Consider the following 57,671-nt stretch of genomic DNA (forward strand, 5'->3'; position numbering starts at 1 on the left):
AATTCTTTAGTTTCTTCTGATTCTGCTGGTAACTTTTTAGCAGCTTTATCATAAGCCTCAAGTTTAGGCATTAACTTGCTATTTAACTTGTTTTGTAATTGATTGAATTCTTTTTTGTTTTTATCCGTCATATCTGTTTTACTTAAATCATCGATATAGCTCAAATCAATTGAATCCATTGTTTTATTGAACGTTTTTTCTTTGTTATTCACATCGCTTAGCGTACTATCAAAATCTTTAAATTCATTTGCACCTTCGCGTCCGCAAGCTACAAGTACTACAGAAACACACACTAATAAAATAAAGCATATTATTTTTTTCATTTCTGCACTCCTTATCATTTTGTATTATACAGAAACTTATTTGACTTGAAAATAATATATGATATATTATTTCAGAATTTACAGTTTAACAATTAAATATTCATATTTAAAGGAGTGTTTTAATTCAATGCATTCTGACGTTCAACCTTTTATCAAAGACGATGTTCAGCAAAATTTTATAAAACAATATGAGACGCTAAGCCATAAGTTATTTAATCTGTTAGATACGCCAATCCGATCAACGCATCACATAGGTGAGACGAGCCATTTCAATTATCCAACAGAGCCTATTTTAGATATTTTAGCCGGTGTCAATCATTTACATGACATTACTTCTTTAGGTGAAAAACGCTTGATTTATGAAGGGTTTTATAGGCTACATCATCCATATAATAAAAAAGTAATCATGGCTAAATTTAATAATTTAATTGACTTAAAACAAACCGTACGGTTACATATTATTCAAAAACACTCAAATCTTTATGATGATTATTTAAAAACAAATGATTTTCTATAAGCCAACCCATCTTTAGCAACACATTTTGGTGAACAAAAATATTCTTTAGCCAATGATGTATTACAAATACGTATTTATAAAAATCAAAACAAGCGCTTTTTAACCAATTGTTACGGCAGCTAAACAATGAATGACCTAGAAACCAAAAATAATTATTTATAACTTAAATCGTAAGTCACCTTATTAACTTTCAAAATAAATATTTCAAATTATCCTTTATACTATTTAACAAATATGGTAAATCATTGGTATAATATATAAATGAATTCAACAGGAAAGGATGTTCTATAATTGCATAAAGATGACATCTTAAAAGAATTAGAATCGATTGTCCCAAAAGAAATTATAAAAGTAGATGAACCTCTAAAACGTTATACATACACAGAAACAGGAGGACAAGCTGACTATTATTTATCTCCAACTCAAAATGAACATGTTCAAGCCATAGTTCACTTTGCATACACAAATGATATTCCTATTACTTATTTAGGCAATGGATCAAATATCATTATACGTGAAGGTGGCATCAGAGGTATTGTAATTAGTTTGCTTCAGCTAGATTATATCGATGTATCTGACGATGCGATTATCTCAGGTAGTGGCGCTGCGATTATTGACGTATCCCGTACTGCACGCGATTATGCGCTCACTGGTTTAGAGTTTGCATGTGGTATTCCAGGCTCTATAGGCGGCGCTGTATTTATGAACGCAGGCGCATATGGCGGCGAAGTCAAGGATTGTATTGATTATGCACTATGTGTTAATAACAAAGGTGATTTAATTACACTTACCAATAAGGAACTTGAATTAGATTACCGAAATAGTATCGTTCAGAAAGCGCACTTAGTGGTATTAGAAGCTGCATTTACGTTAGCGCCTGGCGTTAAAAAAGAGATTCAAGCAAAAATGGACGATTTAACGGAAAGAAGAGAATCTAAACAACCTTTAGAATACCCATCTTGTGGCAGTGTCTTCCAACGACCACCAGGTCACTTTGCTGGGAAATTGATACAAGATTCAAATTTACAAGGCTATCGTATAGGTGGCGTTGAAGTATCAAAGAAACATGCTGGCTTTATGGTAAATGTGGGTAAGGGCACAGCAACTGACTATGAAGATTTAATTCACTACGTGCAAAAGACAGTTAAAGAAAAATTTGATATTGAACTTCACCCTGAAGTAAGAATTATTGGTGAACATCCAACAGATTGATAGGAGCAGGTCAATGATACCCAAAATTTACGGTGCGACTATAGATAATGAAACTCGTTGTACACACTATCACACGCCTTTAGATATTATTGCTATCAAATTCAAGTGCTGTGATAAGTATTATCCATGCTACAAATGTCATAATGAAGATGTATCTCACGCGATAAAAAGATGGTCTGCTGATGAATTTGATACGAAGGCTATTTTATGTGGTGTATGCAAATACGAGATGACAATCAATGAATATATGCTTATTGAAGCGTGCCCAAACTGTGATGCGCATTTCAATAATCGATGTAAATACCATTACAGTACTTATTTTGAAATATAAATAATGACAAAATAAAAAATCTGGAACACAAATGAATGCCCCAGGTGTGCCCATGCTATCGTCAGATACAATTAGTAATTTGTATACAATCAAGCGCTTGGGCTTTTGTATTCTGTTACTCGTTACCTTTTAATAATAGCGCAACAAGACCCAATTTAAAAATTAGGTTTCTGTCTGCGCTTTTTTATTTATTTTAAACTTTAAACATTTGGCTTTAAATGTTGCATAAACGATTTAATTTGCCTCAGATATTCTAGTCAAATATCTATTCTATTTTATCATTAACATATTGTACGAACGCCTCAGCATCGCCCTTTTGTATCGCTTTCATTGGCATAAGACCGATATTAAATGTGAAATGAATTTGGCCATCTTCATATGTAATATTTTCTACTTCATCATATCCAATATTTCTATAATAAAATTCTCCATTCATATCCACATTTAGAATAATTCGCTCATTGGTAGCTATAAATGCCCCTTCAAATTCAGAAGTACCTTGTACTGAGTATTCAATTGTACCTAACACGCTTGGCCCTTTCTTCTCTGTTGGAAACAAATCATTTGGGTTTACATTATCTAAAATCATTGACATCCTACCTTTCTCGTATTTTAATTCATTATACAAGTTTTCACATTATTTTATTATCGAACTGCTCAACTAGAAAGTTAGTAAAGCTATCAAATTTTCCAATAAGTATTTATGCTCTTAATTATTGAGAACGAATAATGAAACATTTAATATAAATGCTTTTTCTGACTTGGTTAACGCATACGCATATTATATGCAACTTAGAAGCTAATTTTGAGCCCATTTTGAATTTTTATGAACATATGCCAGCTATAACTTCATCCTCCCCCTTGTTAATGCGTAAAAAAGCAGCAGTGAAAAATCATATTTATCGATTCTTCACTGCTGCTTTTAAAAAGTCATACTTTAGACAGTCCCCACTTAATGTCTATTTTATTTTTTATCTAATGCTTTTTCTACTTCGTCAATTTGTTTGATTGCTGTAGTCGTTGAACCACTTGCAAAGTACCAAAGTTTTGGATCTAATTCATAAACTTTGTCATTTTTAATTGCATCAACGTTTTGAATAACATCGTTACTTAACGCTTGTTTAGCAGTTGACTTACCACCAATGGCTTGTCCACGGTCCATAGCAAAGATAATATTTGGATTTTTCTCTGAAATATATTCGTTTGTCACGTTTTGCCCATGTTTACTATTTTTGATATTGTCATCAGCTGCTGTGAAGCCCATTGTATCAAAAATCATTGCACCAAAACGTTCACCAGATCCGAATGTAGATAGTTCACCTTCATTAACTAATAAGAACATTGCTTTTTCGTCTTTTAAGTCTTTAGTTTTATCTTTGATGCTTGAAATTTTGTCATCTAATTTTTTATTTATAGATTTAACTTTATCTTCTTTTTGATAAATTTTACCTAATTTTTCAGCATTGTCTTTTAATGATTTCACTTCATCTTTATCGTCAGCGCCCATGTATACTACTTTTGCATCAGGAGCTGCTTTTTTAAATTCATCAAGATTTTTTTGATTTGCTGTACGTCCAGATATGAAGATAACTTCTGGTTTAGCTTCTGCAACTTTATCAAAATTAACTTCTTTCAGGCTACCAGTGTTTAAGTATTTTTCGTCTTTAAAATCACTTAAGAAATCAGGTAGTGATTTATTTCCTTCACCTTTAGGAACTGCTTTAACTTTATCTTCGACACCCAATTCTTTTAATGTATCTAATGTACCATAGTCAAATACAACTGCATTTTTAGGGTTTGTAGGTACTTCAACTGTTTCTTTAACTTCTTTAGCGTCACTACCGTCACGCTTTTCCCCACTCGCTTGATATTTATTTTCAATTTTTACAGTTTTATTTGAATCTTCATTATCTGATTTAGTATCTGATGATTTTTTATCATCTGATCCACCATTACTACATGCTACTAATAAAAACATTAATCCTACTACTAACAATAAAGCAAATTTTTTCATGTGCTTACTCCTCCTGAAATCCTAATGGTTTGTCCCTTTTATACACCTAAAAAGTTAAACAACGTTACAGGTGCATCACTCCTTTCAATGAATATATCTATTTGTACATCATACAGATTCTACTAACGATAATTCTTGGTCTGTTGTTAATTCATCGAAATAAATACAAATACGTTGGCCTCGAATTTGTTCGATTTGGACTTCCATTTCATATAATTCTCTCAATGTGTCGCATTGAATCACATCATCCTTAGTACTCGCTTTAATGACTTCGCCATCTTTGAGCGCAATGATATCGTCTGAATAACATGAGGCAAAGTTAATGTCATGTATTACTACAACAATAGTTTTATTCAGTGACTTCGCAAGTTGACGTAGCGTCTGCATAATTTGAACTGAATGTTTCATATCTAAATTGTTTAGCGGTTCGTCTAACAATATATAATCAGTATCTTGGGCTATGGTCATCGCAACATATGCACGTTGGCGTTGGCCTCCAGAAAGTGTTTTTAAATAGCGATGTCTGATTTCTTTAAGCTGTAACAATTCTAACGCGTATTCAACTTGTTCTTTATCCTCTTGTTTTAAATGTCCTTTTGAGTATGGAAAACGCCCAAAATTAACTAATTGTTCGACCGTAATATTCAATTCTGTATGGTTAGATTGTTTTAAAATAGATAGTTTTTTAGCTAATTCATTACTTTTATAATCTGAAATAGATTTATTCTCTATTTCTATACCACCATCTTCAAAATCTATAAGTCGCGTAATAGCTGAGAGCAGTGTACTCTTACCAGCCCCATTAGGCCCAATTATAGAGGTCAATCGACCTTTATTTATATCAACATTTATCTCTTTTAAAATCGCTTTATCTTGAATCGTTTTATTAAGACCTTGTACACTAATCAATTTGCATGTCTCCTTTTTATCAATAAATAGATAAAGTAAGAACCACCTACTAAATCAATAATAATACTTACTTGCGTTGTTGCTTCGAATAAATTTTCTACGACACCTTGTGCAATAAATAAACTTAACCAACTAATACAAATTGTTGCAGGCAGTATATATTTATGTTCATACGTTTTCATCAATTCATGTGCTAAGTTTACTGTTAATAAACCTAAAAATGTAATTGGCCCTACAAGCGCAGTAGAAATTGATACTAATATTGCCACAAGAATGAGCAATAGCCGTGTTAACCGCTTATAAGAAATGCCCAAATTAATAGCCTGGTCTTTACCTAATAAAAGCACATCTAGGTAAGGTATGGCTATCACTGTAATGAACACCAATATAATTAATATGATGCCGCATAATGTTACTAATTTACTATTAGAAGCATCAAAGTTTGCAAACATAGCACTTTGGACTGCTAGAAAATCTTCTGGGTTAATGATAAGCTCTAAAAATCCAGTAATGCTTCTAAAGAAAGTACCTAGAATGACACCGACTAGCAAAATAAAATAAACTGATACGTTTCCTATTCTAAAAATGCCTTGGAATAATAATAATGAAAAAGCAACCATAACAATTAATGTAATCGCAAAGCTCAAATACAAGTTAGTTACTAAAGCTGATTGAACACCAAATACAAAAACAATTAGAACTTTAACAAACATATATACTGCATCCAGCCCCATAATTGAAGGCGTTAACAGTCGGTTATTGGTAATTGCTTGAAAGATAACTACTGATGCAGCTATTGCCCCTCCAACTAACACCATAAGAATAAGTTTTCTTAATCGACTAGAAAATTGATATTGGAAAATATCAAAATCAATACCTATAACAAGATAGAGTCCAGCTGCTAACAGCGTTATTGCTATTAAAATAAATAATTTTGTCTTAGCGCTAATTTGCATAATCATGTCGTCCTTTCATCAGCAAAATCAAGAAAATAATAGTGCCAAATACACCTATCGTTAATCCGATGTTAATTTCGTACGGATATACTATAATTCTGCCGATTATATCTGAAAACATAACAAAAACAGCGCCTAACATGGCCGTATGAGGCAATGCGTTTTTCAAGTGGTCTCCTCTAAAAATTGACACAATATTCGGAACTATTAATCCTAAGAAAGGTAAAGTTCCAACAGTAACAACTACTAACGCAGTAATCGTTGCTGTGATAAATAAACCAATATTAATTATTTTTTCATAATTAACCCCTAAATTATTGCTAAAATCTTTCCCCATGCCAGCAATTGTAAAATGATTGGCAAATATGTATGTAAGAATTAGTAATGGGATGCTTAAGTATAATATTTCATATCTTCCACTGGTGATGATTGCAAAATTGCCATTTAACCAGTTTCCAATACTTTGAACTGTATTGGTTTTTAACGCTGTAAATGTTGAAAAACTAGACACAATACCACCGAGCATAATACCTAATAACGGAATAAAAATAACATCTGTAAAACGTATATATTGAACTAATTTCACAAATATAAATGTTCCACCAATACTTAAGATCACAGCGAATATTAATTTAATGATAATATTTTCTTGTGGAAAAAAAATCATTGATATCAATATGCCTAACTTAGCCCATTCGGTCGTTCCTGCAGTCGTAGGACTTACAAATTTATTTTGCATCATCTGTTGCATAATGAGACCCGAAAGTGCCAAAGTGCTTCCTGAAATTAATATACTAACTGTTCTAGGTATTCTACTAGATACAATGATATTAATTTGCTCTTGGGATAAATGAAAAATATCAGTAATCGACACCTTACTTACACCGATAAATAAAGAAAGGATAGTTAAGATGAATAAAATAATAGATAAGACCACACCATTTAATAAAAATTTCATAGTGAGTATATAATCCTTTCATAAACTTTTATATTTCATTGGCGATGATAATCATTATCAACGTTTATAATTAAATTTTATCATCTTTATATGTAAATTCAATAGCTACTACTGAGTTTGTACAAATAATTAGCTTAATAAATGAATAATCTGCAATAAAAACCCATCCAATCTATTAATAGCCAATAGAAAGGATGGGTTTTTTAATTATTATAATTATATTTATGTGACTTTCACTTAATCTTCAAATATGAAATCTTCGTCTTGTAGTGCTTCAACATTTAGCGCTAAAGTATATCCATCGCCTTTAACAGAGAAGAAATCATGGTTTTTTGTGGATGTATCTAAAGCATTTTCGATAATTGGGTTAAATTCTTTTTCTTCAAAATACGGATCAAATCCAAGGTTAGATAGTGCTTTATTACCATTATATCTCACATAATTCAGCACATCTTCAGTTAAACCAATATCATCATATAACGACTGAGTATAAGAAACTTCGTTTTTATATAATTCATCTAGTAGTTTGTACATTTCTTGATCAGCTTGTTGTTTTTCACTTTCAGATAATTCATTACGTAAACTTTGTGCATCCATACCAGTAAACACACCATGAATAGATTCATCTAATAAAATTTTACGAATGATTTCTCCTGACGTCGTCATTTTTCCTTGTCCAGCTAAATATAATGGATAATAGAAACCAGAATAGAATAAAAATGTTTCTAGAAAAACACTTGATACACGAGCGATGTATTGATCATAAATTGAGGCTTCTTTGCCCCAAAGTTTATGATAGTTATTTACAATTTTATCTGATTTAAATTTCAAGTGTGGTTCTTCTAACACCCATTTATCTAATAAATAATTAGTTTCGCTAGATGGTAATAATGTGGTAAAAATATGAGAATAACTTTTAGCATGAATTTGTTCCATCATTGCCATAAAAGAATACACAGCCTTTTTACGTAAATCTGTTGTATGTAACATGATTAAAGGCATACCATCATCTGCTTGATGTGTGTCTAAACCAGTTAAACCAGCTAATGCTTTTTTGAATGCATTTTTTTCTTCATCAGATAATGTCTTCCAACTTGCAATATCCTTTGATACTTTAAACTCAGTTTCTACCCACATTTGTGAAATATTTTGTCGCCAAAACATATTTGTCATATCTTCTTGAGTATTCCAATTGACTGCTTTCATTTAGATAATTCCCCTATCTAGTAAATATTTAATTAATAAGTGACTTACAGAAAACGGGGCAGAAATCTAAATTTAAATCTAGATTTCCTCCCCTTTGCAAAAAGAATAAATTTCGAAAAACTCGGTATATATTACTTTGAAATTCATTCTCTTAATACACTTTAACTTTACCTACTTAAAGCATATGCTATTTCCATTCTTATCAACGCTCGTTATCATTAACACAAAAGTTACATTTTATATTGAACAGCTCGTACATTCTTCAACACTTAATAATTTATTTCTAGTGTAATATAAAGATTTCAATCCTTTATGATGCGCATAAACGTATAATCTAGATAATTCACGTGTAGATATTTCTGAATTAACATAAAGAATTGTAGAAATGCCTTGATCCACATGTGTTTGAATCGTTGCAATTAAATCAATTAGCTTCATTTGATCAGTGTTAAATGCTGATTTATAGTACCACATTGTTTCTGGTGATAGGAATGGCATCGGATAAAATGTTTCCGCATTGCCATAAGTACGACGTTCAATTTGGTCTACAATAGGCATAACAGAGCTTGTAGCATTTTGCACATATGAAATACTTTGAGTCGGTGCAATCGCTAAACGATAAGCATGGAATAAACCGTGAGTTTCAACTTCTTTTTGCAATGCTTTCCAATCTTCAGACGTTGGGATTTCTAAACCATCAAATAATTTACGTACTTTTTCGTATTTCGGTTCAAATGATTGCGAAGTATAAAATTCGAAATATTTTCCATTTGCATAATCTGACTTATCAAAGTCTTTAAACGTTTCCTGTCTTTCTTTTGCTATTTGCATTGATCTTTCAAGTGAATAGTAATTCATCATCATAAAGAATATATTAGCAAAATCTTTAGCTTCTTCCGACTCATAGCCAATTTTGTTTTTAGCAAGATAGCCATGTAAGTTCATAACACCTAAGCCGACTGAATGAAGCTCACTATTGGCTTTTCTAACGCCCGGCGCATTTTGTATATCAGCTTCGTCACTCACTACAGTCAACGCGTCCATGCCTGTATGCACTGAGTCTTTAAACTTCCCTGATTCCATAACGTTAACAATATTTAAAGAACCTAAGTTACATGAAATATCACGTTTAATTTCATCTTCCATACCATAGTCATTAATGATAGAAGTTTCTTGTAATTGGAAAATTTCAGTACATAAGTTGCTCATTTTAATTTGACCAATATTAGAGTTTGGGTGCACTTTATTAGCATTGTCTTTAAACATTAAATATGGATACCCAGATTGTAGTTGTGTTTGAGCAATCATATTTAACATTTCACGAGCATCTTTTTTCTTTTTATCAACATTTGGATTAGCAACTAAATCATCATAATATTCATCTAAATTAATATCATCTAGTGTAACACCGTACTCATTGTAAACTGTATGCGGCGCGAACATATGAAAATCTTTACCTTCTTTAGCTAAGTCAAAGAATTTTGAAGGTACGATTAATCCAGTAGAAATCGTTGATAAACGTAAGTCTTCATCTGCGTTCACTTTTTTAGTATCTAAAAATTCTTCAACATCGTAGTGGAAGATATTTAAATATACAGCACCCGCACCGGGACGTTGGCCTAATTGATCTGCATAACTAAAGCCGCCTTCAAGAGATTTTGCAACTGGTAAGACACCTTTGGCTACGCCTTTAATGCCTTTAATCGCTTCACCTCTTGCACGTAATTTAGATAAGTTAATCGCAACGCCGCCACCAATTTTACTCAATTGTTTAGCTGTGGAATCGATAAAGTTAATTGAATTTAAACTATCATCTACTTCCAATAAGAAACATGATACGAGTTCACCACGACGCGCACGACCAGCATTTAAAAATGTAGGTGTTGCTGGTTGATAACGTTGTTCAATCATAGCTGAAATAAGTTGTCTAGCTGTAGGTTTATGTCCATTTGCTAAATAAAGCGCGACAATGACAACATGTTGCTTGTAATCTTCTAAGAATTGAGATTTGTCATTTGTTCTTAATGCATAATCTTTAAAGAATTTACTAGCTGACATATAGCTTGCAAAACGAAACGGGATACTTTTAGCATAATCTGTAATTTCCACCAAATCTGCTTCAGCGTATTTTTCGAAAACATCAAAATAAAAGTCATTATCTACAAGATAACGAAGGCGTTCAATTTCACTATCAAAATAAATTGTTTTATCTTGAATTTCTTCTAAATAAACTGCTAACGCTTCTTGATCTTTTTCTAAATTAAAGAAACCATTCTCTTTACGCTTTGTAACCTCATTATTTAATTCAATATGATTGTATTTCTTCTCGTCCATAATCTTCATTGAAATTACCCACCTTCTCTTTAAATTCATTTACATCATTTGCTGTACCTTGTACTTCAAACTTCAATAGCAATGGAACTTGATAGCGTTCCGAAATAGATCGTCCAGCTTTCGCGAAATTTTGTCCCCAGTTACGATTTCCGCTTGCTGCAACAGCTTTTAATAAATCTTCATTTACATCTAAAAATGATTGAACTGGTTGGGGCACTTCACCAAATCCTATTGTCCCAGTGACCAAAACGAATGGCTCCTCTATTCTCTCAGAACAATTATTCTGCGTGAGTTCCATAACGTCAGTTAGTTCAGTTCGTTTAATAAATCTACGCACGTTGCCGGAAAATGAAAAATATACCACTTTCATTGGATCACCTTCTTTCTAAATAGACATATGTAAAATGGAAAATCGAAAGGCTTTCGAGGTATAATATTAATATGTTTTAAATGATTGAAGTAACCACTATATATAGTAACTTTTAATTCTATTAAGCAGGTATGTAAAAACTCAACATTTAAGTATTAATGCCTTATTTGTCATTATTCAAAGCCTAAAACTGTGTGATTTTACTTTAAATTTGATTTATTATAAATAAATTGACTGTCTATTGAAACACAATATATAGTGTTTCGTCTCTAATAGTAATACTATATTATGTGTTTCATTATACATAACTCATCGACTGATTAAAAGCCTTTAATTTATGACAAAATGATGAAAAGAGAATGAAAATGGCACCAATTCAACCTTAAAATCATTTTTTCATTGTTCAAAAATTTTTTTATCATTTTTAGAGTCACAATGCTTGCTTTTTTCAATTCTTCTGTAGCCCTTGATGTACGCACGTTGATCCATTCAATGTGGTATATTGCGTTTTATATATTTTATTTTTTAATTGATGATACTTTTAAATAGCTTCGAGCTTTTTTCTCATTTCAACCTCAACAAAAGAACGTTTGTTCGTATTAGTAGCGTATTATATTTTTTCTCTCGTTTCAAGCATATATACATAATCTAATTAACTATGCTAATATAGATACGTTAAATTATTAAAATTGAGGCGATATATGTGAATCCAAAAATGAAAGGTATTATTGCTATTCTAATTTCTGCAATTGGCTTTAGCTTTATGTCTGTTTTTTTTAGATTAGCTGGAGATCTCCCTGTCTTTCAGAAGTCATTGGCTAGAAATTTAGTTGCAATGTTTATACCTTTATATTTTATTTTTAAATACAAACAACCGCTTTTTGGTAAATTAAGTAGCCAACCATTATTAATTTCTCGTTCTGCACTAGGATTAATTGGCGTACTATTAAATATATATGCAATTGACCATATGATTTTAAGTGATGCAGATACTTTAATGAAATTAAATCCTTTTTGGACTATTCTACTTAGTTTAATTTTCTTAAATGAAAAAGTTCGAAACTATCAATTTATTGCAATGATTGTAGCCATTTTTGGTATGTTATTCGTTGTAAAACCAGAATTTTCTTCATCAATGATACCAGCTATTGGTGGGTTATTCTCAGGTATTTTTGCTGCAAGTGCTTATACGTGTGTTCGCGCATTAAGTAATAGAGAAGCACCTTATACAATTGTATTTTACTTTTCATTCTTTTCTATTATAGTGCTCATTCCATTTACAATGTTCACATTCGAACCAATGTCTACTATGCAAGTCATTTATTTGATAGGCGCTGGACTAGCGGCGGCAGCTGGCCAAATTGGTATTACCTTAGCATATAGTTTCGCGCCAGCTAAAGATATTTCAATATTTACGTATGCGTCTATTATCTTCACAGCATTATTTGGCTTTATTTTATTCGGAGAATCTCCAGATTTCTATGCCATTCTAGGTTACGCTATTATCATAGGTGCAAGTTATTACATGTTTGAAAAAGCAAGACGTCAACCATTAACAATTCAAAAAAAAGAACAAAAATCTAAATATTAAAGGAGCGCGTATTATGTCTGAAGGACGCAATCAAGAAGATTTAACTGATATTACTTTACTAGGAAACCAAAACAATAAATATGATTTCGATTATCGCCCAGATGTTTTAGAGTCTTTCGATAACAAGCATCAAGGCCGTGATTATTTTGTTAAATTTAATTGCCCTGAATTTACATCTTTATGCCCTATTACAGGCCAACCCGATTTTGCTACAATTTATATTTCTTATATACCAAACGTTAAAATGGTAGAATCTAAATCTTTAAAATTATATTTATTTAGCTTCAGAAATCATGGTGACTTTCATGAAGATTGTATGAATATTATTATGAATGACCTTATCGAGTTAATGGATCCGCATTATATTGAAGTTTGGGGTAAATTCACCCCTCGCGGTGGCATCTCTATTGATCCTTATACAAACTATGGTCGTCCTGACTCTAAATACGAAAAAATGGCTGAACATCGTTTGATGAATCACGATCTTTACCCAGAGAAAATAGATAACCGTTAAAATAATATGAATAAGTAAACAAAATTGAACTCATATTTTAAATTAGTTTCGAGAGATTATCGCGGCAGAGGTGGCTAAAAACAGAAAGTTAAGTTATGTCCTTACACACGCTTAGGCTCATGCATAAACACTACTAGCTCAGGAATCAGGAATCCAAGAACCAAGACTCTTGAGTAAAAAATAGTACGTTAAAAATAGTTTTTAGAAAAGATAGTTTACATTTTAATTTTAGTCATCTACTGACTATACAATATTTATGGCCGAGACATTATGATTTACGTCTCGGCTTATTTTTTTCATCTCAGTTCATTTAACTATCAAATTCCTTGAATATATTTTAATTTATTTCATATTATACTTGTTATTTGAATAAATACAGTATAGAATGTATCCAATCGTTAAAGGGGAGGGAAATTATGAAAAAAACTAATTATACGCACGAAGAAATTATGAAAGATATTCCAAATAAAGGTTTCTTCGGGCATCCAAAAGGGCTAAGCACTTTATTCTTCACTGAATTTTGGGAGAGATTCAGTTACTATGGTATGAAGGCCATTTTAATTTACTACTTATATTACACAGTAGCAGATGGCGGTTTTGCGTTACCACAAAGCGTTGCCATGCAAATTGTTGCAATATACGGTACGTTAATTTATATGTCAGGCATTATCGGGGGTTGGATTGCAGACCGAATTACTGGTACCCAAAATGCGGTCTTCTACGGTGGATTCCTCATCATGATTGGCCATATTTTACTGTCATTACCGAATAATTTAACAGTTGTACTTATCGCTTTAGGCGTAATTATTGCCGGCACCGGATTACTAAAACCAAATATTTCAACAACTGTCGGAGAATTGTATGAACGAAATGATGTTAGAAGAGACGCAGCGTTCACTTTATTTTATATGGGGATCAACTTTGGTAGTCTATTTGCGCCATTAATCACAGGCTATTTACAAACTAGAATCAGTTTCCATGCTGGTTTTTTAGCAGCAGCCATTGGTATGTTCTGTGGGTTAGTAGTTTACGCATTAAAACGTAAAAAATATCTAGGTCTTGCAGGTCGTAATGTACCAAAACCGTTAACTAAACCAGAAATCAAAAAATTCACCTTAATTACTACTGTGGTCATCGTATTGTTTTTAATCTATTTATTTATACTACATTTAAACGACGCACTTACATTAGGTAACTTTAGCTTCTTAATCACAATTTTAGGGATTGTGTTACCGATATACATATTTATCAATATGATTGTGAGTAAAGATGTTACGAAAGATGAACGTTCTCGTGTATACAGCTATGTACCATTATATATTACATCTGTTGCATTTTGGATGATTCAAGAACAAGGAGCGACGATACTTGCAACATTTGCTGATAAAAAAACACAATTAGAAATGTCAGTGTTAACCAATGGATTAATTGATTTTTCAATACCAGCTTCATGGGCGCAATCATTAAACCCAATTTTTATTGTGCTATTAGCACCAGTGTTCGCAACATTATGGATGAAGTTAGGTAAACGTAACCCACCTACAGTTCATAAATTTGCTTACGGTGCTATTATCGCTGGTTTTTCATATTTAATCATGATAATCCCGTTGGCAACGGGTAACGAGTTAGTCAATCCATTATGGCTCGTATTAAGTTTCTTATTAATTACCATCGGCGAATTATGCATATCACCTGTCGGTTTATCAACTACTACGAAACTTGCACCACTCACTTTTACTGCACGTATGATGAGCTTATGGATGTTAAGTAATGCCACAGCTCAAGGCCTTAACGCTCAACTTGTTGTTGTATACACAAAAATAAATCAAAGTGATTACTTTATGTACTCAGGTTTAGTTGCCGTAGTCATTGGTGTTATTCTGTTGTTCATTTCTCCAATAGTAAAACGCGCAATGAAAGGTGTTTACTAATTATTGGTATATAAAGTGTGGCGTCAAATTGAATATAGCGTTATATCATAAATTTCAATTCAAGCTTCAATAATAGGCAAAGCAAAAAAATCATTTTTGCTTTGCCTATTTTTTTGTAACTATACTATTTAATAACTTTAATTTATATGAATATAAATTTATTATTATATTCCCTACATAAATAACTGAATATTTTGAATATTGTTGTTTTGAGAATATTATTGCAATTTAATTTGATTAAGCGTAAAATCATTTTTATACATTCTTATTGGGAGCAAGAAAGGACGGGGAATGTTGCTTATGCAAAATCAAGATAAAGCCCATGAACAAGCTGTTCAATCTATTCCACAGAAAGGATTTTTTGGACACCCTAAAGGGCTAGGCGTTTTATTCTTTGTTGAATTTTGGGAGAGGTTCAGCTACTACGGTATGCGTGCCCTACTTATTTTCTATATGTATTTCGCTATTAAAGATGGCGGATTAGGTATGGACAAAGGCACTGCTCAGTCTATTATGGCTGTATATGGTGCGTTAATTTATATGACATCTGTGCTTGGCGGATGGATTTCCGATAGGATTACTGGTACACGTGCTGCAACGTTTTATGGTGGTGTGCTCATTATTATCGGTCATATTTTCTTAAGCTTACCTTTAGATATTGCTGGATTATTTATTTCTATGTTCTTCATTATCGTAGGTTCTGGTTTAATGAAACCAAGTATTTCCAATATTGTTGGCAGATTGTATCCAGATAGAGATACACGTATCGATGCTGGATTTGTTATATTCTATATGTCAGTGAACTTAGGTGCATTAATTTCACCAATTATCTTAGATCAATTCGTGCAAACTGGTAATTTCCATGGTGGTTTCTTAATCGCTGCAATTGGTATGGCACTTGGACTTGTTTGGTATATGTTTTTTAACAAAAAAAATATTGGGCCAATCGGTACAAAACCATCAAATCCATTAAGCAAAAGTGAGAAAAAGAAATATGGACTTTTATTTGCCGCTATCATCGTTATTATAGCAGTGGTGGTATTAATTACTGGATTAACAGGTACACTGTCATTTAGCTTAGTCAGTACAACTGTACTTATACTAGGTGTAGCGTTACCTATCATTTATTTCACAATTATGATTCGAAGCAAAGAAGTAACTGATGACGAGCGTTCAAGAGTTATTGCGTTTATACCTTTATTTATTCTTGGTGTTGTATTCTGGTCAATTCAAGAACAAGGCGCTAACGTACTTAACTTATTTGCTTTTGAAAGCAGTGATATGAAATTAAATATATTTGGATGGACAGCAGACTTTGGTCCTGCACTTTTCCAATCCATTAACCCATTATTTATCGTGTTGCTCGCGCCAGTTGTTTCACTCATATGGGCTAAAATGGCTCGACGCCAACCAAGTCTTGCAACAAAATTTGTTTTAGGTGCACTGTTAGCCGGCGCTTCTTACATAATGATTGGCTCTATCGGTCATGCTTCAGGCGGTGCATCGATCAGCGTTAACTGGGTTATTTTATCTTATATCATTTGTGTCATTGGTGAGCTATGTTTATCACCAACTGGTAACAGTGCAGCAGTAAAACTTGCACCAAAAGCTTTCAACACACAAATGATGAGCTTATGGTTATTAACTAATGCTTGTGCTCAAGCAATTAACGGAACTTTAGTTAAATTAATTGATCCCCTTGGTTACAAAAACTATTTCTTACTCTTAGGTTGCATCGCAATCGTAGTCAGCTTAATTATTTTAGCTTTTGTACCAAAAATTGTAAAAGGCATGCGTGGCATTAAATAATAAGTTCGAGGGAGCGGTACAAAAATCACTTTTTCCTAAAATGATTTTTGACCTGCTCCTTCTTTTTATATTTACATCTAGTAAATTTGGGGTAAAGTTTAGGAGAAAACAAAATTCAAAGGAATATGGTGACTCAATTGGAAAGTAATAAATTCAAACACGGTGTCTTATTTTATCATGAACAAAGCGGTATTAAAGATATTTATAGAGGATTAGGAGATGTTGCAACGTCGTTAACTACATTTTGCAAACATCTTTCTATACAATTAAGTGAAAATGAAGGAGATATTATTCAATATTGTCAAAAGATTAAAAACCAAAGTTACAGTGATGATGTTGATATTATCTTTATTCTAGGTGGAGACGGGACAATAAATGAATTAGTAAACGGCATCATGCAACATGAATTGGATGTCCCTATCGGTATTATCCCTGGTGGTACATTTAATGACTTTGTTAAAACGTTAAACATAAGCCCACGTCATAAAACCGCTAGCCAACAACTTATCCAATCAGAGTTGCAATCCTACGATGTTATGAAAATTAATGACCAATACGCATTAAACTTTGCGGGATTGGGACTCATTGTGCAAAATGCTGAAAATGTTCAAAACGGTAACAAAGATCTCTTTGGTAAATTGAGTTATGTAAGTTCTACTGTTAAAACATTGCTTAACCCAGAACACTTTGACTACAAATTGACAGTAGATGATACAGTCATTGATGGTAATACAGCGATGCTTGTCGTTGCAAATGGCTTATTCATAGGTGGCAGTCGCATACCTTTAACAGACCTTTCTCCTAATGATGGGTATTTAAATTTATTTATTTTTGAAGAACATAGTTCAAGCGTCCTAAGTGATATATTTAAACAAAGAGACAGCATGAATTGGAATCATATGACAGACGGTATTCAACATCTCTTATCTAAAAAGATATCCATAGAAACTGAACCTCAAATAAAGGTCGATATCGATGGAGAAATTGCATTGAAAACGCCCATTAATATTGAAATAATACCTAACGCAATTAAAATTTTAACCTTGCCTGCTAATAAAAAAGAACAATATGATGATTAAACTTATTATCACATTAACAAGAGCGATAAAAACATCTACATTACAGATTGTTTCATCGCTCTTTGTTTGAGTTAGATAATAAATATCTTATAAAAAGTTAAATTTCTGTTTAACTGATATCTATTTGACTGGTTATAAAAAACTTCTATTTCTAGATAATGATTTATAACTACTTTTTATCTTGTCTATCTTAAATGTTATATTCACTATCGCCTAAGAAATATTGCTCCACATCATACCAATTATTCACCCGTGTAAACCTGTCATCATTCACGTTATGTGAAGCTGTGTACATGATTGATTTACCAGTAAATATCGCGAGTTGGCGCGGATTGTCATCGATTAAATAATCTGCATTAACGATATCTTTGCGACCGCAAAATACAAAATGCTGTGGGTCTAAAAACGGAAAATATTCTCTTAACCATGCATACTTGTCATGAAATGAAGTCGGGACATCCATCGCAGCAGTAGCAATAAATACATCGTAATGTTCAGTAAGTTTTTTAACTACTTTTTGCGAATGTGCCATTACTTTTAATTTTTTGAAAAAACCTGGCTCGCGTAAAATTTCATGTAGTAAGCCATCATGTTCTGGCATTGCGTGTCTTAATTTCTTGCCATCTAACATGTCATACGTAATTCCCAAATCTGTACGTTTATTTACATCTTCAATAAGTGCGCCTACTGTATCAGCAAGCACTTCATCCATATCAATAGCAATTGATTTTCTTGTCATCTAATACTCTACTCCCTTTTAAAATCTCATTCCTCAATTATTCTAATGTGCTAATCTTGTATCCTATCACATTATTGCGCTATGAATCACTAACAGTATAGCAAAAAACGCTCAACTAAACCAAATTTATATATAGCTTTCTCATATAATCTTACAGCAATTATATATCTATACTATGGCGTTAATATATTTGAGTTCGTTGAGCGTTTTATTTTTATATTTAAAGTTTTATAGATTAAAGTTATTTAAAACTTCAATCATTTTATCATTTTGTTCTGGGAATCCTATTGTAATTCTAACACCGTTAGGAAATTCTCTTGTAATACATCCTACTTTTAATAATGCTTCATATAATTCGTGTGGCTTAGATGTATGCACAAAAATGAAATTCGTTTGACTTGGGTTTAATCGATCACTTTTCACTAAATTAAAAAATTTAGTTCTTTCTCGTGCATTTTTTTCACGAATAGAAGTTAAATAATCTTGGTCTGCCAATGCTGCTAGTGCAGCATGTTCTGATAGACGCCCTACGTTAAATGGTGGACGAATGATATTCCATTTCTCAATAGCTTCTTGGGCAGCAACAACATAACCGATACGCATACCTGCTAAGCCATATGCTTTAGAGAAAGTTCTAAGTAAGAAGGCATTCGAGAATGCTTCTTGTAATGCTAATGAATTAGGAAAATCTTCAGCCGTTACGAATTCGACATAAGCCTCATCAATAATTACTGGAATATGACTTGGCACACGTTCTAAGAAACTTTTTAATTCATTATGTGTAAAATATGTACCAGTAGGGTTGTTCGGATTACATAGCCATACTAATTTGGTATTATCGTCAACTTCGGATAAGATACCTTCTAAATCAAATCCGCCTTCTTTTAAAGGTACTTGCACAACGTCTGCCGATTCTACAATTGCATTATGATAATATTGGCCAAAAGTCATCTCACTTGTGACGATTTTATCCCCTGCTGTTAGCACAGCACGCGAAATCATCAATATAACTTCATCTAGCCCTGCGCCAAATAAAATACGTGCAGGATCAACGTTTAAATGCTTACTTATTGCTTCTTTAATTAACGGAGAACCCGTTTCAGGGTAAAATTGCAATTCATCTAAATGATTTTTAATTGCTTCTTTTACTTTTGGAGATGGTCCATACAAGTTTTCGTTAGAGGCTAATTTATACAACTCACCTTCAATCCCGTATTGTTCTTTTAATGCTCTAGGTGATAAGCCTGGTTGGTATGCTGATAATTGCTCAATTTGTTTTTTCATTGTTAGTTCGGGCCTCCTTAAATTTACAGAAATTTCAAAACTTAGTAACTATTATAAACCTTATGCCTATTGAAAATCAATGCGCCTTTATTTATAAAACCAGAGTTGTACACCAAAAATAAATACAAGTTCAAATGAACCCGCTTATTTTCTAGCTAATAAAGGTTTCATTGAACTTGTATATATCTATGAGTTAATCCACTAAATCATGTTTTTCTAGATAATTTTTCGCTACCTGATATGGGTCTTGTTTTTTTACTGTAACTTCATAATTCATTTGTTGCATATCTTCATCAGAAATTTTATCTTCCAGTTTATTCAGTGGTGCTTTTATTTCAGGATGAGATTCTAAATACGACGTTTTAAACATTGGAGCGCCTTGATATGGAGGGAATACTTTTTTATCATCCTCTAGTATAACCATATCATATTGCTTTAACTCAGCATCAGTTGAATATGCGTCTATTAAATTAATATCGCCGCTTTCAACTGCTTGATATCTTAATTTTGGTTCCATTGTCTTCGCTTTACCAACATTTAAATCATATGCTTTTTTAACTGCTGGATAGCCATCACTACGGTCGTTAAACTCTAACGTAAAACCAGGTTTAATCTGATCGCTCACTTTATTCAAATCACCTATTGTTTTGAGGTCATGTTTTTCTGCAAAATCTTTTTTTACCGCTAATGAATAAGTATTATTGTATTTCATTGGCTTCAACATTGTTATATCATATTTATCTTCTAAACTCGATTTAGCTTGATTATATACTTTATCTTCTTGCTTAGATTTTAAATCTTCTTTCGTTAATTCTCCAAGCACAGTTCCTGTAAATTCTAGATAACCATCGATATCATCAGATTTCAATGCGTTGAAAAGGAATGTGGTTTTCCCCATACCATCTTTAACTTCAACTGTGTTATCTGTTTCATCTTCAATTAAAATCTTATACATATTTGTAATTACGGATGGTTCTGAACCAAGTTTACCCGCTAATGTAATCTTATCACCTTTTTGTGCAAGCATTGGTCCAACAATAACTAATAGCAATATGACGACCATTGAACCGAGAGAAATAAGTAATTTTTTGTAAGAAATTTTTTGCATATAACGCAGAACTAAATCAAATAGGATCGCTAATAAAGCGGCAGGAATAGCACCAATGATTATAAGTGATGTATCATTTCTATCAATACCTAAAAGAATTAAATCACCTAAACCCCCAGCACCTATTAAAGCTGCCAACGTAGCAGTTCCTATTATAAGCACCATAGCCGTTCTAATACCTGCCATAATTACTGGGGTCGCTAATGGTAATTCTACTTTCGTTAGTCTTCGCCCTGGTTTCATACCGATACCTTTTGCAGCTTCTATTAGTGAGCTATCTACCTCACTAATGCCTGTATATGTATTTCTTAATATCGGCAATAATGCATAAACAACTAATGCAATGACTGCGGGAACCTTCCCAATGCCAAACAATGGTATCATCAACCCTAATAATGCTAATGATGGTATTGTTTGCAATACTGCTGCAATATTCATCACAATTTCAGAGATCTTATCTGTTTTTGTTAGCAAAATACCAAGTGGAACACCAATTACTGCAGCGATAAGTAGCGCGATAAAAGATATCTGTATATGTTCTAATATCGTAGTTAATAATTGTCCCTTACGGTCTAAAAGCGTATTGATCAATTCATTCATTTATCACTACCCCCCGTACGTTTCGACAGATATTGGAACATATCTTCTCGTTTAAGCACATGTTGTGTAGCAGTCGCTTCATCGTCAATAATAATAGCTTCATGGTTTGCCAAATCACTATAAATATTTTTAACTGATTGATTACTACTAACAATTGGATACCCTTGTGTTGCCTCTGATTCACTAATCGTTAAATCACCGATAAGTTCTGATAATTTGATATCTTTTTCTATTTTTGGCACTTTATCCCCAATAAACTGTTTTACAAAATCACTTTTAGGATGGTTAACCATATTTTCTGGAGTATCTATTTGTTCGACATGTCCTTTGTCTAACAAACAAATTCTGTCACCCAGTTTCATGGCTTCTTGTATATCATGCGTTACGAAAACAATTGTTTTTTTAATTTTTTGTTGTAATTCAATTAAGTCATCTTGCAGCTTCTCTCTACTGATTGGGTCTAGGGCACTATACGGTTCATCCATTAAAATAACTGGAGGATCAGCCGCTAAAGCACGCACTACACCAACACGTTGTTGTTGGCCTCCTGACAACTCATCCGGTTTTCTATCTTTGTATACTTCTGGTTCTAATCCGACCATATCCATTAATTCATCTATACGTTTATCAATATCTGCTTCTTTCCATTTTTTCATTTGCGGTACTTGTGCAATATTTTCTTTGATGGTTAAATGGGGGAACAATGCGATTTGTTGTAACACATAACCTATGTCCCAGCGCATTTCATAAACAGGGTAATCACTTATCGGTTTATCTTTGAAATAAATATACCCTTCTGTTAATGAAATTAAGCGATTGATCATTTTTAGCGTGGTCGTTTTTCCACAACCTGAAGGACCAATTAAAACAAAAAATTCACCCTCGTCTATATTAAAACTGAGATTATCTACAGCTGTTTTATCCCCATAACGTTTTACTACGTTTTTAAATTCTATCACTTTGTCACCCTCACTCTATTCATAGCACTTCACTATCTCTTTAAAATAAATACATATATTAATCACATAACCTATTTGCTAACAAGTTAATCTTATTATTTCTATAATCTAGTATAAAAAAAGAAGTTAATTCTCAACTAACCAATATAACTATTGCATTTGTATTCGCATAGTATACCTATAGTTGTCAAATTAACTTCGCTTTTTCAATAATTCCAAAATAATAAATTTTAATATCATTAAAAGTAAGTATATACGTTTATATATTCGAAAAACAATTATCTGCTCAATTAGATTTGAGCTTTATATGATTGGATGGTATCTAAAAATATGGGGCAATAGTGTTTTAATTTATAACTTCCAACGCCATCAATCAATATCATTTCTTGTTTGGATTCTGGTTTTCTTTTTGCAAACTCTTCTAAAGTAAAATCTGAAAATATACTCACAGGTGGAATGTCTAATTTTTCACTTAATTGTTTACGAACATCAATCAATTCATCAAATAACGCACGGTCAACACCTTCAACTGTATTAATATTTACTTTTTCTTTTGATTTACGTTTAAACGGCGTCGTGAAAATCGCAACCTCATTATTCAATAATTCTTTAACAGAAACATCACAAATTAATATTTCATCATGTTCATTTAAAAACCCTTTAAATCGTAATTCGTCAATAAGATGGCTGAGTTCTGACGTTGTATAGTTTTTCATAATACCATGCGTTGACAATTGATTGTAATCACAGTAGCGAATGTAATCAGAATCTTCACCTCTTAAGACTTGTATGATAACACTATAACTTTCTTGTTGCTTCATACGCGCAATACAACTCACAATCATCTTAGCCTCATTAGTCATATCGTACGTTTTATTTTCCCTAACGCAGTTACTACATTGCCCACATTCTTCAAGTTTTTCATTTGGCTCAAAATAATGAACCAATGTTGCTTCTAAACATTTTTTAGTCTTTGTATAGAGAAGCATTTTACTCAATTTTTCACCCATTTTTTCTTTATAGTCATCGTCTGCCTTCGATGATGAAATAAAGTACTGGTGCAAACCGATATCTCTGTCACTGAATAAAAGAATACAATCACTTTTTAGACCGTCACGACCTGCACGGCCTGCTTCTTGATAATACGATTCTAAATCCCCAGGCATATTATAATGAATAACAAAACGCACGTTGGATTTGTCAATCCCCATACCAAAAGCATTAGTCGCCACGACCACGCGAACACGGTCGTATACAAAATCATTTTGTGCCGCTTCGCGTTCTTTATTTGATAAACCGGCGTGATAAATAGTGCTATTAACCTTATGATTCTCAAGCGCTTCGTGCAATTCTTCCACTTGTTTTCGTGTTGAACAATAAATAATACCTGCTTCTTTACTATGATCTGCAACGTATTCTAAAACAAATTTTTGTCGTTGATATGTAGGATTAACTTGAAACACTAAATTACGGCGTTTCGTGCTTGTTTTAATTTCATCTTGTTTGTCGATATTCAAGCGATCCATAATATCTTTTTGCACTTCAATCGTGGCTGTTGCTGTCAGCGCTACAATTGTAAAATCTTGTGGTAAAGTAAAAACTTTGTGAATGACTTCTTGGTAACTTGGTCTAAAATCATGGCCCCATTTTGAAATACAGTGTGCTTCATCAAATGCGACCAGGTATATTTCTAACTGCTGTAACAAACGCATAAAGTAAGCATTGTCGAAGCGTTCCGGTGCGACATATAGGAATTGGATTTCTCCATTTTTTAATTGCGCTTCAATTTGTTTTTGTTGCTTTTGCGTCAAACTACTATTTAAATATGCTGCGTTAATACCCATGGCCTTTAATTGATCAACTTGGTCTTTCATCAACGAGATTAAAGGGCTGATTACGATTGTTGTGCCGCCTAACATTAATCCTGGTACTTGATAACAAATTGATTTTCCCCCACCAGTTGGTAAAACGCCAAGTACATTATGATGATCCATTACTTTAGTTATTATTTCTTTTTGACCTGGACGAAAGGTGTCATAGCCAAAATAATGTGATAACGTTGCTTCCATGTTATAAAATCCCTCATTGTTCTTTTAGTTCTTCAAGTTCGCTCCATCTTGTTATATCTGCTTCGTATAAAGCATTGAGTCTTTGTTGTTCTTCATTTAATTCTTTTACTTTAGCATAATCAGAACTTGCTTCTACCATTTCTTGCTCAATTGCTTCTAATCTATGCTCAGTTGTTTCAATACGTTCTATAATTGTTTCATATTCCTTTTTCTCTTTATAAGATAAACCTTTTTTCTGTTTCTTTTCATGCGTTGATTTGGCTTTCGTTTGTTGTTTTTCTTGCGCTTGTTGTTTTTCTAAATCTTTTTGGTACGCTTCATAATCTTCAAAACTGCCTATGATACGATCCATCTTTCCATCATGGATATACCAAAATTCTTGAGCAACTTTATTTAAAAAGTATCTGTCGTGGCTCACGGTGATTACAGTGCCACCAAAAGTAGCAATATAATCTTCTAAAATCGTTAAAGTTTCAGTATCTAAATCATTAGTTGGTTCATCTAATAATAAAACATTCGGTTGATGTACGAGTAATTTTAATAAATATAACCTCTTTTGTTCTCCACCAGATAGTTTATACACTTTCTTTCCATGTGTAGTACTTGGAAATAGGAAACGCTCTAATAGTTGTGTAACAGAAACTGCCGTGCCATCTTTTTCTTTAGCCACTTCACTCTCTTCTCTTAAGTAATCAATCATTCTAATATCTCTATCCATGCGCTCTTCGGTTTGTTTAAAATAAGCAATTTTGACAGTTTGACCAACTTTTAATACCCCTTCAAATGATTGGTCATCACCGTTTAAAATATTCAGCAATGTCGTTTTACCTGCACCATTGGGACCGACAATACCAATTTGTTGTCCATTTTTAATAATTTCGGTGATATGTTCAAATAACGTTTTATTGCCTATACATTTTGATATATCTTCAAGTTCGAATACCTGTTTTCCTAATCTTGAATATGCGAGATTTAAGGAAGCTTTATCTTGTTGGTGTTGATTTTTGACGTCTTCCTCTAAATCTTTAAAACGATTTTTTCGTGCTTGCTGTTTGGTAGAACGTGCCTTTACACCTGCACGCATCCATGCTAATTCTTGTTTATATAAAGCACGTTGTTTAGCTTGTTGTTTTTGTTCAATGACTTCATTTTCAGCACGTTGCGCAATGTAATCCTCATAATTACCAGGGTATGTTGTTAATTTACCACGATCTAATTCAATAATGCGGGATGATACTTCATTTAAGAAAAAACGATCATGTGTAACAAACAATACAGTGTGAGGGTATTGTTTTACATAATTAATTAACCAATTAATTGACTCAAAATCTAAATGGTTTGTAGGCTCATCTAATAATAATAAGTCAGGTTGTTCTATAAGTGTCTTCGCAAGCCCGACACGTTTTTGTTGTCCACCTGATAATGCTTTCACTTTTTTAGCTGTGTCATTGATGCCTAATTTTGATAGAATCGTTTTGATTTCAGCACTATAATCCCAAGCTTGATAATTATCCATCGCTTCCTGTGCTTGCATCATTTTTTGGAAATCTGTTTCACTCTGTGTCTCACTATAGCGTACTACGGCAGCTTCATAAGCACGTATCACTTGAAACGTCTTAGTTTCAGAAGTTAATACTGCTTCAAAAACGGTTAAATCATCTTGAAATTCTTGCTTTTGAGATGAATAACGTATGCGGTAAGCATTAGGGTGTGAGATTTCTGCTTCGAAATCTTCATCCAAACCCGCGATGACTTTCAATAACGTACTCTTTCCTGTACCATTTATGCCCACGAGTCCTATTTTCTCACCTTCAGAAATAGACAGATGTAAATCATCAAAAATGATTTTATCGGCATATGATTTATGTAAATGTTCAATTTTGTAGGCTTCCATCGTCCAACATCCTTTTTAATATCGAAAATTATAATGAATTCTGTTAAACTTAATTTCAGTTCTATATATTATACACCTTTTTGAACTCAAATGATACAAGGGAGCGTAGCTTATGTCGGATTTTTTCCAAGATTTACCTCCTTTTATCCAAGCATTAATTGCAGGTATCATCACTTGGTTACTTACTGCATTAGGTGCTGCAGCTGTTTTTATTTTCAAAAGAGTTAACGATAAAATACTTAATTCAATGCAAGGTTTTGCTGCAGGCATTATGATTGCTGCAAGTTTCTGGTCTCTACTACAACCCGCCATCAATTATGGTGCAGGTTCAACTTTTGCATGGGCACCAGCAGCTATCGGTTTTTTATTGGGCGGTTTTTTCATTCGCGCTTTAGATTTAGTTATTCCACACATACACCCAAACACCCAAGATACGAACCAATACCAAGAAGGTGTAGGAACTAAAAAACTCAATAAGAATACTTTGCTCGTATTAGCAATAACGTTACATAATATACCAGAAGGTCTCTCTATTGGTGTAGCTTTTGGAGGCGTAGTAGCTGGTAATGGGCAAGCAACGTTGTTAGGTGCACTTGGTTTAGCTATCGGTATCGGTATTCAAAACATTCCGGAAGGTGCTGCACTCTCTATGCCTATTAGAGCAGCTGGCGCTTCAAGATGGAAAGCTTTCAACTATGGACAGGCTTCTGCTATTGTTGAACCGATATTCGCTACTATAGGTGCTGCAGCCGTTCTATTCATTACGCCAATGTTACCATATGCACTTGCTTTTGCAGCTGGTGCTATGATATTTGTTGTTGTAGAAGAGCTTATCCCAGATTCTCAAGCTAGTAATAACACTGATTTAGCTACATTAAGCTTAATGTTAGGCTTTACAATTATGATGATTTTAGATGTTGCACTTGGATAAAGGAGTATTATGACAATACTTGAACAAAAGAACCGGGCTCAATTAGAGGGTTTTATTACACGCTTTGTTAGCCTGCTATGATATTGATAATTAATTTATTAACGTATGCAATAAATATCATTCTAGGTTTAATCACCTGCTTTCAACATCAAAGAAAGAAGAACTAGACAGAAATGACACTTTCTAAATAGGTTTCATTGTCCTCTTTGGCAAGAACGACTAGGATAAACGTTTAGATTAAGTGAATCGCATGAATGATTCATTTTTATAAGCGCATTTTCAGACCAGTCCACTTGCCCCAATAATACAAATGAGCCGGAGACATTGCACCTTATGTCTCCGGCTCATCTTTGTTTGTAAGATAGTTATGTAAACACACGTTTCAGTCAACCTGAGGAAAATGCCAGATAAAATATTAAGCCCCCATCCATTATTTAAATGGAATGAGGGCTTATCATTTAACTATTTTTTCTCTTGTCCTTTTGGTCCTGGTTCGTATTTATATTGGGATGGTTTGACTTTATCGAAATCGGGATTATCATAAAATCTCAATAAATCACCGTTAATCACGTCGTCACTCATTTCCAAGTCTTTTTCAGCTTGTTGTTTTCGTGCATCAAAATCGCTTGGTTTTTCAGTAACCGGTTCGTTATTCTTATTATCGTATATTCTACCATTTACATATTTATAGTCTTTGGTAACAAAATCACCATTTCTAAATGGTACTGTATCATTATGATCTTTTGATAATAAGTCCGTTCCCATCATTAAATAGTTTTTAGTGTCAATACCCATCAAATGGAGCAATGTAGGCATAACATCTGCTTGCCCAGCATATGTCTTATCTACAGTGCCTTCTTTACCAGGTATTTTCAACCAGAAGCCTGTGCGGTTTAAATCAGTGAACTTAGCTGGTGTAATCTCTTCACCTAATAATTTTTCCATTGCTTTGTTATGGTTTTCTGAAATACCATAATGGTCACCATAAATCATAATAACAGAATCATCATAGATGCCTTTCTCTTTCAATTCATTGACAAACTCTTCTAATGATTCATCTAAATATCTAGCCGTTTGTACATAACCATCTACAGTTGAATCTCCAGTATTTGGCTTATCAATTGACGCGTCTTCTGGCGATAACGTAAATGGATAGTGGTTCGTTAATGTGATTAAATGGCTATAGAAAGGTTCTTTTTCTTTCGCTAGGTAATTCGCTGACTCTTTAAAGAACTCTTTATCTTTTAGACCTAAATTTTCAAGATTTTCTTCAGACATGTCATAATAGGTCGCATCATAAAATTTATCGATACCAAAATGTCTGTATACTTGGTCACGATTCCAGAACGTTTTATAATCTCCGTGCATTACGCTTGATGTATAACCTTGTTGTTGATGTAAAATAGCTGGCAATGCTTGGTACGTATTATCACCTTTAAGTGAGAATGCTGAACCTTGAGGCAGTCCATATAAACTATTATCCATCGTGAACTCTGAGTCAGAAGTTTTACCTTGTCCTGTTTGATGGAAGAAGTTTGGATAATATCTATATCCTTCATTACCAGTTGAAAGTTTATTCAAGAATGGCGTTACTTCTTCTCCATTTACTTTTTTATTAATTAAGAACGTTTGGAAACTTTCTAAATGTATTTTAATCACATTTTTCTTTTTAGCCGCGCCAAAATATTCTTTGTTTGGCTCGGTTCTTTTTTGTTTTGTGTAATTCAATACTTTAGTTAAATCATCTTCATTGGCCAACGCTTTTTGTTGATTATTTTGAATTGTTTTCACACCATCATAAACTGTGAAATTATAAGGGCCTAAGTATTTTACTAAGTATTTATGGTCAAATGTACGTGTTAATAATTCTGGACGATCTGATTCTGCAAAAGCAAGGTTCAGGAAGAACAATGCAACAGATGCTGCCATGATTACCGGGACAAACTTTTTACTAAACACCCGTTTATCTAACCATTTTTGTTTGAAAATTAATATAAATAAATAAATGATTGTATCAATAAAGTAAGCAAAGTCATACCATTTAAATGAAGCAGAAACAGCGCCTCCCATTGATTCAACATTCCCTACTTGGTTTAATGTACTAAATGTTAAGAAATCAGAGAAAAATCTAAAATACACTACATTTGCGTATAATAGGAAAGTTAAAAGAAAACCACCTATAAATATAAACCAAAAGGCTTTCTTACCTTTGAAAAATAAGAAAATACTCAATACTAAAGCGATTAAACTATATGGATTCATTAATAAGATTAAGTTTTGAACTAACCCTTTAACACCTAAAGAAAAATCAACATAGTATGAAAAATACGTTTTAGCAGTAACTGTTAAGACAGTTATGATAAAAAACGCAAAAAGAGTTAATTTCTTTTTGTGTAGACTCATGTTTGTTCCCCCGATATAAATTAATAAAAGTTGGTCCTAGTACCTAGTCCAATAAAATATATTTGTAATCATTGTTAGTTCGTAGTTAACATCTTCTAACTATACTTTTATCGTTATTTGCGAAAGTTAAAATTTATAAAAATATGGTTTACAATTTATATAGCTAAATTCAACCAAATCTCACTTATGAGTACTTGTTTCATCAATGATCAATTAATTCTATTAATTAAAAATATTTTCTAAAAATTTGTGAATTATAGGTGTTTTATTGTAAATTACGTTATTGTTCAGAATTATGATTGTTATTTACATCGCTTTTACTACTACTTTACCATGTAATATTTTTGTAATAAAACGATTATAGTTCAATTAATAAATATAAAGCAATTCTTAAGTAATATCAAGTAAAAACACACTTTTTTTCATAAAAAACCCCTATCAAAACCTTTTATGAAGGCATTGTTAAACGCGTATGAAAACAAGATTAAATTAAAGTAAAAAATTAAATTTCCTATATAATTATACGTGTTTCATGCGACGAATTAATCAGACTATGGACCTATTTAAATCAAAGAGGGATTATACCTATTGAGTTAAACAACCATTTAACATGAGTATACGTATAAAACGCTAGTTACACTTTAAATAAAAAGCCTGGAACATAAGCAATATCCCAGGCAATTTTTGGTATTGGCTCTCAAGCAATGAAGTGCTAATGTATTTATATAAGACTTTTAAAGCAAAACTTATATGTGAGCCCTAGCGCTTATATTCTTTTTTCTAGTTATGGTTGCTCAAATACCACAGCAAAACCATTCTATAAAATTTGATTTAGACTTGTCTCATTAGTATCAGCTATCGTAATATGATTTTAATTTCAATTTTGATGTGAGTTAAAATGTGATTGTAGTATTGCATTCGTGCGCAACTATATTCTATAAAGACACTACGTTAACTATTTTAACATCTCTAGTTGCATTCTATACTCAATTCCATGAAATAGTTGGTTTAACCAATTCGTATATTTTATTAGATTTTTTTCTGCAGTTTCGATATCTATAAATTGGAATTTCAATTTAGTTCCGGGATGTTTCTGCCCTAATTTTGTTAAATGATAACTTGCAACAGTTCCAATTTGGGGGTAACTCCCTAGTGTGTAGTGATCGTTTAATAAAATGATTGGGGTGCCATCTCTTTTCACTTGGATTGTTCCGATTTGAACAGATTGATGCGCCGGCATGTCTTCATAAAATGCTTTAACAGGCTGTCCCTCTACATACATCCCTACTCTATTCGCTTTACTTGTTACTTTATATTCTCCATAAGTGAATCGATTTAATGCATCTTGATCAAAATCTTCTGTACCTTTATTTTTAATGACATGGAACACATCTGACATATAGTTAAAAGAAAGCGCATAACCGTCTATACCCCAATTCGTTTGGTGCGTATGTTCAAGATTTTCAAAAAGTTTATAATGACGTTCTGTATAGTTACGTTTCATGTTGATTTCATCGCCTTTTTCTAATCTACGACCATGAAATCCTCCTATTTTAGACATAAAGTCTGTAGATGAAGACCCTAACCACTCGTCTAACTCGAAGCCCCCACCTACAGCTAAATAAACTCTTGAAGTACGTGTAGTTTCTGTAAATTCAAGCACGTCTCCTTTTTCCATTAAATAAAGTTTATTTGGTAAAACTTTTAATTGTTCTGTTTTAGCTTTAAAATTCCCACCGCTTAGTGCAATTAAAGTTGACTCAGTAAAACGAATACTAGCCATTCTGTTTGTCATTTCCAAAGTAGCTTCATTTTTATCATTAGCTACTAAACGATTAGCAATTTCGTGTGAGAGTGGATCTAGAGCACCTCCAGGAATCACGCCGTTATGTTCATAGCCTTTACGACCAAAATCTTGGAAACTAGAGAATAATCCTTCACTTTCTATTATGATTGACATGGTTCAAAGCCTCCTAAATCCAGTGCTTCCTCAGTAATTGCGTTAAACTGTACATTATCACCTAATTTTAGAGTAGTGAAATCTGATTGATGCGGGTTAAATAATTCAACTGGAGTATAACCGATGACTAGCCAATCTCCATACGTATCAATTGTAGTAATGCCTGTTTTTTTTCCTTCAATGATTACTGATCCTGCCGGGATAAAGACTTTTTTGCCCCCTGTATGATTTACAAATAAACGTTTATCCATACCAGTTAAATAGGGAAAACCAGGAGAATATCCCATCATTGACACAAAGTAGTTTGGAGCTGTATGCAATTTTACAAATTTATCAAAATCCATTTCATAATATTTTAATAAAGATGCTAAATCAGGCCCAAAATCACTCCCGTATACTACAGGTATTTGTATTGGGTCCGCCGTTTTTTCTACATGTTTAATTTCTAACTTTACAGATTGCAACAATGCTTTCATGTATAGAAATGGTGATTTTATGTTGTGATGTTTAATCATATCTCGCGCATCATAGCAAATCATCATATCAGACTCTGTCGGTACAATTTCTGTAATAAATGGATAGTTTTTATTAACAAGATATGTTTTTAATGCTAGTAGGTCTTCAGTTAAATCCTTAGAAACCTCTTTTTCTATAGAAACCACAATGGCTTGATCACCTTGACTGTATATCTTCATAAATTCACCTCATCTATTGTTTCTATCGATAAAATACATTCAATATCTGCGTTAAATATCTTATTATTTCTTTGACTAAAGCGTAAATAAATATCAACTGAATCGCGCATGATATAGTGACTATTAATTTTGTAATATAATATTTTTGCTGTTTCATTAAATAATTCGCGTGCCATTTAGTAAGCACACTTAGAATAATAATTAATAAAAACCATAGCACTATCATTATTTTGCCTCACTCGCCGACATTAAATTTTTTAAGATTTGTCTTACTTCATTTATATTGTTTTAATTATAATTTTAGAATACGTCATTTCATTTTATTTATTAAATGTTGATAGCGGAGTTATAGTAAACTGCTTTTTCAACACCTTAACTACAATCATTAGAATGGAAAAATATATATTTCTTATACTTTCTATATTCTATAGATTTATTTCAACATCGGCAACCTCTCTCAAACTATTTATTAGAAAAACCTTTATTTGATGGCGGCTTAATTTTTCTCTAAATTCTTGTATATCATAATTTTTTTCAATTAATCTACCTTCATCTATAAGTGCTTGCCTTTTGCAACCTTTTAAAAAATCGTTATCAAAAACAGGCGTATACAATTCATTTCTCTCTTTAATCATAATATTACCTATATCAAATTCTAATATTTTACCTTCTTTATCATATAATAATATGAGATCTGTCTCATGATTGTGCATTAAATGTGCCCTGTTTGTTGTTTTATTTGTGAGTATACGGTTATCTTGAATAGGCTGTAACTGAACAAGTTTAGCTGTAAAGCTATCTTTTGGTGGTAAACTTGCTAACTCGTAATCAAATACGCCATTTGGATTAAGTAATATTTTTACTCTATAGGTGTCATTCGAGCACAACGCTTTAATTTCTCTAATGATTGCATGCCATCTTTCATCTTGAAATGTAATGTGAAAGTGTTCTGCAGACCGCTTCATTCTGTCATGATGATAAGATAACCTTAAAAAATCTCCTGCTTCTAATTTCAACGTTTCAAATAATTGCATTATAATCTCTCCAATATTTTAGTCTTATCTTTAAATTCTTGTACTTCTGCTTAAGGATTGGAATCTATTGTAATACCTGCTCCCACACCATATACTGCTTCTCCGTTTATATATTGTATTGTACGAATTGGTACATTAAATATAGATTTCCCACTAGGTAACAACAAACCAATTGTGCCACAGTAGCCATTTCTAGATGTTTGTTCTAATTGTTTAATATAGGTCATTGTGTTGAGTTTCGGCGCACCAGTAATAGAACCGCATGGGAATATTGCTTTTAATATACTTTCTAAAGACAAATGGCGTCCCAACTGGCCAGTTACCATGGAGGTCATTTGATAGACTGTCTGGTATGTTTCAATATGAAATGGTTTGTAGACTTTCACCGTTCCAGTATTAGCAATTCTACTAATATCATTGCGTAATAAATCAACAATCATTACATTTTCAGCTCTGTCTTTCGTGGAACATATTAACTGATTTAAATTATCTCGATCTTCTAATTCTGTTTTACCCCTAGCAATTGTACCTTTCATAGGTTTGCTTAAAATGGTGTTAGATTGTTTTTTAAAAGGTCCGTATTGAAAGAAAAGCTCTGGAGACAATGATGCAATTTGCACGTCATCTGTGTCGATTAATGCAGAATAATAACCATGGTTGTCTCTTTGCAATACATGGTACAATTCAGAGATTGGCCCTCGTATATCGTCTTTTAGCCTTGTCGTATAATTGACTTGATATGTATTGCCTTCAGTTATAGCATGTTGTACCCATTTGATGTGTTTAATCATTTGTTCATGTGCATATTGGAAGGTAAAATGATGTTTCTTTTGATATCCATTACACACCTTTTTCCCTTCATTTTTTGCTTGTTTAAATACATAAGCGGCTGCATATATAAATGAAGATTCTGATTCGATAGTTGCCATTTGACTGTTGAAGTAAGTAGCTGCTTCATAAGGCAAATATAAAGCGACATAATCGCCATTATTTTGATGTGTCTCAGCAAAACGTACAACTTCTCCTACCTCTTCAATGTGGTATGCAATTTTTTTACGCAAATATTTTGTGAGTTGCAATTGATATGTTTCATTTTGTTCTTCATCTATGTAATAACGATAATTAAACTTTATTTGCATGATATGCCTCCACAATTTCAATAAATAATTTAATTTGTTCTATACCGTACTCACTTAAAATTGATTCAGGATGATATTGCACACCGTAAACAGCATCATCTTGATGTGCACATGCCATAATAACACCTTCATCATTGATAGCTGTAGCGCGTAGTATTGAAGGAAATGTATGTATGTTAGCCATTAAGGAATGATAACGCATGACCGAAAACGTCGTAGGTAAGTCTTTAAAAATGTCTGTACCTTTATGCGTAATGAAAGTTGTATGACCGTGAATTGGTTTTTTGTTTTTTATAATGTCACCGCCGAAATGTGTAACTATGAGTTGAAATCCTAAACAAACACCTAAAATCGGGACATGTTTGGCAAATCGGTCTATCACTTTGTTCAGTATAGGATAATCTATTGGCTTGCCTGGCCCTGGCGATATGACAATCGCTTCTGGTTTCATACCGAAAATCTCATCTATAACAACTTCATCAACATCAATAACAAACACTTCTCTTGCATAGCATTGTTTAAGATAATCTACAATATTATATGTGAATGAATCTTTATTATCGATTACAAGTAGCATTAAATCACCTCAATAGTATTTATATAAACATTTATTATGTTCATTATCCCAAATCCTAACTTGATTTTACAGCTTAAATGTATTATTCTAGTCACGGTATAAATGAAACAGAGGTTTCTAGCTGACACCCTCTATAAAAAACTAGACACCGGAACGACGTCTATCTTTTTTATAGAGATAGACGTTTTTTTATGGCGTCATAACATTTATATGAAAGCTAGTATATTTTAAGGAGTGTAAATTAGAATGACGCAACGCACATTAAACAATAATAAAGCCATCGTCGTATTTAGCGGCGGTCAAGATAGTACGACATGTTTATTTTGGGCTAAAGCACATTTTGAAGAAGTCGCTTTGGTCACTTTCGAATATGGTCAACGACATGATACAGAAATCCAAGTTGCTAAACAAATTGCTAAGGAACAACAAGTTGAACACCATGTACTCGATATGTCACTATTATCTCAACTCACTCCGAACGCATTAACACAACATGATATGGATATCGAAGAAGGAGAAGATGGCGTACCAAATACTTTTGTACCAGCACGTAACCTATTATTTTTATCTTTTGCTGGGGCTTTGGCATACCAAACTAATGCAAAACATATTATTACTGGCGTTTGTGAAACTGACTTTTCTGGCTATCCTGATTGTCGTGATAGTTTTATTAAATCAATGAACGTCACACTTTCGCTCTCTATGGATAAAGATTTTGTCATCCATACACCACTTATGTGGCTTGATAAGAAACAAACATGGGCATTGAGTGATGAGCTGGGTGTACTCGACTATATTAGATATCAAACTTTAACTTGTTATAACGGTATTGTCGGCGAAGGCTGTGGCGAGTGTCCTGCGTGTAAACTACGTGCCCGAGGATTAAACGCTTATTTAGAAGAAAAAGGAGCGAAATAATATGTTCCAACAACATTACCCTAGCATTAACCATAACTACCAGTTTGAACTTAATAAAGATTTTAATTTTTCAGCCGCGCACTATATTCCGAGTGATGACGCTGGAAAATGTATGCGTACTCACGGCCATACTTACTTTGTAAATTTAACTATTGGTGGGGACGTCTTAGATCATAATGGTTTCTTAGTGAATTTTAGTGAATTGAAAAAGTTAGTGCATGATCAATTTGATCACCATTTATTAAATGAATTACCACAATTTAAAGATAAAAGCCCTTCCACAGAAATAGTTGCGCAAACCATTTACGAAATGGTGCAAACCTCTTTAAACGAAAGAGCCAATCAACCACAATGCTTACAAGTTTATGTAAGAGAAACACCAACGAGTTATGTCATATTTAGACCAAAGGAGTTAAATCATGAGTAAAATTCCTGTTCTTGAAATTTTTGGCCCAACCATTCAGGGCGAAGGTCGCGTCATTGGTCGTAAGACGATGTTTGTACGTACAGCTGGATGCGATTACCGATGTAGCTGGTGTGATTCTAGTTTTACATGGGATGGCAGTGCAAAAGAAGATATACGTATGATGAATGCTGAAGAAATTTATGCGGCATTATATGACCTTGCTGGTGAGTCGTTTAATCACGTGACCATTTCTGGTGGCAACCCTGCTTTAATCAGAGGAATTCAGGGCTTAGTGGATTTGTTTGAAGAAAAAGGTATACAAAGCGCCTTAGAAACACAAGGTAGTAAATTCCAACCATGGATGACACAAATTGATGATTTAACGATTAGCCCTAAACCACCTAGTTCAATGATGAAGCCAAACTTACCTATCTTAGATGACGTTATTGCAAAATGTGTCCCAGAAACACTAAACCTAAAAGTTGTTATTTTTGATGATGATGATTATGAGTTTGCTAAAATGATTCATCACCGGTATCCCGATATCCCTTTTTATCTACAAGTTGGTAACCCCTACTTAGATGGCGAGTATGTCGAAGCACATACAGAAAAATTACTATCATTATACGAAACGCTTGTAGATCGAGTAATGGTAAGTAATGATATGAATAATGTATATGTATTGCCTCAATTACACACTTTACTCTGGAGTAACAAAAAAGGTGTTTAAATTGTGTCGAATAACCGGTTCATTGTATAATGCCTTTTGTCTATACAATGAACCGTTTTTTCATTTGAATCAATAGACTTAGGAACAATAGTCACTGTATATGTATAATGATTTAAATTAATAACCTTTTACAGGTTGACTCGTTTTTATTTCATAAATTATAAAATATCAACTGTTATTAAATGATTAAATTAAACTTACTTGATATAATGTTGCAGTGAAGTATCTAGGTTAGGAGAGCAACATGCTAATAAATATAATCATAAATATAGCTACGGTATTAATCATTCTAGGTATTGATTTATATCGTCAGAATTTCAAACAACTTAAGTTCAGCTCTATACTTTTAGCAATAACTATAAATGCTATGATCAATTTAGTTATTGTGGGCAAATATGATTACATAACATTTTATACTTGTGTTCAATTGATTATTTGGACAATGCTACAATTGTATTTAAATAAAAAGATCAAAGTATATGTGATTACTGATCAAAAATTGATTGGTTTCATTTTATCAATTATCATGAGTACATCTTTAATCCTTTCATACGATACAAGTAACGATTCTTACTATATGTCTATTCCATATTTAGCACCGGCCATTTTTATTATAGGCGCAACTTTGTTGTTCTATAGTACTTTCCAAACACATGAAAAAGAACAAATTAAAGTATTAAATCGTATTCGCCGGCCTATCACGATTGGACAAATATGTATTATATTATCTTTTACTATCATGACTTTATTAACACCGTATTGGTATGCCTTTATTATTGTACATTTGTTATTTATACTTTTTTTATTATGGCAGAATATATTTTTTTCACAAAAATGATTAACAAATTATATTTTGTGGTATGTAATAATAGTTAAATAAATTATAGAGGAGGTATATCATGTTTGGATTTATCCTTATGTTAATCGTCGGTGGTTTAATCGGTTGGATTGCTGGTGGCATCTTAGGTAAAGATATCCCCGGTGGCATTATCGGTAATATCATTGCTGGTGTTGTAGGCTCTGCACTGGGTTCTTGGATTTTAGGCGATTGGGGTTGGCACTTAGGTGGCATTGCGATATTCCCTGCGCTTATCGGAACGATTATCCTTGTAGCGCTCTTATCATTTATATTAGGTAAATTGCGCAAAAAATAATATATCATATTTAAATAACCCCAGATTAAGCGAAACCAAGCTTAATCTGAGGTTATTTTTATCTGTGTTTTACAAGTGGTTTATCTTTATCAGAAGTTGCTTTACGCGACGGTGTATATAAAGATGCTGCGCTGTTCACATTATTTTGGTTATCTTTAATTGTATAATCTGACATTTGCAATTTAGATTCAGATTGCTTTGTTTTATTTTTAGGATCCAAATTAGAAACTTGCACAATATATTTTGGACGTTGTTTGACTTCATAATAAATTCTACCAATATACTCTCCAACAATACCTATTGAAATGAGTTGGATACCGCCGAGTAATAAAATCGCTGCAATCGTTGAAAAGTAACCTGGTGTTTTAACACCATTAATCATAATGCTTCCAAAACTAAAGACAATATAGAGTAAGCTCACAAAGAAAACAACAAGCCCTAAATAAATCATGGCACGTAATGGTTTATTGTTAAATGAAATGAGACCATCAATACCATAATTCAATAATTTACCAAATGACCATTTCGATTTTCCGTCTTCTCTTTCAACATTTTCATAAGTGAATACCTTAGTGTTATAACCAATCCATTCGAACAATCCTTTTGAAAAACGATTGTATTCATTTAACTCTGTCAATGAATGAATTGCACGTTGGCTGAGCAACCTAAAATCACCAATGCCGTCTTCTAATTTTATGTCTTCAACAAGATGATTAATCACTTTGTAATACACTTTAGTTAGCCATTTTCTTGAATGTTTTTCACCTGTTCTATCACGTTTAGCCACAACTTGATCGTAACCATCTAAATAACTGTCAACCATTTGGGGGATCAACTCAGGGGGGTGTTGTAAATCAGCGTCAATCATCACTACAGCATCACAATTGACACTGTGTTGAAAACCAGCAATCATTGCGGATTCCTTACCAAAATTTCTACTGAATGAAATATATTTCACATGATTGTCATGTGTCGCCATTTCTTGAATATAATTGATTGTTTTATCGTGGCTACCGTCATCTATAAATAATAATTCGTAGTTATACTGACGGTTGAGACTGTCTTCCGTTAAGATTTCTGTTAATCTGTCATACGTTTTTAATATTACTTCACCTTCATTATAACATGGCACTATTATTCTTATATCCATATTAAACACCTTCATTTCAATGACTTCAATTTCACTTTATCAATATTCACAGTTATTTTGCCATTCTTATTATTTAGATTTACGCAATCTTTATATTACCTTAATATTCATTAATGAAACTTAATTGTTTAACAAATATTGCAAATTGTTGTTAACTAAACTGCTTTTATAATTAGGAATTGTCACTGTTTGAATTACAAATTTTCTTAATACAGTAATAAATCATTAAACTTAAATATTGTTCTATATATTTTTTGTAAAAAGTTGTAACTTTGTCCATTAAGTTTATCAACTATTGCAAACGATTGAAAATAAAACCCTTTATAACTTTAATCTAAAAAACAGGAAAGAAATCAAAAGTTACTAAATTGATTTTCTCCCCTGTCCTTTAACAAGAATATAATAAGTTTTCAACATATTTAATATGAATAGATATAGCTATATTTAATTACTGTAATGAGACGCTTATAACCTGTAATAAGTGGCCTATCCGCCCAAAGTGATACTGCATGAAGGTATTATTTTAAGTCACCAATACGTACCTTATCTGGGTCTTTACCTTGACGGTCATTTCGATTTAAATTATCTATCTCAGCAATATCCCTTAATTCTAAAGTGAAATCAAAAATATCATAATTTTCCTTAATACGTTCTGGTGTTTTTGATTTAGGAATTATCAAGCGATTATGTGCTAAATGCCAACGTAAAACAACTTGTGCAGGTGTCTTACCGTATCGATTTGCGATGTCAGTTATCACTCGATGATCCAACAATCCTTGATTTCTCATTAATGGCATCCAAGCTGTTACAGCAATATCGTTATCGTCACAATAAGCTTGCAACTCGTGTTGGCTAAAGTAAGGGTGTACCTCGATTTGGTTTACAGCTGGTGTGATTTCAGTTTCAGCCATTAATGTCTCTAAATGATGTTGTTTAAAATTACAAACACCAATTGCACGAATACGTCCTTCTTTATATAGTTTTTCCATTGCTTTATAGGTTTCTATAAACAAATTATCTGCTTCACATGGCCAATGTATTAAGAATAAATCTAAATAATCCGTGCCTAAATTTTCTATTGATTTAGTGAAAAACTCTATTGTTTTATCATATCCTTGGTAATCATTCCAGATTTTAGATGTAATGAATAAATCAGAACGAGGTATATCTGCTTTTTTTAAAGCATTTCCTAATGCTATTTCATTTTTATAAAAGTAGGCTGTATCAAACGCACGATAACCTGATTCTAATGCAGCATTGACCGCTTTTTCCATTTCTTCTTCAGTGATTTTATAAACACCCAAACCAACTTTCGGCATTGGATAACCATTATTTAAATAATATGTATCGGCTAACATAGAAACAATCCCTCTCTTTATTAATTTAAGTATCATTATTATTTTAATATTTAAATTAATAAATGTATACTTTCTAAATTTTAGATATAAAAAAGCGGGATAGAAATCTATGATGCTTTAAAGATTTCATTATCCCGTTATAATTAGAATGATTATAGCGATAAAAGCTTACTTTTATTTTAGTTATCTAGTGACAATACCATAGGTGGATTTGAATATTGATTTTATGCCAACTACTGTTAAGATAACTAAACATCTATTTTTTAGCTCACACAAAAATGCGTCATCAACCTACCAAATCTCATTTATGCTCAATAAACTAAATTTTAGTAAGAAAATGGCTTGGGATCATATATCACGCCTTAGTTATCGTCTTCTTCTTCATCTTCCAATGTTGGACGTGTTTCATGATATTCAAATTCTAAAATCACGTTGATAATTTGATGATTATCTACTTCTGATATGACCCAGCGATCATATTGGGTATCTACGTAATCATTAGGCTGTAAATTCGTATTATGCGCTTGTAGCCAGCCACCGATAGTGTCGATATCTTCAGAATCTTCAAATTCAATACCAAATTGGTCATTCAAGTCATCTAATAAGACCCTACCATTAATTTGATACTTATTGTCGCTTAATCTTAAAACGTCGTTCACTTCGTCATCATCAAATTCGTCACGAATTTCACCAACAATTTCTTCTAGTATGTCTTCCATTGTTAGAATACCAGCTGTTCCTCCATATTCATCTATAATTAAACTAATATGGACGTGTTCACGCTGCATTCTTATAAGTGCATCGCTTATCCTTGTTGTTTCAGAAATCATTGGTAGATCATGAATATAATTACTTGCTTTCATCGGTTTCCCAGAAGCATACTCTGTTAAAAATTCTTTTACATTAATAAACCCTTTGACGTGGTCTTTATCCCCATCTTCAGTAATCGGGTAACGTGTAAATTGATGTTCTTTAATCGTTTCTAATAATTCATCAACGTTAAATGGTTCATTCAATGTAACCATTTGCGTACGAGGAACCATGATATCTTTAGCATGTCTTTCGTCAAACGAAAAAATATTTTGCATATATGCTAATTCTGTTTGGTTAATTTCGCCGCCGTTATAACTATTGTTTATAATAATTTTTATTTCTTCTTCTGACATAGCATCATTATTAGCATCTGGATCTACGCCAAACATGCGAATAATCATTCTTGCTGAACCGTTCATTAACCAAATTAATGGTTTCATGATAAGTCCAAAATAATATAGCGGTCTTGCATACACAAGCGCCAACTTTTCAGTATATTGAATTGCAAGTGTTTTCGGTGCTAATTCACCAAGAACCACATGTAAATAAGTCACAATAATAAATGCTACAATAAATGATATCGTCGTCGTTAATGCATCAGGTAAATGGATTACTTCAAATAGTGGATGCAATAACTTATTAAATGTTGGTTCTCCTAACCAACCTAAACCTAAAGATGTCACGGTAATCCCCAATTGACATGCGGATAAATAATAGTCTAGGTTTTTAATCATTTTTTTTACGATGCGTGCATTACCATTGCCCTCTGTAGCAAGTTGTTCAATCCTTGTGGTACGTACTTTCACTAAAGCAAATTCCGACCCTACAAAGACAGTAGTTAATGCTATTAAGAAAAAGAATATTACTAAATTCATTATGGTCACTGTTTCCAATTAGTTCCCTATTTCTAGGGATTCACCTCCAAATTTTGTGTCACAATAGGTGACTGCTTATCAAATCTTACATGATTGTTGATTATTGTTTTATAGGCTAAATCCTTCCCATTGTAACACCTCCCTAAAAACACGCATTACTTTTATTTTATCATAATATTTGTATTGAAAGTCATTTGTAATAATTAAAATTTTATATTCACCGAATTTACCATTTAAACGCAAATTCACTTTTAAGTCAACTTTCTGATTTATATTTCAGACGTACTAAATAGGCTTCATTCTTTTTAATCGTTTGGTTATTATAACTAATTAAATTTATGAATCTCACCTTGTTTAATTGTTGTTAGCACTTCAATATCATCGTTAACTATGACAATATCTGCATCTTTGCCAACCTTCAGACTGCCTTTTTCGTTGTCTATTTTTAAAGCTACTGCTTGGTTTAAACTGGTAACAGGCCATAGGTTATCCAACGTATCTCCTGTAAATTGCATAAGATTGTAGAGACCGTTGTTCATTTTCAAAATACTCCCTGCTAATGCCCCTGAGGCTAAACGAGCTTCTGAACCTTTTACAATGACATTTTGACCGCCTAAATCATACTCGCCATCAGGCATACCTTTCGCTCGCATAGCGTCTGTAATCAAGTAAAATTGTTTATTACCTTTTTGCTTATAAGCAATTTTTACAGCTGCTGGGTGGGAGTGGATGCCATCCACGATAACTTCAGTGCTTAATTTATCATTAAGCCAAGCTGCGCCAAATAATCCCGGTTCCCTATGTTCAAATGGCGTTCCTGCATTATATAAGTGCGTTACATGTTTTGCTCCATTTTCAGCCGCTTCATTACTCTCATCAAATGTTGCTACCGTGTGTCCGATTGAAAAGATAATGTCATCATGAAAAGCTGCTAGCGTCTCTTGTGCGCCAGCAACTTCAGGTGCAAATGTCATCACCTTAATTTGGTGATTCGCTACATTTTGAAAATAATTTATTTTTTCTACTGAAGGTCTTTGTACATAGCCTGGATTTTGTGCACCCACTTTATGTTCAGAAATAAATGGCCCTTCCAGATGTATACCCACAATATCTGCCGCATTTAACGCATCGTGTTGTGCTTGATATGCAACAATATTTTCAAGTGCACGCGTAATATTATCATCTGATTGCGTCATAGTCGTTGCTAAGAAACTGGTAGTTCCTTCAGACAATAATGATTCAGATAAATGTTTCAAGCCCTCCAACGAAGCATCCATCGCATCTTCTCCATAACCCCCATGCATATGAATGTCAATAAAGCCAGGTAAGATGTGATGTCCTTGTGCATCGATAGTTTGTAACTCACCTTCATAATCCCCTATACCTACACCAGCGATTTTACCGGATTTAATAATAATATATCCACGTTCGATGATTTCTTCTTCCGTATATATTCGCCCATTTTCAATTACATATTCAGTCATTTGTTCTACCTTCTTTTCAATGATTTTACGCTCAAATATGATTGTATAACTTTTATTTTATTTTACCAAATTCATCACTTTTATTATATTCAAAAGTTTTTAATTCATAAAATGACGGCGCAAAAAGCCAGAAGATCACTCAATAATGAGTCTCTTCTGGCTTTATAACATACATCAATCTATTTTTAATCATTCATAGCTTCTGATGCTTGAATTTCTTCTTCAGTTAACTTTGGTTTTAATAAACCATAAATAATTGCACTTATAATCGCGCCTATCACAATAGCGATGAGTGATTGTAGCACATGGCTAAAGTCTGTTCCGATGATGACAAAAATACCACCATGTGGTGCTTGAATCGCTGAACCTAACCCTAAAGCAATCGCTCCGCCAATACCTGAGCCAACCATCATTGATGGAATCACTCTGATAGGGTCTGCTGCTGCAAATGGGATAGCACCTTCAGTAATAAATGATAGCCCCATAACGTAGTTTGGTACAACAGAACCTCTCTGTTCTCTTGTGAATTTCTTACGGAAGATAACCATTGCAGTAGCGATGGCAATTGGCGGAACCATTCCACCTATCATTGCAGCAGTTATTGGCGCTGCGTTGCCTTCAGTCAATGCAGCTGTTGCAAATACATATGCTGCTTTGTTGAATGGACCACCCATATCAATTGCCATCATGGCACCAATGACTAAGCCTAATAACATAATGTTCGTTCCTGATAAACTTTGTAAACCATTTAGTAATAAATTATTTAACCATGATGCCGGCGGATTTAATACATAAATCATGAGTAAACCAGTGATTGAAACTGAGAATACCGGGAAAATCAATGTCGGTTTCAAACCTTCTAATGATTGAGGTAACCCACTGGCTACTTTCTTAATACCTTGTGTTAAGTAACCTGCTAAGAAACCTGCAAGGATACCACCAATAAACCCTGAATCGCCCGAAACAGCAATCATACCACCAACAAGACCAGCTGCGAAGCCTGGTTTGTCCGCAATACTACGTGCAATATATCCAGCTAATATTGGTATAATTAACGCAAAGGCACTCTTATTCCCTATATTCCACAATTGTTCCGCAAAGGCATTATATTCTGAACTTTTTGGATCAAATGCATTTGCACCAAACAAGAACACAATAGCCATTAAAATACCACCAGCAATAACAAGTGGTAACATATTAGAAACACCATTCATTAAGTGTTTATATATTGTTTTACCGATACCTTGTTTTTCATTACTTTCTGACTGTTTACTACTTGACTCACTGCTCGCAACAAATGGTTTACGAGAAGTATCTTGCGCCATGTTAATTAGCTCTTCTGGTCGCTTAATGCCATCAGCAACTGGTACTTCTACTACATTTTTACCATTAAATCGAGCTGTTTCGACGTGTACGTCTGCCGCTACAATCACGCCGTTAGCGCGTTCGATATCTTCATTCGTAAGATGGTTCTTTATTCCTCCAGAACCGTTCGTTTCTACTTTAATTTTAATACCCATTTTATCAGCTTGTTTTTTCAAAGCATCGCGTGCCATGTATGTGTGGGCAATCCCTGTTGGACAAGCTGTAACTGCTAATATATATGGTTCATTTGTATCAGCTGCACTTTCAGCGTCTGTATTATTTACTTCTTCTGCTTCCTCTTCTTCTGTTGCTTCATCATCAGCTTTATCAATAATTTGTAATACCGATTCAGGAGACGTTGCATGAAGTAAATCTTCACGTACTTTATCATCCATTAAAATACCTGATAATTTGGCTAATGCGTCTAAATGTGTTTGTGCGCCACCTTCTGGTGCTGCAATCATAAAGAATAGATGTGCTGGTTGCATGTCTAAACTTTGATAATCTACTCCTTCTTTAGATTTACCAAAGGCAATAGCAGGCGTATCTACTGCAGCAACTTTAGCGTGAGGGATGGCAATGCCCTCTCCGATACCAGTCGTACTTTGAGATTCGCGGTTATATATCGCTTCTTTAAAAGTTGAAACATCATTTAATTTATCCGCTTTATCTAGTTGATTAACTAATTCGTCTATTACGCCATTTTTGTCTGTTGAAGAAAGATCCATAGCTATCGTATCTTTTGTTAATAACTCAGTAATTCTCATCTTATTCGCTCCCATTTAGTGTCGTAATTGTCACTTGATTTTTAATAGCTTCAATTGCCTTATTTGTTGCTAAATCATCATTAAATGCAGTTGCTGTTCCCGCAGACACTGCTTGTTTAAACGATGCTTCAATAGAAAGACCTGCTTCAAGGCCAGCAACCATACCTGCTACTGTACTATCACCAGAGCCAACCGTGTTCACAACTTTGCCATTTGGGACTGTCGCTTTTAAGTTATGCGTATGGTCTACGTACACAGCGCCTTCACCACCAAGTGAAACAATGACTGATGCAGCGCCCATTTTTAAAATTTCTCGTGCGTAAATGATGACATCTTCATCTGATTTTATCGTTGTGTCAAACATGACTTCTAATTCATCTTTATTTGGTTTAATAAATAATGGATTATATTTTAATACAGGTTCTACTAAATCTTTTTCAGCATCTACAACTAATTGCGCACCTGTTTGTTTGGTGATTTTTGCAATTTGTTCATATGCATCTGTTGGTACGCTCTTTGGTATACTACCTGCTACTATCACTGTGTCTTCCTTAGCAGTATTTCGAAGTTGTGTAAGTAATGCTGTAAATTGTGTTTCTGAAATACTTGGTCCCGGTGCATTTATTTCAGTTTCGCTACCAGTTTTTAGTTTCACATTAATGCGTGTATCTTCATCAACTTGAATAAAATCAGTATAGATTCCCGCTTTTTTCATTGTTTCTATAATGAATTGACCTGGAAAACCACCTGCGAAGCCAAGCGCTGTCGATGACACATTTAATGTTTGTAACACCCTTGAAACGTTGATACCCTTGCCTCCTGCAAATTTATATGTTTCTGTCGCTCTATTTAATCCATCTAACTCAAAATCATTAGTAAACATAATGTAATCAATAGAAGGATTAAAAGTTACTGTGTAGATCATCGTGTGCCTCCAATAAATTTATAGTTGTCCGCAAATTTTTCAAAAATCCCACTCTCTCTTACTTTTTTAGAAGTAACGATTGTAATTTCATCTTCGATTGGGACATGCGCAAAATATACCTTGTCGTATTTATCATGATCAGCTAATAAGTAGGCTTCTGCGCCTAACTGTATCGCATATTTTTTAATAATTGCTTCTTGTTCGTCTGGTGTTGTTAAACCATACTTCGTATCTATGCCATTCATTCCAATAAAGACTTTATCAAATCGGTATCGTTTCAATGTTTCTAGAGCACTTGCGCCTACTGTCGCAAACGTCGTCGCTTTAATTTCTCCACCTAAAATAAATGTTCTAATACCATACTTAATTAACTCTTCAACATGAGTTAAGCCGCTTGTAACAACCACAATATTTTGCGCCTTTATATAAGGAATCATCTCTAGTGTCGTCGAGCCAGCATCTAAAAAGATGCACTCGTTATCTTCTATTTCCAGAGCAGCTAATCGTCCTATTTCTTGTTTTTCTTTTAAATTTGTAGCACGCTTATCAGCTAAATTGGGTTCTAAAAGAGATGATTGATTAAGTGTTGCGCCTCCATGTACTCTTTTTAATTTCCCGATTTTTTGTAATTTCGATAAATCTCGACGAATCGTTGAAGCACTACAACCTGTACGCTCTATTAATTCTTGCAACGTTAAAAAATCCTTTTTTGACAATTCAGTCAATATGAGTTCATGACGTTTTTCCGTAATCATCTCTTCACCTCATTCCACCATCATTATAATGGTTACGCTTTCTTATTTCAATCATTTTTTATCAAAAACAGTCAAAAACAGTCAAAAAAGGGTGCATATTTCATCATTTATATCTTTTTACATAAACCGTCCCTTTTTTTATTAAATGAAATGTAAATCATATACAAAATTGGTAATAAAACGCATTAAGCTTTAGCGATTAACATATGAGGCAAAATATGAGGTTAAGTATTTTATTTGTGCGCATAAAAAATCACGAAATGGCAAGTTTACCGTTTCGTGATGATACATTTTATACTACTTTTTTTAATTATGAATAACTTCTGTTACTTTCGCATGAGTGGTATCAATTAAATCATCTACTGCCATTTCAATTTGCACACCGCGTTCCCCACCGCTAACATAAATTGAATTTAAGAACGTTGCTTGTTGGTCAATCACTGTTAGGAATTGTCTTTTCATGCCTATTGGTGAACAACCGCCTCTAATATATCCTGTCACTTTCTTCAAGTCATCTAGCGGCATTAAATGTAATTTCTTTTCGTTTACAGCATAAGCTGCTGCTTTCATATCTAACGTAGCATTTACAGGAATAACAAAAACAAAGTGATCATGGTTACTATTTTCTAAAACAAGCGTCTTATATACAAACTTATCTTCGATGCCTACTTTATTTGCTACCGCAGTACCGTCCATATGTTGATCTGTAACTTCATAAGTATTCACATTATAATTGGTTTTTTGACGATCTAATATGCGCATTGCGTTGGTCTTCTTTTGCTTCATTTCTACACCTCGTAACACTTCAAGATGTGCGATGTTTAACAAATAAATTATTATCTCCACCGCTTAAATGTTTATAACTTAATCATCCAAATTCAGTTGTTTAATAAAACGTGTTAATGCTTCGTTCATTTCTTTATCTTTTAAAGCAAATTCTATTGTTGTTTTAACAAAACCTAGCTTCTCTCCCACATCATAACGATTACCTTCAAAATCATACGCGTATACTTGGCTATCTTTATTTAGTCTTTCAATTGCATCAGTGAGTTGAATTTCACCACCGGCGCCCTTGTCTTGGTTCGCCAAATAATCAAAAATATCAGGTGTTAATACGTAACGTCCCATAATCGCTAAATTAGAAGGTGCAGTGCCTTGTTTGGGCTTTTCAACAAATTGATTTACTTCGTATCTTCGACCTGTTTTTTCTAACGGATCAATAATACCATATCGATGCGTTTCATTTTCATCTACCTCTTGAACTCCGATGACAGACTTACCAGTTTCTTCATAGGTATTCATTAATTGTTTAATAGCCGGATTTTCAGACTCTACAATATCGTCACCTAATAGTACCGCAAAAGGATCGTTTCCAATAAATTGGCGAGCTGAATAAATAGCATGCCCTAGTCCTTTTTGCTCTTTTTGTCTAACATAAAAAATATTAGCTAACTCTGTAGAATAATTCACTTTTTCTAATAAATCTGTTTTTCCTTTTTCTTGTAATATCATTTCCAATTCTTTTTGATTATCAAAATGATCTTCAATTGCACGTTTATGTTTTCCAGTTACGATAATAATATCTTCAATGCCAGCACGAGCGGCTTCTTCAACTATGTATTGAATCGTTGGCTTATCTAAGATTGGTAACATTTCTTTTGGCATAGCTTTAGTTGCTGGAAGAAATCTTGTACCTAACCCAGCTGCAGGTATAATTGCTTTTTTTATTTTTTTCAAAACATTCATCCTTTTCAATTCAAATTAGTTATTGTTATATATTTTTTTAGAATATAAAATCTCTTTAATGTTAATATAATCATACCATTGATACATTTAACTTTATACATTTTTCCAAAAATAAAAACATTCAACTTCAATAAAGTCAGGAAGCTGAATGTTTTTATTTATCACTTATTCAAAGCAGGTTGACGTATGACATCGCCTACTTTATTTACAGTAACTTTATACTCTTTGTTAGCAGTCGAATTATAAAATGTATAAGACATACCTTGTTTAGACGCTTGGACTTGTTTCAAAGTAGCATAGTTACCTAGTGCATCTTTTGCATATTTTTGTGCTATGACTTCTGATTCATGTGGTGAAATACGTGGTTTATTTAAATCCGGGTTATCTTGAACGCGATAGCTGTTATCAAATATTCTTGCATGGTTATTTTGGTCTACAGTAACTCTATAATATGTATTTGGTTTTTTCTGATTTTTAAATGTAAATACATAGTAAAATGCTCCTTGACATGTACGATCTATCCCGTAATCATTATATTTATTTTCAGAATGGTTATCATCATTCACAATAGTTTGAGCTTTACTTAAAGCTGCTGTAAACTGAGGCAAATTAGTTTCCCCAGAGGTTTTATCTTTCAAATGATGTGTCGCTGATGATGCAATTGGTACATGATTTTTTGCATTATATGGCTTTTCTTTTTTCTTTTCTCCCTTTGCATCTGAGTGAGCGTTGTTATCTTTCGTTTTGGATTGAATCGCTTTATTTGTTTCAGAGTAACTCGAGATTGTCTCATGTACTTTAGCAAGTGCTTGCTGGTTAGTAACTAATACCAATAAAAATATGAAACAACACGAAAGCAGAAAAGCCAATATCGCCAATAGTAAATTTTTCAAGTTTATCCCCTTAATTCATTCTCTCTTTATTAATAACAATTTCATATTAGCACATATATTTAACAAAAAACTTATATAGACCGCAATTTAAAACAATTGTAACTTCTGTAACATAAATATTATATGTGCAATTAATCTTAAACATACGTGTCATATTTAGTGCTGTTTTCTAACAAAGGAATTTGTATTAATTAAAGAGACAAACACGTCAATCATATTTTTCTATCACATATAAGAAGAAGCGGATAGCCATCTTTTTTTAAAGACTGCTGCCCGCTCCCTCTTTACGTTATCAATACCACACAATTTCAAATAAATTGTAATTATCATTTTAAAAGATATTTCCAACTCTTATTTAAATACTTTTAGACTGACTCATACATTTTATTCGTTATCAAAAACTTTCACAATGTTAAGTTATATCCAGTTAAGACTTTTTTGTCCTCTTTTGAATTATTTTTTCAACAAATATTACTATCATACCTATAAACATTACTAATATTGCCATATATAATGGAAATTCAAAGTTCACATCATATAAACTACCCGCGACTAAAGGACCGATGAAATTTCCCATACTTGTAAATGTAGAGTTTAGCCCACCAGCAAATCCTTGTCGGTTGCCAGCTATATTAGAAAAATAATTTGTAATAGCTGGTCGAATCATATCAAAACCTATAAATACAACAAAGCTAATGACCATAATTGACCAGTAACTATGCATCAATGTCAATGCGAGTAATATTATAGCAGAATAAAGCAAAGCATACGTAATAAATGTAAGCTCTTCAAAATATTTCATAAACTTATCAAAGAAAAACACTTGGAAGAGTGCCCCAAAGATACCTCCACCTGTAATTGCAAGTGAAATATCTATAGGTGAATAATGTGCCTTGTCCGCTGTATATAATGGGAATAACGTTTCAAACGCTGACAAACCAAACGCTAATACGAGCGTCAAAATGACCGGAGTAAGAAACACTTTCCAATTTATTTTAGAAAGTAATTCCGGTTGATATTGAGTAAAGCCATCTTGTGTCTCATGTTTAGGATTTTTAATTAATGTAACTGATAATATGAGTGCAATCACACCACTTGTACCTGCTACATAGAATGGTAATCTATGTGAAAATTCAGCTAGTAAACCACCTAGACCAGGACCTAAAATGAAACCAGAATTAATAATGGCTGACATATAACCAAAATTCTTTGCTTTGTCTTTTCCTAAAGAAATATCTGCAATCATACCAGTAACCCCTGGCATAACCATACCAGCACTGAAACCACCTAAAATTCTGGAAACGATTAATAGTGGAAATGTGTAACTCGCTGCAAATAAAAATTCTGAAATAGCAAAAAGTGCGAGACCGATACAAATAATTAATTTTTTCCCTAATTTATCTGCAAGCGTACCACCAAAAGGCGAAATAATCATTTGCGCTAGTGCGAAAACCGCAACAAGAATACCTAAGTCACTACCTTTTAAACCTAAATCCTTTAAATATACTGGTAGTACTGGTACAACCAAACCTATACCTAAAAAGACTAAAAATATATTAAAATATAAAATATAAAATTGTTTGTTCACGCTTTTCACTCCATTCTTTCGTAGATTTTAAATTGTTTTTGTTTTACATTATCTTATTCGAGGAATGCATAATATTAGAACATTCTATAACATTTTCTAATAGAAACACAATAGAAAAATTCAACTTCATAAACAATATTATACATCTTATAAATAATTATTTGTATAATGTAATTAAAGTTAATCATTTGAATGGAGGTTTCAAAATGGTATATCAAGTTGATGGCAAAACAATTGTATTAGTGTTAGAACAAGGGGAAGATATTGTCGACGCAGTGACGGATATTGCGCGTGAACAAAATGGTAAGTTTGGCACAGTGAGTGGCGTAGGTGCCTGTGATGATGTAGAATTAAATTTCTATAATTTAGAAACTAAGTCATATGAGAAAAAAGAAATTAAAGCGCCTTTAGAGTTAATTAGCTTGTTAGGTAATATTTCTCATATAGACGAAAAGCCATTCGCGCATTTACATGCAACATTTGGCACCGATAAATATGAAACTTTAAGTGGTCATTTAACAAAAGCAGTCGTTTCTGCCACGGCAGAAATTGTTATTACAATGACAAATCTCGATATCAATCGTAAACACGATGAACATATCGGTTTGAATTTACTAGATTTATAGCTGTTTGTGCATTAAGAGGTAAAAAAAACTATTCTCGTTTATACAAACATCACTATATAAATATTTATGACAAATTAGCACTTCATAAGGCTTCAAAAATACATCTATTTAGTAGTTTTAGCAATATAGTCATCCTATGTAAAGGGAGTAATCATAAGAAACCAAACTAAATGCTTTGCTTTCTGATTCACTCCTTTTCATTAAAACAGTTTTCATTACATATAGACTATGTTTATAATTGAAATTTATCAGGTGAACTTGTATTATAAATATCCATATTCAAAATTTTGTGTTCATATTCCCTTGAGCAATGCGCTTTTATGGGAATTTTTGTTTTCATATGGTTTGTAACATTGACTATAAAAGGCTTAAACGCTCATATGGTATAAGTGGTGAATATCTGAACAAACAACAAATTCTGGTTATAAAACTAGATTATTACCCTATTCCGCTTATATAAATTTAAAAAGAAAGTAGGTGTAAGTATGGCCCCCCGTTACATTGCTAGGACAGTATTCCTAATATTAATGATTATTTCTATTTTCTTTAATCATTTTTATCAATTTATGACATTGAATCTTTTTCTAGCATATATACCGTTTGAACTGTGCTTACTTTTAAATTTATTTAAACCTAAATATAAATATGAATGGCCATTATTCATTGTCTTTATACTCATATTTTTATTCATGGTTCCTAATACGTTGTACATGGTGACAGATTTAATACATTTAAATCAATTTACTTTCAATTTTTACCAAGGTTTAGTCATCGTTGAATGGATGTATTTTACATTTCTAATTTCAGGCGTGTTGCTTGCATTATATTTATTAATTTTAATGTTTATAGAAATAGAGCACTTTACTAGTGCTCATTGGTTTAACAGAATATTAATATTAATCATGATGATGCTCAATGGTTTTGGTATATACATCGGACGTTTTTTACGTTTACACTCTGTTTACCTTATCAACGAACCTCTTAGGATATTTAGAGAAGTAACAAATAACTTAAACCTCGATGCTTTACTTTTTATAACATTACTCGTATTACTACAAATATTGATTTATGCGTTTGCGAAAGGAGTACGAAGTGCAAAATGACCATCAATCTTTTAATATTAATTATTGTACTCATCGTATTTCAGTTAATCATTGGGCATTTACTTCATGACATAGGGTTTTCCTATACTAAAAGTATTTTGCTCATGTGTTTGCCATTGGGCGTAGGTTTATTTTATCTACAATTGTTTTACTACGAACGCCGTCACCCTAATTGGCATGTCTCTATTCAAGAAAAACTGAAGTTAAAATATATGTATATCTTCACTTTCTTTGAATATGTTGCTGTATATATATGTATTTTCAGAATGTAATTAGAGACAATTGAAAAAATAATATAAACTAAACCCCACAGAAATGTTTATTCATCATTCTGTGGGGTTTTATATGAACGGAATATCAATCTTTTTAATGCTTCACTAACCCATTAACCATTGATCCGATTGCTAAACTTATACATTTTTAAGAGACTGTTTTACTTCTTGTACAGCATTTGCAGAAGTTTGTAACTGGTTTTGTTCTTCATCTGAAAGTGTCAGCTCTAGTACATGCTCTATACCATTTTTTCCTAATATTGCAGGGACACCCAAACAAATATCTGAAAAACCATATTCACCATTTAAAAGTGCAATGGTTGGTAGTAAACGCTGTTGGTCTTTTAAAATAGCTTCCAACATGCTATATACCGCTGAGGCAGGTGCATAATATGCTGAACCTGTGCCTAGTAATTCGACAATTTCAGCACCACCTTTTCGAGTGCGTTCGACAATCTCATTAATCACACTTTCATCTAAAAGGTCAGTCAATGGAACGCCATTAACATTTGTAGCTTTTACAAGTGGAACCATCGTGTCTCCATGCCCACCCAATACTAAACCTTTAATATCTTTAACGGACACACTTAAAGCTTGTGCAATAAATGTTTGATATCTTGCAGTATCTAGAACGCCAGACTGCCCTATTACACGATTTTTAGAAAACCCTGATGTTTTCAAAACTGTATACGTCATCGCATCAACTGGGTTTGTAAGAACCACAATTTTACAGTCAGGCGCATATTTAATAATTTCTGTTGTGACTTCTTCCATTACTTTTTCATTAATTTTGACTAAATCATCTCTACTCATCCCGGGTTTACGTGGTACCCCCGCAGTAATAACAACGATGTCAGAATCTTTTATATCCGAATAAGCTACTGATCCAAATACATTTACATCAAAACCATAAATAGGACTACTTTCTAGTATATCTAAAGCTTTACCTTTGACTTGCCCTTCATTCTTAGGCTGATCAATCAATACTACATCTGCTAATTCACGTTCGGCAATAAGAAACGCTAACGTTGAGCCCGTATTGCCGGCGCCTATAATTGAAATTTTTCGCTTTGTCATAATGTCATCCCTTTCAGCATTCGATTTATACATCATTATAACATCTAGCATGTGGAATAATTACACAATAAGAATCAAAAGGTGCATTCAATTTCTTTGAACTTATCATTACTTTTTCTTATATTTTCTTTGACGCTTTACCCATTTCCAAATAATAAAAATAATCAAAATAATAAGTACAATATAAATAATTTTAGAATAAATATCCATGTAATGCACGATTGCTTTCCAGTTACTGCCAACAGTTTGTCCTAAATAGATTAATACTACATTCCAAATCAACGTACCAATAGTAGTAAATAATAAAAATAATGGCATATTCATACGCGTTAAGCCTGCTGGTATTGAAATCAAACTTCTTAAAAGGGGGACGAAACGACAGAAAAATATAGTCCAATAACCGTATTGTTCAAACCACTGAATTGTTTTATCCAAGTCACTTTCTTTTACGCGTATTACTTTGCCATAACGGGCTACAATTTTATATAAATTGCGTTCACCTATCCAAGCACCGATACCATAGAGTGCAATAGCCCCAACAACGGATCCCACTGTAGATGTTAACGCGACACCAACAAAACCTAAGTTAGCTTGTGTGGTCATAAAACCACCAAAGGTTAATATAACTTCTGATGGTATAGGCGGAAAGATATTCTCCAAAAATATCAGAAATGCAATCCCCCAATAGCCATATTGCTCCATAAAATGTGTAATCCATTGCTCCATGTATTGCCTCCTGATTATTTAGTTCATGTACTTTTTTGGTACTACAGTAAATTGTTTGCTTTAGCGTATAAATACATTGTCATTCCAAATAATGCTAGAGATAGTAGCGTTAATATGACAGCTAAAACCATTACGCGTTTATAATGTTTAATAAATGCAACAAATAATATCCCTCCATTATATAGGAAAAACAAACCAAATAATGTCATCATTACATTAATATCGGGGTAGATAATGTTTAATAAAGCAATTATCAACGCGAATCCTAAAAATGGGAAATTAATAAAATTGCGTTGAAATTTAAACTGATTTCTATAATGTTGTTCGTTTTGATTGTTCATCATTTACGCTCCTTCTATTTTAAAACTAAGGAATATCATGACCTAAAGAAGCTGTATAAATATCAAACCATTCTTGATCAGTCAACGATAATTCCATACCTTGTAATGCTTCATCGACACGGTGAATTTTTTGCGTTCCAAACACAGGCATAATAGATGCTGGATGCTTATTTAACCAGGCCATAATAATTGCCGTTGTTGTAACTTGGTATTTTTGTGCTAACGGAGAAATCACCGCTGTGATTCTTGCCGTTTTTTCATCTTCTAAATCAAATAACTTTCCTCCAGCTAATGGACTCCATGACATCATTTTAACATCATCTTTATACATGTGATTAATTGTTCCATCTTCAATTGCGTCTAATGTATAAGGTGAAACTTCTAATTGATTTAAAGTAATATGCAATTTGTCACAAACTAAACATTTACTCAATAAATCATATTGTGATTTATTGAAATTAGATACACCAAATGATTTAATTTTCCCTTCTTTCACTAAAATTTTAACGGCTTCTGTTATTTCATGAGGATCCATTAATGGGGAAGGTCTATGAATAAGCACAGCATCTAATTGTTCTATTTGTAATTGCTTAAGCGAGCGCTCGACAGATTGTATGATATGCTTTTTGCTGTGGTCATATCGATGACCATCTGCTTGTTCTATTTTATTTGAAGGCAATATAATGCCACATTTAGATACGATCTCAAGATGATTTCGTAAATTGGGTGATAATTTGAGCGCTTCTCCAAAAATTCCTTCACAAGTATAATTGCCATATATATCTGCATGGTCCATCGTCGTTATACCACGTTCGACCAATTCATTAATATAGCGATTTAACTGTTGTGGCGTCCACTGCCAATCTTTCGCTCTCCAAAAACCTTGTATTACATTTGAAAATGATACATGCTGGTTAATCTTTACTCTATCCATAATAAATCAAACCCCTTTCTTTATTTCATTGATGTAAATTATGTGAATTGAAGCATATCCAATTGATTCCGTAACTTATTCTCGTCTAATTGCTCACCAATAATAACTAGCGTGAGTGGCAATGCTTCATCTACAATTTGATAATCAGGCAAACCAAATGCATATTGAAACTCATAAATATCATTAGGCATATCTCTAAACTTTACATATCCCTTTAAT

55 protein-coding genes (2 of these 55 cut by a window edge) are annotated in these 57,671 nt (G+C 32.9%); 17 read left to right on the forward strand and 38 right to left on the reverse strand.

Annotated features, from left to right (window positions below):
- Positions 1-323, reverse strand: partial view of an EMYY motif lipoprotein gene (locus BJG89_RS11340; RefSeq protein WP_096810694.1) — the start only. 568 nt of this gene lie to the left of the window's left edge; the window shows 323 of its 891 coding nt (coding positions 1-323); it begins with the start codon at positions 321-323; the stop codon falls past the left edge of the window.
- 127 nt (positions 324-450) lie between these two features.
- Here BJG89_RS11340 and BJG89_RS11345 point away from each other — a divergent pair, with 127 nt between their 5' ends.
- The 3 genes from BJG89_RS11345 to BJG89_RS11355 all read left to right on the forward strand — a co-directional run bounded on the left by BJG89_RS11345 (position 451) and on the right by BJG89_RS11355 (position 2,383).
- Positions 451-840: a GrpB family protein gene (locus tag BJG89_RS11345; protein ID WP_198401683.1), complete on the forward strand. Its 390-nt coding sequence runs from the start codon at positions 451-453 to the stop codon at positions 838-840.
- Between the two features lie 291 nt (positions 841-1,131).
- Positions 1,132-2,052: a UDP-N-acetylmuramate dehydrogenase gene (gene murB / locus BJG89_RS11350; RefSeq protein WP_096810695.1), complete on the forward strand. Its 921-nt coding sequence runs from the start codon at positions 1,132-1,134 to the stop codon at positions 2,050-2,052.
- A gap of 16 nt (positions 2,053-2,068) precedes the next feature.
- Positions 2,069-2,383 (forward strand): CHY zinc finger protein, encoded by a 315-nt coding sequence (locus BJG89_RS11355; protein WP_096811237.1) that lies wholly within the window; start codon positions 2,069-2,071, stop codon positions 2,381-2,383.
- Positions 2,384-2,648: 265 nt separating this feature from the next.
- Here the strand turns inward: BJG89_RS11355 and BJG89_RS11360 are convergent, their stop codons facing one another.
- The 8 genes from BJG89_RS11360 to nrdI all read right to left on the reverse strand — a co-directional run bounded on the left by BJG89_RS11360 (position 2,649) and on the right by nrdI (position 11,130).
- Positions 2,649-2,972 (reverse strand): PH domain-containing protein, encoded by a 324-nt coding sequence (locus tag BJG89_RS11360; protein ID WP_096810696.1) that lies wholly within the window; start codon positions 2,970-2,972, stop codon positions 2,649-2,651.
- A gap of 375 nt (positions 2,973-3,347) precedes the next feature.
- On the reverse strand, positions 3,348-4,397 hold the full coding sequence (locus BJG89_RS11365) for a ferrated catecholamine ABC transporter substrate-binding lipoprotein SstD (RefSeq protein ID WP_096810697.1): 1,050 nt from the start codon (positions 4,395-4,397) through the stop codon (positions 3,348-3,350).
- A 108-nt stretch (positions 4,398-4,505) separates the two neighbouring features.
- Positions 4,506-5,306: an iron ABC transporter ATP-binding protein gene (locus BJG89_RS11370; protein ID WP_096810698.1), complete on the reverse strand. Its 801-nt coding sequence runs from the start codon at positions 5,304-5,306 to the stop codon at positions 4,506-4,508.
- Positions 5,303-6,262, reverse strand: coding sequence for an iron chelate uptake ABC transporter family permease subunit (locus tag BJG89_RS11375; RefSeq protein ID WP_096810699.1), 960 nt, complete (start codon positions 6,260-6,262; stop codon positions 5,303-5,305). Before BJG89_RS11375 ends, BJG89_RS11370 begins: the two co-directional genes overlap by 4 nt.
- Positions 6,252-7,220, reverse strand: coding sequence for an ABC transporter permease (locus tag BJG89_RS11380; protein WP_096810700.1), 969 nt, complete (start codon positions 7,218-7,220; stop codon positions 6,252-6,254). Before BJG89_RS11380 ends, BJG89_RS11375 begins: the two co-directional genes overlap by 11 nt.
- Positions 7,221-7,457: 237 nt before the next feature.
- Positions 7,458-8,426 carry a class 1b ribonucleoside-diphosphate reductase subunit beta gene (gene nrdF / locus BJG89_RS11385; RefSeq protein ID WP_096810701.1) on the reverse strand — a complete coding sequence of 323 codons (969 nt, stop codon included), beginning with the start codon at positions 8,424-8,426 and terminating at the stop codon, positions 7,458-7,460.
- 237 nt (positions 8,427-8,663) lie between these two features.
- Positions 8,664-10,769 (reverse strand): class 1b ribonucleoside-diphosphate reductase subunit alpha, encoded by a 2,106-nt coding sequence (nrdE, locus tag BJG89_RS11390; RefSeq protein WP_096810702.1) that lies wholly within the window; start codon positions 10,767-10,769, stop codon positions 8,664-8,666.
- Positions 10,732-11,130 (reverse strand): class Ib ribonucleoside-diphosphate reductase assembly flavoprotein NrdI, encoded by a 399-nt coding sequence (gene nrdI, locus BJG89_RS11395; RefSeq protein WP_096810703.1) that lies wholly within the window; start codon positions 11,128-11,130, stop codon positions 10,732-10,734. The genes nrdE and nrdI overlap by 38 nt, the downstream gene beginning before the upstream one ends.
- Before the next feature lie 703 nt (positions 11,131-11,833).
- On the opposite strand from nrdI, the gene BJG89_RS11400 reads away from it, so the two are divergent.
- The 5 genes from BJG89_RS11400 (at position 11,834) to BJG89_RS11420 (ending at position 18,054) form a co-directional block, all read left to right on the forward strand.
- The gene (locus tag BJG89_RS11400; RefSeq protein WP_096810704.1) at positions 11,834-12,721 is read left to right on the forward strand and encodes a DMT family transporter; all 888 of its coding nucleotides are present in this window, start codon (positions 11,834-11,836) and stop codon (positions 12,719-12,721) included.
- A 13-nt stretch (positions 12,722-12,734) separates the two neighbouring features.
- Positions 12,735-13,235: a preQ(1) synthase gene (gene queF, locus BJG89_RS11405; RefSeq protein WP_096810705.1), complete on the forward strand. Its 501-nt coding sequence runs from the start codon at positions 12,735-12,737 to the stop codon at positions 13,233-13,235.
- Positions 13,236-13,651: 416 nt separating this feature from the next.
- Positions 13,652-15,166 carry a peptide MFS transporter gene (locus BJG89_RS11410; protein WP_096810706.1) on the forward strand — a complete coding sequence of 505 codons (1,515 nt, stop codon included), beginning with the start codon at positions 13,652-13,654 and terminating at the stop codon, positions 15,164-15,166.
- 300 nt (positions 15,167-15,466) lie between these two features.
- A complete protein-coding gene (locus BJG89_RS11415) occupies positions 15,467-16,975 on the forward strand; it encodes a peptide MFS transporter (RefSeq protein WP_096810707.1) in 1,509 nt (502 codons plus the stop codon).
- A 137-nt stretch (positions 16,976-17,112) separates the two neighbouring features.
- Positions 17,113-18,054, forward strand: a complete 942-nt coding sequence (locus tag BJG89_RS11420; protein WP_096810708.1) for a diacylglycerol/lipid kinase family protein — start codon at positions 17,113-17,115, stop codon at positions 18,052-18,054.
- A 190-nt stretch (positions 18,055-18,244) separates the two neighbouring features.
- Here BJG89_RS11420 and BJG89_RS11425 read toward each other — a convergent pair whose 3' ends face one another.
- The 6 genes from BJG89_RS11425 to BJG89_RS11450 form a co-directional block, all read right to left on the reverse strand.
- On the reverse strand, positions 18,245-18,793 hold the full coding sequence (locus BJG89_RS11425; protein WP_096810709.1) for a 5' nucleotidase, NT5C type: 549 nt from the start codon (positions 18,791-18,793) through the stop codon (positions 18,245-18,247).
- A 228-nt stretch (positions 18,794-19,021) separates the two neighbouring features.
- Positions 19,022-20,077 (reverse strand): histidinol-phosphate transaminase, encoded by a 1,056-nt coding sequence (hisC, locus tag BJG89_RS11430; protein ID WP_096810710.1) that lies wholly within the window; start codon positions 20,075-20,077, stop codon positions 19,022-19,024.
- A 193-nt stretch (positions 20,078-20,270) separates the two neighbouring features.
- The gene (locus tag BJG89_RS11435; RefSeq protein ID WP_096810711.1) at positions 20,271-21,785 is read right to left on the reverse strand and encodes an ABC transporter permease/substrate-binding protein; all 1,515 of its coding nucleotides are present in this window, start codon (positions 21,783-21,785) and stop codon (positions 20,271-20,273) included.
- A complete protein-coding gene (locus BJG89_RS11440) occupies positions 21,782-22,744 on the reverse strand; it encodes an ABC transporter ATP-binding protein (RefSeq protein ID WP_096810712.1) in 963 nt (320 codons plus the stop codon). Before BJG89_RS11440 ends, BJG89_RS11435 begins: the two co-directional genes overlap by 4 nt.
- 290 nt (positions 22,745-23,034) lie before the next feature.
- Entirely contained in the window at positions 23,035-24,813 is a 1,779-nt protein-coding gene (recQ, locus tag BJG89_RS11445; RefSeq protein ID WP_096810713.1) for a DNA helicase RecQ, read from the reverse strand.
- Positions 24,814-24,826: 13 nt separating this feature from the next.
- On the reverse strand, positions 24,827-26,707 hold the full coding sequence (locus BJG89_RS11450; RefSeq protein ID WP_096810714.1) for an ABC-F family ATP-binding cassette domain-containing protein: 1,881 nt from the start codon (positions 26,705-26,707) through the stop codon (positions 24,827-24,829).
- Between the two features lie 112 nt (positions 26,708-26,819).
- Here BJG89_RS11450 and BJG89_RS11455 point away from each other — a divergent pair, with 112 nt between their 5' ends.
- Positions 26,820-27,638: a ZIP family metal transporter gene (locus BJG89_RS11455; protein WP_096810715.1), complete on the forward strand. Its 819-nt coding sequence runs from the start codon at positions 26,820-26,822 to the stop codon at positions 27,636-27,638.
- A 462-nt stretch (positions 27,639-28,100) separates the two neighbouring features.
- Here BJG89_RS11455 and ltaS read toward each other — a convergent pair whose 3' ends face one another.
- The 7 genes from ltaS to BJG89_RS11490 all read right to left on the reverse strand — a co-directional run bounded on the left by ltaS (position 28,101) and on the right by BJG89_RS11490 (position 35,446).
- Positions 28,101-30,041, reverse strand: a complete 1,941-nt coding sequence (ltaS, locus tag BJG89_RS11460) for a polyglycerol-phosphate lipoteichoic acid synthase LtaS (protein ID WP_096810716.1) — start codon at positions 30,039-30,041, stop codon at positions 28,101-28,103.
- A gap of 955 nt (positions 30,042-30,996) precedes the next feature.
- The gene (locus BJG89_RS11465) at positions 30,997-32,001 is read right to left on the reverse strand and encodes a 5-oxoprolinase subunit C family protein (protein ID WP_096810717.1); all 1,005 of its coding nucleotides are present in this window, start codon (positions 31,999-32,001) and stop codon (positions 30,997-30,999) included.
- The gene (locus tag BJG89_RS11470) at positions 31,989-32,696 is read right to left on the reverse strand and encodes a 5-oxoprolinase subunit B family protein (protein WP_096810718.1); all 708 of its coding nucleotides are present in this window, start codon (positions 32,694-32,696) and stop codon (positions 31,989-31,991) included. Before BJG89_RS11470 ends, BJG89_RS11465 begins: the two co-directional genes overlap by 13 nt.
- Entirely contained in the window at positions 32,693-32,872 is a 180-nt protein-coding gene (locus BJG89_RS11475) for a hypothetical protein (RefSeq protein WP_157772557.1), read from the reverse strand. The genes BJG89_RS11470 and BJG89_RS11475 overlap by 4 nt, the downstream gene beginning before the upstream one ends.
- A 249-nt stretch (positions 32,873-33,121) precedes the next feature.
- Positions 33,122-33,730 (reverse strand): aminotransferase class IV, encoded by a 609-nt coding sequence (locus BJG89_RS11480; RefSeq protein WP_096810720.1) that lies wholly within the window; start codon positions 33,728-33,730, stop codon positions 33,122-33,124.
- A gap of 50 nt (positions 33,731-33,780) precedes the next feature.
- A complete protein-coding gene (locus BJG89_RS11485) occupies positions 33,781-34,869 on the reverse strand; it encodes a chorismate-binding protein (RefSeq protein ID WP_096810721.1) in 1,089 nt (362 codons plus the stop codon).
- Entirely contained in the window at positions 34,853-35,446 is a 594-nt protein-coding gene (locus BJG89_RS11490; protein ID WP_096810722.1) for an anthranilate synthase component II, read from the reverse strand. The genes BJG89_RS11485 and BJG89_RS11490 overlap by 17 nt, the downstream gene beginning before the upstream one ends.
- Before the next feature lie 246 nt (positions 35,447-35,692).
- Here BJG89_RS11490 and queC point away from each other — a divergent pair, with 246 nt between their 5' ends.
- The 5 genes from queC (at position 35,693) to BJG89_RS11515 (ending at position 38,654) form a co-directional block, all read left to right on the forward strand.
- Positions 35,693-36,364, forward strand: coding sequence for a 7-cyano-7-deazaguanine synthase QueC (gene queC / locus BJG89_RS11495; RefSeq protein ID WP_096810723.1), 672 nt, complete (start codon positions 35,693-35,695; stop codon positions 36,362-36,364).
- Between the two features lies 1 nt (position 36,365).
- Positions 36,366-36,791, forward strand: a complete 426-nt coding sequence (gene queD / locus BJG89_RS11500) for a 6-carboxytetrahydropterin synthase QueD (protein ID WP_096810724.1) — start codon at positions 36,366-36,368, stop codon at positions 36,789-36,791.
- Positions 36,784-37,500 (forward strand): 7-carboxy-7-deazaguanine synthase QueE, encoded by a 717-nt coding sequence (gene queE, locus BJG89_RS11505; RefSeq protein WP_096810725.1) that lies wholly within the window; start codon positions 36,784-36,786, stop codon positions 37,498-37,500. Before queD ends, queE begins: the two co-directional genes overlap by 8 nt.
- Before the next feature lie 244 nt (positions 37,501-37,744).
- Positions 37,745-38,338, forward strand: a complete 594-nt coding sequence (locus tag BJG89_RS11510; protein WP_096810726.1) for a hypothetical protein — start codon at positions 37,745-37,747, stop codon at positions 38,336-38,338.
- A gap of 61 nt (positions 38,339-38,399) precedes the next feature.
- The gene (locus BJG89_RS11515; RefSeq protein WP_096810727.1) at positions 38,400-38,654 is read left to right on the forward strand and encodes a GlsB/YeaQ/YmgE family stress response membrane protein; all 255 of its coding nucleotides are present in this window, start codon (positions 38,400-38,402) and stop codon (positions 38,652-38,654) included.
- 58 nt (positions 38,655-38,712) lie between these two features.
- Here the strand turns inward: BJG89_RS11515 and BJG89_RS11520 are convergent, their stop codons facing one another.
- The 11 genes from BJG89_RS11520 to norA all read right to left on the reverse strand — a co-directional run bounded on the left by BJG89_RS11520 (position 38,713) and on the right by norA (position 52,373).
- The gene (locus BJG89_RS11520) at positions 38,713-39,804 is read right to left on the reverse strand and encodes a glycosyltransferase family 2 protein (protein WP_096810728.1); all 1,092 of its coding nucleotides are present in this window, start codon (positions 39,802-39,804) and stop codon (positions 38,713-38,715) included.
- Positions 39,805-40,322: 518 nt separating this feature from the next.
- Entirely contained in the window at positions 40,323-41,162 is an 840-nt protein-coding gene (locus BJG89_RS11525) for an aldo/keto reductase (RefSeq protein WP_096810729.1), read from the reverse strand.
- Between the two features lie 362 nt (positions 41,163-41,524).
- Positions 41,525-42,868 carry a hemolysin family protein gene (locus BJG89_RS11530; protein WP_096810730.1) on the reverse strand — a complete coding sequence of 448 codons (1,344 nt, stop codon included), beginning with the start codon at positions 42,866-42,868 and terminating at the stop codon, positions 41,525-41,527.
- A 308-nt stretch (positions 42,869-43,176) separates the two neighbouring features.
- Positions 43,177-44,334, reverse strand: coding sequence for an N-acetylglucosamine-6-phosphate deacetylase (gene nagA / locus BJG89_RS11535; RefSeq protein ID WP_096810731.1), 1,158 nt, complete (start codon positions 44,332-44,334; stop codon positions 43,177-43,179).
- 185 nt (positions 44,335-44,519) lie between these two features.
- Complete coding sequence (locus BJG89_RS11540; protein WP_096810732.1) at positions 44,520-46,466, reverse strand: PTS fructose transporter subunit IIABC; 1,947 nt, start codon at positions 46,464-46,466, stop codon at positions 44,520-44,522.
- A gap of 1 nt (position 46,467) precedes the next feature.
- Positions 46,468-47,391, reverse strand: coding sequence for a 1-phosphofructokinase (gene pfkB, locus BJG89_RS11545; protein ID WP_096810733.1), 924 nt, complete (start codon positions 47,389-47,391; stop codon positions 46,468-46,470).
- Positions 47,388-48,146, reverse strand: coding sequence for a DeoR/GlpR family DNA-binding transcription regulator (locus BJG89_RS11550; protein ID WP_096810734.1), 759 nt, complete (start codon positions 48,144-48,146; stop codon positions 47,388-47,390). Before BJG89_RS11550 ends, pfkB begins: the two co-directional genes overlap by 4 nt.
- Before the next feature lie 306 nt (positions 48,147-48,452).
- Positions 48,453-48,932: a Cys-tRNA(Pro) deacylase gene (gene ybaK, locus BJG89_RS11555; RefSeq protein ID WP_096811238.1), complete on the reverse strand. Its 480-nt coding sequence runs from the start codon at positions 48,930-48,932 to the stop codon at positions 48,453-48,455.
- 78 nt (positions 48,933-49,010) lie between these two features.
- On the reverse strand, positions 49,011-49,883 hold the full coding sequence (gene galU / locus BJG89_RS11560) for a UTP--glucose-1-phosphate uridylyltransferase GalU (RefSeq protein WP_096810735.1): 873 nt from the start codon (positions 49,881-49,883) through the stop codon (positions 49,011-49,013).
- Between the two features lie 170 nt (positions 49,884-50,053).
- Positions 50,054-50,785 carry a hypothetical protein gene (locus tag BJG89_RS11565; protein WP_096810736.1) on the reverse strand — a complete coding sequence of 244 codons (732 nt, stop codon included), beginning with the start codon at positions 50,783-50,785 and terminating at the stop codon, positions 50,054-50,056.
- Positions 50,786-51,212: 427 nt separating this feature from the next.
- Positions 51,213-52,373, reverse strand: coding sequence for a multidrug efflux MFS transporter NorA (gene norA, locus BJG89_RS11570; protein ID WP_096810737.1), 1,161 nt, complete (start codon positions 52,371-52,373; stop codon positions 51,213-51,215).
- Between the two features lie 206 nt (positions 52,374-52,579).
- On the opposite strand from norA, the gene BJG89_RS11575 reads away from it, so the two are divergent.
- The 3 genes from BJG89_RS11575 (at position 52,580) to BJG89_RS14835 (ending at position 54,374) form a co-directional block, all read left to right on the forward strand.
- Entirely contained in the window at positions 52,580-52,999 is a 420-nt protein-coding gene (locus BJG89_RS11575) for a PPC domain-containing DNA-binding protein (protein ID WP_096810738.1), read from the forward strand.
- Between the two features lie 485 nt (positions 53,000-53,484).
- On the forward strand, positions 53,485-54,102 hold the full coding sequence (locus tag BJG89_RS11580) for a DUF1361 domain-containing protein (protein ID WP_096810739.1): 618 nt from the start codon (positions 53,485-53,487) through the stop codon (positions 54,100-54,102).
- Positions 54,099-54,374: a hypothetical protein gene (locus tag BJG89_RS14835; protein ID WP_096810740.1), complete on the forward strand. Its 276-nt coding sequence runs from the start codon at positions 54,099-54,101 to the stop codon at positions 54,372-54,374. Before BJG89_RS11580 ends, BJG89_RS14835 begins: the two co-directional genes overlap by 4 nt.
- A 138-nt stretch (positions 54,375-54,512) precedes the next feature.
- Here BJG89_RS14835 and mdh read toward each other — a convergent pair whose 3' ends face one another.
- The 5 genes from mdh to BJG89_RS11610 form a co-directional block, all read right to left on the reverse strand.
- Positions 54,513-55,451 carry a malate dehydrogenase gene (gene mdh, locus BJG89_RS11590; protein WP_096810741.1) on the reverse strand — a complete coding sequence of 313 codons (939 nt, stop codon included), beginning with the start codon at positions 55,449-55,451 and terminating at the stop codon, positions 54,513-54,515.
- A 108-nt stretch (positions 55,452-55,559) separates the two neighbouring features.
- Positions 55,560-56,177 carry a DedA family protein gene (locus BJG89_RS11595; protein ID WP_096810742.1) on the reverse strand — a complete coding sequence of 206 codons (618 nt, stop codon included), beginning with the start codon at positions 56,175-56,177 and terminating at the stop codon, positions 55,560-55,562.
- Positions 56,178-56,218: 41 nt separating this feature from the next.
- Complete coding sequence (locus tag BJG89_RS11600) at positions 56,219-56,518, reverse strand: hypothetical protein (protein WP_096810743.1); 300 nt, start codon at positions 56,516-56,518, stop codon at positions 56,219-56,221.
- 25 nt (positions 56,519-56,543) lie between these two features.
- A complete protein-coding gene (locus BJG89_RS11605; RefSeq protein WP_096810744.1) occupies positions 56,544-57,452 on the reverse strand; it encodes an aldo/keto reductase in 909 nt (302 codons plus the stop codon).
- A gap of 38 nt (positions 57,453-57,490) precedes the next feature.
- Positions 57,491-57,671, reverse strand: the end of a protein-coding gene (locus BJG89_RS11610; RefSeq protein WP_096810745.1) for a CobW family GTP-binding protein. It continues 746 nt past the right edge of the window; only the last 181 of its 927 coding nucleotides appear in the window; its start codon lies off the right edge, out of view; the stop codon is at positions 57,491-57,493.

This window comes from Staphylococcus nepalensis (assembly GCF_002442935.1).
GTDB lineage: Bacteria > Bacillota > Bacilli > Staphylococcales > Staphylococcaceae > Staphylococcus > Staphylococcus nepalensis.

Coding starts and splice junctions, on each gene's coding strand:
- BJG89_RS11345 (WP_198401683.1), top strand. CDS start 451: ATGCATTCTGACGTTCAACCTTTTATCAAAGACGATGTTCAGCAAAAT.
- BJG89_RS11360 (WP_096810696.1), bottom strand. CDS start 2,972: ATGATTTTAGATAATGTAAACCCAAATGATTTGTTTCCAACAGAGAAG.
- BJG89_RS11365 (WP_096810697.1), bottom strand. CDS start 4,397: ATGAAAAAATTTGCTTTATTGTTAGTAGTAGGATTAATGTTTTTATTA.
- BJG89_RS11375 (WP_096810699.1), bottom strand. CDS start 6,262: ATGCAAATTAGCGCTAAGACAAAATTATTTATTTTAATAGCAATAACG.
- BJG89_RS11380 (WP_096810700.1), bottom strand. CDS start 7,220: ATGAAATTTTTATTAAATGGTGTGGTCTTATCTATTATTTTATTCATC.
- nrdF (WP_096810701.1), bottom strand. CDS start 8,426: ATGAAAGCAGTCAATTGGAATACTCAAGAAGATATGACAAATATGTTT.
- nrdE (WP_096810702.1), bottom strand. CDS start 10,769: ATGAAGATTATGGACGAGAAGAAATACAATCATATTGAATTAAATAAT.
- nrdI (WP_096810703.1), bottom strand. CDS start 11,130: ATGAAAGTGGTATATTTTTCATTTTCCGGCAACGTGCGTAGATTTATT.
- queF (WP_096810705.1), top strand. CDS start 12,735: ATGTCTGAAGGACGCAATCAAGAAGATTTAACTGATATTACTTTACTA.
- BJG89_RS11410 (WP_096810706.1), top strand. CDS start 13,652: ATGAAAAAAACTAATTATACGCACGAAGAAATTATGAAAGATATTCCA.
- BJG89_RS11415 (WP_096810707.1), top strand. CDS start 15,467: ATGCAAAATCAAGATAAAGCCCATGAACAAGCTGTTCAATCTATTCCA.
- BJG89_RS11425 (WP_096810709.1), bottom strand. CDS start 18,793: ATGACAAGAAAATCAATTGCTATTGATATGGATGAAGTGCTTGCTGAT.
- hisC (WP_096810710.1), bottom strand. CDS start 20,077: ATGAAAAAACAAATTGAGCAATTATCAGCATACCAACCAGGCTTATCA.
- BJG89_RS11435 (WP_096810711.1), bottom strand. CDS start 21,785: ATGAATGAATTGATCAATACGCTTTTAGACCGTAAGGGACAATTATTA.
- recQ (WP_096810713.1), bottom strand. CDS start 24,813: ATGGAAGCAACGTTATCACATTATTTTGGCTATGACACCTTTCGTCCA.
- BJG89_RS11450 (WP_096810714.1), bottom strand. CDS start 26,707: ATGGAAGCCTACAAAATTGAACATTTACATAAATCATATGCCGATAAA.
- BJG89_RS11455 (WP_096810715.1), top strand. CDS start 26,820: ATGTCGGATTTTTTCCAAGATTTACCTCCTTTTATCCAAGCATTAATT.
- ltaS (WP_096810716.1), bottom strand. CDS start 30,041: ATGAGTCTACACAAAAAGAAATTAACTCTTTTTGCGTTTTTTATCATA.
- BJG89_RS11465 (WP_096810717.1), bottom strand. CDS start 32,001: ATGTCAATCATAATAGAAAGTGAAGGATTATTCTCTAGTTTCCAAGAT.
- BJG89_RS11470 (WP_096810718.1), bottom strand. CDS start 32,696: ATGAAGATATACAGTCAAGGTGATCAAGCCATTGTGGTTTCTATAGAA.
- BJG89_RS11475 (WP_157772557.1), bottom strand. CDS start 32,872: ATGGCACGCGAATTATTTAATGAAACAGCAAAAATATTATATTACAAA.
- BJG89_RS11480 (WP_096810720.1), bottom strand. CDS start 33,730: ATGCAATTATTTGAAACGTTGAAATTAGAAGCAGGAGATTTTTTAAGG.
- BJG89_RS11485 (WP_096810721.1), bottom strand. CDS start 34,869: ATGCAAATAAAGTTTAATTATCGTTATTACATAGATGAAGAACAAAAT.
- BJG89_RS11490 (WP_096810722.1), bottom strand. CDS start 35,446: ATGCTACTTGTAATCGATAATAAAGATTCATTCACATATAATATTGTA.
- queC (WP_096810723.1), top strand. CDS start 35,693: ATGACGCAACGCACATTAAACAATAATAAAGCCATCGTCGTATTTAGC.
- queD (WP_096810724.1), top strand. CDS start 36,366: ATGTTCCAACAACATTACCCTAGCATTAACCATAACTACCAGTTTGAA.
- queE (WP_096810725.1), top strand. CDS start 36,784: ATGAGTAAAATTCCTGTTCTTGAAATTTTTGGCCCAACCATTCAGGGC.
- BJG89_RS11510 (WP_096810726.1), top strand. CDS start 37,745: ATGCTAATAAATATAATCATAAATATAGCTACGGTATTAATCATTCTA.
- BJG89_RS11515 (WP_096810727.1), top strand. CDS start 38,400: ATGTTTGGATTTATCCTTATGTTAATCGTCGGTGGTTTAATCGGTTGG.
- BJG89_RS11520 (WP_096810728.1), bottom strand. CDS start 39,804: ATGGATATAAGAATAATAGTGCCATGTTATAATGAAGGTGAAGTAATA.
- BJG89_RS11525 (WP_096810729.1), bottom strand. CDS start 41,162: ATGTTAGCCGATACATATTATTTAAATAATGGTTATCCAATGCCGAAA.
- nagA (WP_096810731.1), bottom strand. CDS start 44,334: ATGACTGAATATGTAATTGAAAATGGGCGAATATATACGGAAGAAGAA.
- BJG89_RS11540 (WP_096810732.1), bottom strand. CDS start 46,466: ATGAGAATTACTGAGTTATTAACAAAAGATACGATAGCTATGGATCTT.
- pfkB (WP_096810733.1), bottom strand. CDS start 47,391: ATGATCTACACAGTAACTTTTAATCCTTCTATTGATTACATTATGTTT.
- BJG89_RS11550 (WP_096810734.1), bottom strand. CDS start 48,146: ATGATTACGGAAAAACGTCATGAACTCATATTGACTGAATTGTCAAAA.
- ybaK (WP_096811238.1), bottom strand. CDS start 48,932: ATGAAGCAAAAGAAGACCAACGCAATGCGCATATTAGATCGTCAAAAA.
- BJG89_RS11575 (WP_096810738.1), top strand. CDS start 52,580: ATGGTATATCAAGTTGATGGCAAAACAATTGTATTAGTGTTAGAACAA.
- BJG89_RS11580 (WP_096810739.1), top strand. CDS start 53,485: ATGGCCCCCCGTTACATTGCTAGGACAGTATTCCTAATATTAATGATT.
- BJG89_RS14835 (WP_096810740.1), top strand. CDS start 54,099: ATGACCATCAATCTTTTAATATTAATTATTGTACTCATCGTATTTCAG.
- mdh (WP_096810741.1), bottom strand. CDS start 55,451: ATGACAAAGCGAAAAATTTCAATTATAGGCGCCGGCAATACGGGCTCA.
- BJG89_RS11595 (WP_096810742.1), bottom strand. CDS start 56,177: ATGGAGCAATGGATTACACATTTTATGGAGCAATATGGCTATTGGGGG.
- BJG89_RS11600 (WP_096810743.1), bottom strand. CDS start 56,518: ATGAACAATCAAAACGAACAACATTATAGAAATCAGTTTAAATTTCAA.
- BJG89_RS11605 (WP_096810744.1), bottom strand. CDS start 57,452: ATGGATAGAGTAAAGATTAACCAGCATGTATCATTTTCAAATGTAATA.